This is a genomic window from Halorubrum sp. (assembly GCF_046498025.1).
In the GTDB taxonomy this organism is placed as follows: Archaea; Halobacteriota; Halobacteria; order Halobacteriales; family Haloferacaceae; genus Halorubrum.
Genome location: NZ_JAWOBM010000066.1, coordinates 1 through 48,436 on the forward strand (window position 1 = coordinate 1; position 48,436 = coordinate 48,436).

General features: G+C 70.3%; 54 protein-coding genes and 1 pseudogene. 30 read left to right on the forward strand and 25 right to left on the reverse strand.

Annotated elements, in window-relative coordinates; translation table 11 throughout:
* Window positions 1-603 (forward strand): GNAT family N-acetyltransferase (locus R6U01_RS12140; RefSeq protein ID WP_410286715.1); only part of this gene is annotated, 603 nt, incomplete at its 5' end.
* Between the two features lie 393 nt (window positions 604-996).
* Here the strand turns inward: R6U01_RS12140 and R6U01_RS12145 are convergent.
* Window positions 997-1,326 (reverse strand): ferredoxin family protein, encoded by a 330-nt coding sequence (locus R6U01_RS12145; RefSeq protein WP_410286716.1) that lies wholly within the window; start codon window positions 1,324-1,326, stop codon window positions 997-999.
* Window positions 1,327-1,425: 99 nt separating this feature from the next.
* Window positions 1,426-3,198, reverse strand: a complete 1,773-nt coding sequence (locus R6U01_RS12150; RefSeq protein WP_410286717.1) for a glutamate--tRNA ligase — start codon at window positions 3,196-3,198, stop codon at window positions 1,426-1,428.
* A gap of 406 nt (window positions 3,199-3,604) precedes the next feature.
* Here R6U01_RS12150 and R6U01_RS12155 point away from each other — a divergent pair, with 406 nt between their 5' ends.
* The gene (locus R6U01_RS12155) at window positions 3,605-3,832 is read left to right on the forward strand and encodes a hypothetical protein (RefSeq protein WP_410286718.1); all 228 of its coding nucleotides are present in this window, start codon (window positions 3,605-3,607) and stop codon (window positions 3,830-3,832) included.
* Between the two features lie 48 nt (window positions 3,833-3,880).
* Here R6U01_RS12155 and surE read toward each other — a convergent pair whose 3' ends face one another.
* Window positions 3,881-4,771, reverse strand: coding sequence for a 5'/3'-nucleotidase SurE (gene surE / locus R6U01_RS12160; protein ID WP_410286719.1), 891 nt, complete (start codon window positions 4,769-4,771; stop codon window positions 3,881-3,883).
* Between the two features lie 197 nt (window positions 4,772-4,968).
* Window positions 4,969-6,030, reverse strand: a complete 1,062-nt coding sequence (carA, locus tag R6U01_RS12165) for a glutamine-hydrolyzing carbamoyl-phosphate synthase small subunit (protein ID WP_410286720.1) — start codon at window positions 6,028-6,030, stop codon at window positions 4,969-4,971.
* A gap of 96 nt (window positions 6,031-6,126) precedes the next feature.
* On the opposite strand from carA, the gene R6U01_RS12170 reads away from it, so the two are divergent.
* Window positions 6,127-6,540 (forward strand): Lrp/AsnC family transcriptional regulator, encoded by a 414-nt coding sequence (locus tag R6U01_RS12170; protein ID WP_410286721.1) that lies wholly within the window; start codon window positions 6,127-6,129, stop codon window positions 6,538-6,540.
* A gap of 133 nt (window positions 6,541-6,673) precedes the next feature.
* On the opposite strand, the gene dpsA is transcribed toward R6U01_RS12170, so the two are convergent.
* A complete protein-coding gene (dpsA, locus tag R6U01_RS12175) occupies window positions 6,674-7,222 on the reverse strand; it encodes a DNA starvation/stationary phase protection protein DpsA (protein ID WP_410286722.1) in 549 nt (182 codons plus the stop codon).
* Window positions 7,223-7,448: 226 nt separating this feature from the next.
* Between dpsA and R6U01_RS12180 the strand changes: the two genes are divergently transcribed.
* Window positions 7,449-9,074, forward strand: coding sequence for a HEAT repeat domain-containing protein (locus R6U01_RS12180; protein WP_410286723.1), 1,626 nt, complete (start codon window positions 7,449-7,451; stop codon window positions 9,072-9,074).
* A 54-nt stretch (window positions 9,075-9,128) separates the two neighbouring features.
* Window positions 9,129-10,865, forward strand: a complete 1,737-nt coding sequence (locus tag R6U01_RS12185) for a phospholipase D-like domain-containing protein (RefSeq protein ID WP_410286724.1) — start codon at window positions 9,129-9,131, stop codon at window positions 10,863-10,865.
* A 45-nt stretch (window positions 10,866-10,910) separates the two neighbouring features.
* On the opposite strand, the gene R6U01_RS12190 is transcribed toward R6U01_RS12185, so the two are convergent.
* Window positions 10,911-12,857: a DHH family phosphoesterase gene (locus tag R6U01_RS12190; protein WP_410286725.1), complete on the reverse strand. Its 1,947-nt coding sequence runs from the start codon at window positions 12,855-12,857 to the stop codon at window positions 10,911-10,913.
* Between the two features lie 151 nt (window positions 12,858-13,008).
* On the opposite strand from R6U01_RS12190, the gene R6U01_RS12195 reads away from it, so the two are divergent.
* The 4 genes from R6U01_RS12195 (at window position 13,009) to R6U01_RS12210 (ending at window position 15,830) form a co-directional block, all read left to right on the forward strand.
* On the forward strand, window positions 13,009-13,530 hold the full coding sequence (locus tag R6U01_RS12195) for a Mov34/MPN/PAD-1 family protein (RefSeq protein ID WP_410286726.1): 522 nt from the start codon (window positions 13,009-13,011) through the stop codon (window positions 13,528-13,530).
* The gene (locus R6U01_RS12200) at window positions 13,527-14,048 is read left to right on the forward strand and encodes an adenylyltransferase/cytidyltransferase family protein (RefSeq protein WP_410286727.1); all 522 of its coding nucleotides are present in this window, start codon (window positions 13,527-13,529) and stop codon (window positions 14,046-14,048) included. The genes R6U01_RS12195 and R6U01_RS12200 overlap by 4 nt, the downstream gene beginning before the upstream one ends.
* A gap of 124 nt (window positions 14,049-14,172) precedes the next feature.
* Window positions 14,173-15,528 (forward strand): heme o synthase, encoded by a 1,356-nt coding sequence (locus tag R6U01_RS12205; RefSeq protein WP_410286763.1) that lies wholly within the window; start codon window positions 14,173-14,175, stop codon window positions 15,526-15,528.
* Window positions 15,529-15,587: 59 nt separating this feature from the next.
* Window positions 15,588-15,830, forward strand: coding sequence for a SelT/SelW/SelH family protein (locus tag R6U01_RS12210; RefSeq protein ID WP_410286728.1), 243 nt, complete (start codon window positions 15,588-15,590; stop codon window positions 15,828-15,830).
* A 32-nt stretch (window positions 15,831-15,862) separates the two neighbouring features.
* On the opposite strand, the gene R6U01_RS12215 is transcribed toward R6U01_RS12210, so the two are convergent.
* Together R6U01_RS12215 and R6U01_RS12220 are read right to left on the reverse strand one after the other, a co-directional pair.
* Complete coding sequence (locus tag R6U01_RS12215) at window positions 15,863-18,322, reverse strand: heavy metal translocating P-type ATPase (RefSeq protein ID WP_410286729.1); 2,460 nt, start codon at window positions 18,320-18,322, stop codon at window positions 15,863-15,865.
* A 24-nt stretch (window positions 18,323-18,346) separates the two neighbouring features.
* The gene (locus tag R6U01_RS12220) at window positions 18,347-18,553 is read right to left on the reverse strand and encodes a hypothetical protein (RefSeq protein ID WP_410286730.1); all 207 of its coding nucleotides are present in this window, start codon (window positions 18,551-18,553) and stop codon (window positions 18,347-18,349) included.
* 97 nt (window positions 18,554-18,650) lie between these two features.
* Here R6U01_RS12220 and R6U01_RS12225 point away from each other — a divergent pair, with 97 nt between their 5' ends.
* The 8 genes from R6U01_RS12225 to R6U01_RS12260 all read left to right on the forward strand — a co-directional run bounded on the left by R6U01_RS12225 (window position 18,651) and on the right by R6U01_RS12260 (window position 24,031).
* Window positions 18,651-18,824, forward strand: coding sequence for a hypothetical protein (locus tag R6U01_RS12225; RefSeq protein ID WP_410286731.1), 174 nt, complete (start codon window positions 18,651-18,653; stop codon window positions 18,822-18,824).
* A 6-nt stretch (window positions 18,825-18,830) separates the two neighbouring features.
* Entirely contained in the window at window positions 18,831-19,346 is a 516-nt protein-coding gene (locus R6U01_RS12230; RefSeq protein WP_410286732.1) for a cytochrome c oxidase subunit II, read from the forward strand.
* Window positions 19,343-21,133, forward strand: a complete 1,791-nt coding sequence (locus R6U01_RS12235; protein ID WP_410286733.1) for a b(o/a)3-type cytochrome-c oxidase subunit 1 — start codon at window positions 19,343-19,345, stop codon at window positions 21,131-21,133. Before R6U01_RS12230 ends, R6U01_RS12235 begins: the two co-directional genes overlap by 4 nt.
* A complete protein-coding gene (locus R6U01_RS12240; RefSeq protein WP_410286734.1) occupies window positions 21,130-21,345 on the forward strand; it encodes a CbaC protein in 216 nt (71 codons plus the stop codon). Before R6U01_RS12235 ends, R6U01_RS12240 begins: the two co-directional genes overlap by 4 nt.
* 97 nt (window positions 21,346-21,442) lie before the next feature.
* Window positions 21,443-21,688 carry a hypothetical protein gene (locus tag R6U01_RS12245; protein ID WP_410286735.1) on the forward strand — a complete coding sequence of 82 codons (246 nt, stop codon included), beginning with the start codon at window positions 21,443-21,445 and terminating at the stop codon, window positions 21,686-21,688.
* 73 nt (window positions 21,689-21,761) lie between these two features.
* Entirely contained in the window at window positions 21,762-22,760 is a 999-nt protein-coding gene (locus tag R6U01_RS12250; RefSeq protein ID WP_410286736.1) for a Gfo/Idh/MocA family protein, read from the forward strand.
* A gap of 85 nt (window positions 22,761-22,845) precedes the next feature.
* The gene (locus R6U01_RS12255; protein ID WP_410286737.1) at window positions 22,846-23,217 is read left to right on the forward strand and encodes a thioredoxin family protein; all 372 of its coding nucleotides are present in this window, start codon (window positions 22,846-22,848) and stop codon (window positions 23,215-23,217) included.
* A gap of 178 nt (window positions 23,218-23,395) precedes the next feature.
* Window positions 23,396-24,031, forward strand: a complete 636-nt coding sequence (locus R6U01_RS12260) for a vitamin K epoxide reductase family protein (protein WP_410286738.1) — start codon at window positions 23,396-23,398, stop codon at window positions 24,029-24,031.
* A 137-nt stretch (window positions 24,032-24,168) separates the two neighbouring features.
* Here R6U01_RS12260 and R6U01_RS12265 read toward each other — a convergent pair whose 3' ends face one another.
* The 10 genes from R6U01_RS12265 to R6U01_RS12310 all read right to left on the reverse strand — a co-directional run bounded on the left by R6U01_RS12265 (window position 24,169) and on the right by R6U01_RS12310 (window position 31,947).
* Window positions 24,169-24,435 carry an elongation factor 1-beta gene (locus R6U01_RS12265; protein WP_410286739.1) on the reverse strand — a complete coding sequence of 89 codons (267 nt, stop codon included), beginning with the start codon at window positions 24,433-24,435 and terminating at the stop codon, window positions 24,169-24,171.
* 1 nt (window position 24,436) lies between these two features.
* Entirely contained in the window at window positions 24,437-24,616 is a 180-nt protein-coding gene (locus R6U01_RS12270) for an HVO_2753 family zinc finger protein (protein WP_092565370.1), read from the reverse strand.
* A 137-nt stretch (window positions 24,617-24,753) separates the two neighbouring features.
* Window positions 24,754-25,989 (reverse strand): tripartite tricarboxylate transporter permease, encoded by a 1,236-nt coding sequence (locus R6U01_RS12275; protein ID WP_410286740.1) that lies wholly within the window; start codon window positions 25,987-25,989, stop codon window positions 24,754-24,756.
* A 91-nt stretch (window positions 25,990-26,080) separates the two neighbouring features.
* Window positions 26,081-26,275 carry a 30S ribosomal protein S17e gene (locus R6U01_RS12280; protein WP_410286741.1) on the reverse strand — a complete coding sequence of 65 codons (195 nt, stop codon included), beginning with the start codon at window positions 26,273-26,275 and terminating at the stop codon, window positions 26,081-26,083.
* 93 nt (window positions 26,276-26,368) lie between these two features.
* On the reverse strand, window positions 26,369-27,127 hold the full coding sequence (locus R6U01_RS12285; protein WP_410286742.1) for a DUF447 domain-containing protein: 759 nt from the start codon (window positions 27,125-27,127) through the stop codon (window positions 26,369-26,371).
* Window positions 27,124-28,128: a triphosphoribosyl-dephospho-CoA synthase gene (locus R6U01_RS12290; protein WP_410286764.1), complete on the reverse strand. Its 1,005-nt coding sequence runs from the start codon at window positions 28,126-28,128 to the stop codon at window positions 27,124-27,126. Before R6U01_RS12290 ends, R6U01_RS12285 begins: the two co-directional genes overlap by 4 nt.
* A 14-nt stretch (window positions 28,129-28,142) precedes the next feature.
* The gene (locus tag R6U01_RS12295) at window positions 28,143-28,958 is read right to left on the reverse strand and encodes a tRNA-dihydrouridine synthase (protein WP_410286743.1); all 816 of its coding nucleotides are present in this window, start codon (window positions 28,956-28,958) and stop codon (window positions 28,143-28,145) included.
* On the reverse strand, window positions 28,955-29,989 hold the full coding sequence (cofD, locus tag R6U01_RS12300; RefSeq protein WP_410286744.1) for a 2-phospho-L-lactate transferase: 1,035 nt from the start codon (window positions 29,987-29,989) through the stop codon (window positions 28,955-28,957). The genes R6U01_RS12295 and cofD overlap by 4 nt, the downstream gene beginning before the upstream one ends.
* A 103-nt stretch (window positions 29,990-30,092) precedes the next feature.
* The gene (locus tag R6U01_RS12305) at window positions 30,093-30,827 is read right to left on the reverse strand and encodes an inorganic diphosphatase (protein ID WP_410286745.1); all 735 of its coding nucleotides are present in this window, start codon (window positions 30,825-30,827) and stop codon (window positions 30,093-30,095) included.
* 163 nt (window positions 30,828-30,990) lie between these two features.
* Window positions 30,991-31,947, reverse strand: coding sequence for an isoaspartyl peptidase/L-asparaginase (locus R6U01_RS12310; RefSeq protein ID WP_410286765.1), 957 nt, complete (start codon window positions 31,945-31,947; stop codon window positions 30,991-30,993).
* 127 nt (window positions 31,948-32,074) lie between these two features.
* Between R6U01_RS12310 and R6U01_RS12315 the strand changes: the two genes are divergently transcribed.
* From R6U01_RS12315 to icd, 3 genes are all read left to right on the forward strand, one after another.
* Entirely contained in the window at window positions 32,075-33,667 is a 1,593-nt protein-coding gene (locus R6U01_RS12315) for an HTTM domain-containing protein (RefSeq protein WP_410286746.1), read from the forward strand.
* Between the two features lie 48 nt (window positions 33,668-33,715).
* Window positions 33,716-34,789 (forward strand): glycosyltransferase, encoded by a 1,074-nt coding sequence (locus R6U01_RS12320; RefSeq protein ID WP_410286747.1) that lies wholly within the window; start codon window positions 33,716-33,718, stop codon window positions 34,787-34,789.
* A gap of 86 nt (window positions 34,790-34,875) precedes the next feature.
* A complete protein-coding gene (icd, locus tag R6U01_RS12325) occupies window positions 34,876-36,138 on the forward strand; it encodes an isocitrate dehydrogenase (NADP(+)) (protein WP_410286748.1) in 1,263 nt (420 codons plus the stop codon).
* 195 nt (window positions 36,139-36,333) lie between these two features.
* On the opposite strand, the gene R6U01_RS12330 is transcribed toward icd, so the two are convergent.
* On the reverse strand, window positions 36,334-36,771 hold the full coding sequence (locus tag R6U01_RS12330) for a DUF5809 family protein (RefSeq protein WP_410286749.1): 438 nt from the start codon (window positions 36,769-36,771) through the stop codon (window positions 36,334-36,336).
* 36 nt (window positions 36,772-36,807) lie between these two features.
* Window positions 36,808-37,233: a DUF5810 domain-containing protein gene (locus tag R6U01_RS12335; protein ID WP_410286750.1), complete on the reverse strand. Its 426-nt coding sequence runs from the start codon at window positions 37,231-37,233 to the stop codon at window positions 36,808-36,810.
* A gap of 352 nt (window positions 37,234-37,585) precedes the next feature.
* Here R6U01_RS12335 and R6U01_RS12340 point away from each other — a divergent pair, with 352 nt between their 5' ends.
* The 5 genes from R6U01_RS12340 to R6U01_RS12360 are packed head-to-tail and all read left to right on the forward strand — an operon-like array spanning window position 37,586 to window position 40,729.
* Entirely contained in the window at window positions 37,586-38,830 is a 1,245-nt protein-coding gene (locus R6U01_RS12340) for a translation initiation factor IF-2 subunit gamma (protein ID WP_410286751.1), read from the forward strand.
* Between the two features lies 1 nt (window position 38,831).
* The gene (locus R6U01_RS12345; protein ID WP_410286752.1) at window positions 38,832-39,305 is read left to right on the forward strand and encodes a PIN domain-containing protein; all 474 of its coding nucleotides are present in this window, start codon (window positions 38,832-38,834) and stop codon (window positions 39,303-39,305) included.
* A 21-nt stretch (window positions 39,306-39,326) separates the two neighbouring features.
* Complete coding sequence (locus R6U01_RS12350) at window positions 39,327-39,902, forward strand: DNA-directed RNA polymerase (RefSeq protein ID WP_410286753.1); 576 nt, start codon at window positions 39,327-39,329, stop codon at window positions 39,900-39,902.
* On the forward strand, window positions 39,902-40,099 hold the full coding sequence (gene spt4, locus R6U01_RS12355) for a transcription elongation factor subunit Spt4 (RefSeq protein WP_008001262.1): 198 nt from the start codon (window positions 39,902-39,904) through the stop codon (window positions 40,097-40,099). Before R6U01_RS12350 ends, spt4 begins: the two co-directional genes overlap by 1 nt.
* Window positions 40,100-40,150: 51 nt before the next feature.
* A complete protein-coding gene (locus tag R6U01_RS12360; RefSeq protein WP_410286754.1) occupies window positions 40,151-40,729 on the forward strand; it encodes a GTP-dependent dephospho-CoA kinase family protein in 579 nt (192 codons plus the stop codon).
* A 48-nt stretch (window positions 40,730-40,777) separates the two neighbouring features.
* Here R6U01_RS12360 and R6U01_RS12365 read toward each other — a convergent pair whose 3' ends face one another.
* Window positions 40,778-41,365, reverse strand: coding sequence for a hypothetical protein (locus tag R6U01_RS12365; RefSeq protein ID WP_410286755.1), 588 nt, complete (start codon window positions 41,363-41,365; stop codon window positions 40,778-40,780).
* Between the two features lie 154 nt (window positions 41,366-41,519).
* On the opposite strand from R6U01_RS12365, the gene R6U01_RS12370 reads away from it, so the two are divergent.
* The 4 genes from R6U01_RS12370 (at window position 41,520) to R6U01_RS12385 (ending at window position 44,149) form a co-directional block, all read left to right on the forward strand.
* Window positions 41,520-41,828: a 30S ribosomal protein S24e gene (locus R6U01_RS12370; RefSeq protein ID WP_410286756.1), complete on the forward strand. Its 309-nt coding sequence runs from the start codon at window positions 41,520-41,522 to the stop codon at window positions 41,826-41,828.
* Window positions 41,829-41,838: 10 nt separating this feature from the next.
* The gene (locus R6U01_RS12375) at window positions 41,839-43,557 is read left to right on the forward strand and encodes a bifunctional N(6)-L-threonylcarbamoyladenine synthase/serine/threonine protein kinase (protein ID WP_410286757.1); all 1,719 of its coding nucleotides are present in this window, start codon (window positions 41,839-41,841) and stop codon (window positions 43,555-43,557) included.
* 68 nt (window positions 43,558-43,625) lie between these two features.
* Window positions 43,626-43,922, forward strand: coding sequence for a DUF5808 domain-containing protein (locus tag R6U01_RS12380; protein ID WP_410286758.1), 297 nt, complete (start codon window positions 43,626-43,628; stop codon window positions 43,920-43,922).
* Between the two features lie 92 nt (window positions 43,923-44,014).
* Window positions 44,015-44,149 (forward strand): hypothetical protein, encoded by a 135-nt coding sequence (locus R6U01_RS12385; protein WP_006114415.1) that lies wholly within the window; start codon window positions 44,015-44,017, stop codon window positions 44,147-44,149.
* On the opposite strand, the gene R6U01_RS12390 is transcribed toward R6U01_RS12385, so the two are convergent.
* The 4 genes from R6U01_RS12390 to pyrH form a co-directional block, all read right to left on the reverse strand.
* Window positions 44,133-45,143, reverse strand: a complete 1,011-nt coding sequence (locus R6U01_RS12390; RefSeq protein WP_410286759.1) for a sensor histidine kinase — start codon at window positions 45,141-45,143, stop codon at window positions 44,133-44,135. The two genes, R6U01_RS12385 and R6U01_RS12390, sit on opposite strands and share 17 nt — an antisense overlap.
* 74 nt (window positions 45,144-45,217) lie before the next feature.
* Window positions 45,218-45,511 (reverse strand): hypothetical protein, encoded by a 294-nt coding sequence (locus R6U01_RS12395; RefSeq protein ID WP_410286760.1) that lies wholly within the window; start codon window positions 45,509-45,511, stop codon window positions 45,218-45,220.
* Entirely contained in the window at window positions 45,512-47,284 is a 1,773-nt protein-coding gene (gene lysS / locus R6U01_RS12400) for a lysine--tRNA ligase (RefSeq protein ID WP_410286761.1), read from the reverse strand.
* Window positions 47,281-48,006: a UMP kinase gene (gene pyrH, locus R6U01_RS12405; RefSeq protein ID WP_410286762.1), complete on the reverse strand. Its 726-nt coding sequence runs from the start codon at window positions 48,004-48,006 to the stop codon at window positions 47,281-47,283. Before pyrH ends, lysS begins: the two co-directional genes overlap by 4 nt.
* Window positions 48,007-48,131: 125 nt before the next feature.
* On the opposite strand from pyrH, the pseudogene R6U01_RS12410 reads away from it, so the two are divergent.
* Window positions 48,132-48,436, forward strand: a pseudogene (locus R6U01_RS12410) (molybdopterin synthase); the annotation flags it as partial.

The window sequence follows — 48,436 nt, forward strand, 5'->3', positions numbered from 1 at the left end:
GTCGACTACTTCTCGGTCGGCTACGGCGCGACCCCGCGCCTGCTCCGGTTCTGGCGGCGGGCTGGCTACCGGACCGTCCACCTCTCGACCTCGCGCAACGACGCGTCCGGCGAGCACTCGGCGATCATGCTTCGGCCGGCGACCGGGGTCGGCCGCGACATGCTCTCCCGCCACGCCGTCGCCTTCCGAGACCGCGAGCGCGACGGGCTCTCGGACGCCCACCGCGACGTCGACCCCGACGTGGTCGTCGGCGCGCTCCGCGCCTGTCCGGCGCCGGTCCCCGTGGACCTGACCGAGACCGAGTGGCGCTCCGTCGTGGGGGCGTCGTTCGGCCCCGGGATGTACGACAGCGCGCCAGGCGCGTTCAGGGACCTCGCGATGGCGGCGCTGATCGAGGACGACTCGGCGCTCGACGACCGCGAGCGACGCCTTCTCGTCCGGAAGGTCCTGCAGGGGCACCCGTGGGAGTCAGTCGCCGACGAACTCGGCTATGTCTCGACGGCCGCCTGCATGCGCGCGCTCGGCGACGCGTACGAACCGCTCGTCGAGCGGTACGGAACCGACTTCGCGCTCGCGGAGCGGGAGCGGTTCATAAGCGGCTGAGGAAGAGCGACCCGTTTTAGAAATGAACGCTGCGGCGGCGTGCGCCTGCGAGCGGCCGGCAGGCCGTGAGCAGACCGCACGAGGGAGGCGGCGGCCCGGCACGGCTCTTGCCCGTGCCGGCCCGCCCGCCGAGGCTGGGGAGGTGTGAGGCTGCGGTAGCGGGCGGGAGGGACTCAAAGGGGCAGCCGCGAGGCGGGCGCAGGCGATGTAAGCACCACAGGGAGCGAGTGAAACGAGCGACCGAGGAGCACAGCGAGCGTGCGCCCGCCTCGCGGCTGGGGCTTTGGAGGCGTTCACTGTCGCTCTGCAGTCATTCACTTATAACCGAGCGGCTGGGGCTTCAGAAGCGTTCACCACACCGCCGACATCGGTACAGAATTTAAAAGCGATCGTCTAGATCCGGTTCTCGCGGCCGGGGTCGACGTCGATCGCGTCGACCGGGCAGACGTCGACGCAGAGCATGCAGTCGATACACTGGTCCTCGTCGATCGGGTTCGCCTTCCGCTCGGATTCCGAGTGGCCGGGGGTGTCCACCCACTCGAACACGTCGACCGGGCAGTCCTCTAAGCAGGCGCCGTCGGCGAGACAGATGTCGAAGTCGACGGCGACGTGCGTGCCGCGGATCCCCTGCTTTTCGGGCGGGTCGACGGGACCCCACACGGCGACGCCGTCCTCCTCGCCGACCCGCTCGCGGTTCGTCTCGAAATTGGGGTCGATGGCCATCGTATGCGTGGTTCGCCGTTCGAGGGTTTAAACTCCGCGACGAGCGGATCGGGCGACGCCCTCGGGCCCGCCCGGCCGCGAACGCCCCGCGTCGCCCGACTACGGGTGCGCGTAGTACGCGAGCAGGTCCTCGTCGCCGTCGGGCCCGTCGGGCTCGTCGGTCGCGGCCGGCTCGAACGCGTCGATCCGGGCGAACCCGACGCGCTCGAACTGGACGATCCCGTCGGGGTCGACGTCGGCGACCGCGGGCTCGGCGATCCCGCGGACGTCCCCCGAGACGGTCCGCAGGAGCGTGTCGAGCCCCTCGTCGGCCGGCGCCCAGTGGACCACGTCCACGTCGCCCTCGCGGACGACGTCGATGTCGGCGTCGACGAAGGCCAGCTCGTCGCCCGCGTACCGGACGCAGCCGTATCCCTTGAGCCAGACGCGCTCGCCCTCGCTCGGGAGGTCCGAGGACTCAACGACGACCCGCCCGGCAGGGACGGTCCGATCGCCGCGGTCCGGGTGGTCGGGGTGCAGCGGCGGGTGGCCGGCCTCGGGCGCGGACGCGTCGCCGTCGACGACCGGAAGGTCGACCGCGGGGTCGTCGTCGCGGTCGCGCACGAGGAAGTACCGGTTCGCGTCGTCGTCGACGAGGTCGCGGTTGTTCGCGTACACCGACGACATGGCGAGGTCGACGTCGGACGTGGACATCCCGAGGTCGGTCATCGAGTCGACGAGGGCCTTACCCCGGATGCCGCGGCGACGCATCGAGCGGATGGTCGGCGCGCGCGGGTCGTCCCAGCCGGTCAGCTCGCCGGTCTCGATGAGCTTCTTGATCGTCGAGGTGGAGAGTTTCACGTCGTACTCGTCGACCTGCACGTGCCCCCAGTGGAGCACCTCGGGGTACTCCCAGTCGAAGTAGTCGTAGACGAACCGCTGGCGCTTCGCGGAGTCTTGGAGGTCGATACCGCGGATGATGTGGGTGACGCCCGTGAGGTGGTCGTCGACGCCGGACTGGAAGTCGAGCATGGGCCAACAGCGGTAGTGGGCGGCCGCCTCGCGCGGGTGCGGGGTGTCGATCAGCCGGAAGGCGACCCAGTCGCGCAGCGCCGGGTTCTTGTGCTCGATGTCGGTCCGGACGCGGAGCACCATCTCGCCGGCGCTGTACTCGCCGTCGATCATGGCGTCGAACTCCTCGTGGACCGTCTCGGCGTCCTTCTCGCGGTGCGGGCACGCCTCGGCGTCGTTCTTGAGCGCGGAGAACTCGTCGCCGGAGCACGAGCAGGTGTACGCGCCGCCGGCGTCGATCAGGTCGCGCGCGTGCTCGTAGTAGGTGTCGAGCCGGTCGGAGGCCCTCAGGACGCGGTCGGCCTCGAAGCCGAGGTACGCGATGTCTTCGAGGATGGCGTCGTACGCGTCGAGGTCGGGCCGCTTCGTCTCCGGGTCGGTGTCGTCGAACCGGCAGATGAACTCCCCGTCGTACCGCTCCTTGTACGTCCCGATCACCGCGGGCATCCGGGCGTGACCGACGTGCCACGGCCCGTTGGGGTTCGGCGCGGCGCGCATCACGACCTCGCCGTCCTCCGCGTTGGGGAGCTCGGGAAGGACGTGATCGTCTTCTTCCGCCTCCGCCTCCAGCTCGGCGAGCCTGTCGGGCGCGAGCTCGGCGAGCCGCTCGCGGCGCTCGCTCTCGTCCATCCCCGCGACCCGGTTCACGACCGGCGCGACGACGCCGGGGATCTCGTCGCCGTGCGGTCTGAAGTCGGGGTTCTCGCCCATCAGTGGGCCCATGATGGCGCCCACGTCCGGGTCGCTGCCGTGTTTGAGCGCGTTGAACAGCGCGGCGGCCTCGCCGGCCGCCTCGACGCGCTCGCGGAGTTCGTCGTCCATGCCCGTCGGTTGTCGGGGCGGCTCAAAAACGCCGCGGAACGGCGGCCTGCGGGAGATCGCCGACGCGGGCGCGGCGGCGGCACGGCTGCTGGTCGGGAGGCGCCGGGGAAGCGGACCGAAGGGACGGCCGCGGCGGGGGGCCGCGTCGGAGGGGTCCGCAGGTAGGGGCACCCGATCCCACCTGGCGGACGAACTTAAACGGTCGAGACCGTTCACGGCGGAAGCGGCACGAGATGGGCCCGAGCGCCCTGTAAACGGTCGAGACGCTTATTAATCGCGGAGGTTTAGTGTGTCGGATCGTCGCCGGTCGTCGCCTTGATGTCGCGCGGCATCGTGGGTGGGGCATGAACACGGGAGCGACTCGGCGGGTCCGCCTGTCGGCGGAGGGATCGGCGTGGTAGGACCCATGTCGGACGAGGAGCGCGACGAGGGGAACCGGAAGATCAAGATCGGTTTCCTCCTGCTCGTGGCCGTCTCGCCGCCGCTCATCGCTCTCCAGTGGGATGCGACGCCGGCGGAGCTGGTCGCCCTCCTGGGCGGCGGGCTCGTGTTGGGAGTGCTGTTCGTCTGGTACCTGGGACGCCTCGCCGGCCAGTTCACCGGCGGCGGGCGGCGGCCGGGCCGGCGTCGGTAGGGACCGACGGCAACGAGAGTCCAGTCGGGCTCGTGGCGAGCCCCGGACTCAGTCGGTGTCCGGTCGCAGGGCCTCCCCGGCGCCGACGGTCACGACGTCGCCCGCGCGGTCGCCGGCGACGGACCGCGACGACGACAGCGGGGAGACGCTCACCTCGCCCTCGACCGCCGCGAGCCGGTCCGACCCCGGATCGTCGGCGACGTCCCCCCGAAGGAACTCCCGCCAGAAGCGGTCGCGGAGCTCCATCCCCATCTCGCCGCGTCGCTCGCCGAACCCGCCCTCGCCCCGCGATCCCTCGCCTCGCGACTCCTCGCCCGGACGGAACTCGATCACGTCGAAGCCGCGCGCGGGCTCCGTCAGCCGGTAGGTGGGGTCGACGGCGGCCTCGTCGTCGGCGGCCGGCGCGTTGACGTTCAGCACGTCGGCGCCGAACGGGAGCTCGACCGGCCCGTCGCCCTCCCACGCTTCGACGCGGTCGAGCAGGTCGAGCACCGCCTCGGCCGCGAGCGAGAAGTCGCCGTTCTCGAGGGTCGGCGGGACCGGGAGGTTCCCGCGGTCGTACAGCGAGACGGCGATCGCCGGCGTACCCAGGAAGGCCGCCTCCATCGCGGCACCGACCGTGCCGGACTGGCCGAGGATGTGCGCGCCGATGTTCGGGCCGTGGTTACAGCCGGAGACGACGACGTCCGGGTCGAGTTCGAGGGCGACCTCGGCGACGGCGACGCAGTCGGCGGGGGTGCCCTCGACCGCGACTCCCGCGTCCGTCTCGGCGTACTCCACGGTGGTCTCCCACCACGAGCGCGTGCCGCCGACCCCGGACTGGTTCTGCTTCGGCGCGACGACCGTCACGTCGTACTCGCGCGAGAGCGCGTCGGCGAGCGCTCGGATCCCGACGGCGTCGATCCCGTCGTCGTTCGTGAGGAGGATCTCGCGGGTCATACGTCGTACTGTGAGGGGGTGGGGCAAAACGCCGCCGGTCGCGGGCGGACGCGGGGTCGAAGGACGGCGGGCGGTGCGTGACGGGGGAGGCCGACGCGGGAACCGACAGGCGTCGGGCGGGTGGTACTCCGGAGCGGTCAGCGGAGGGAACCGCGGGGGATAACGGAACGAACCGCGGGCGGGGCGACGGGCGCCGGTCAGTCGGCGGCGACGCGCGGCGTCGACTCCGCGAGCTTCAGCACCTCGTCGAAGAAGCCGAGCGAGTCGTGCGGGCCGGGGTTGGCCTCGGGGTGGTACTGGCGAGTGATGATCTCGAGCTCCTCGCTGTCGAGTCCCTCGACGGTGTCGTCGTTGACGTTCACCTGCGTCACCTCGAGCGGCCCGGTGTCGTCGACCGTGTAGCCGTGGTTCTGCGTGGTCATCACGACCCGGCCGCTGCGGAGGTCCTGAACGGGCTGGTTGACGCCGCGGTGGCCGAACGCCATCTTCTCCGTCGAGCCGCCGAGCGCGCTCGTGATCACCTGCTGGCCGAGACAGATGCCGGCCATCGGCAGCTCGCCGGCGAAGGCGTCGACGACCTCGTGCGCGGCGACGAAGTTCTCCGGGTCGCCCGGGCCGTTCGAGACGAAGAGCACGTCGGGGTCGACGGCCGCCACGTCCTCGGGCGTCGCGTCGTACGGGAGGACGTGGACGTCCGCGCCGCGCTCGGTGAGCGAGGAGATGATCGACCCCTTCGCGCCGCAGTCGAGCATCGCGACGTCGACGTCGCCGCCGCCCTCGTGGACGGTCGGCTCGGTGACGGACACCTGCGCGCCGATGTCGACGTGGTCGCTCATCGGCTCGCACGCCTCCATCTCCGCGATCGCGTCCTCGGGGGTCGCGTCCGGCCCGGCGGCGATCCCGCAGGCCATCGCGCCCTCCTCGCGGACGGTCGTGACGATCTCGCGGGTGTCGACGTGGTCGACGGCGGGCGCGCCCTCGCCGGCGAGCCACTCGGCGACGTCGTCGGTCAGTTCGCGGGCGATCGCGGCGTTCGGCTGGACCGACTCGGACTCGAACCGCTCGGTTCGGACGCCGTAGTTCCCGATCAGGGGGTACGAGAAGGTGAGGATCTGTTCGGCGTAAGAGGGGTCCGTGAGCGACTCCTCGTAGCCGGTGTACGCGGTCGTAAACACCAGTTCGCCACGGGTGCGCCCTGACGCACGAGCGCGCGCTTCGAGCACGCGTCCGTCGGCCAGCGCGATGTAGGCGTCCGACATTACGAGAAACGTACGCGCAAAGGGTAATAAATGCGTCGTTCGTAGCTACGTTACGATATTCGTAACGAGTAAGTCGTCGGAGGGAGTGGTCCGGATATGGACGACCTCGATCGCCGGATTCTCTCGATCCTGCGCCGGGACGCGCGAACCCCGTACACGGAGATCGCGGACCGGGTCGGCACCTCGGAGGGGACCGTGCGCAACCGCGTCGACCGCATGACCGAGGAGGGGGTCATCGAGCGGTTCACCGTCACGACACGCACCGGCAACGTGAAGGCGATGATCGAGATCTCGGTGGAGATGAACGTCGACACCGCCGCCGTCGGCGAGCGGATGGTCGAGTGGGACGAGGTGGACTTCGTCTGGCAGGTGTCCGGCGAGGACGACGTCGTACTCGTGGTCGACGCCGTCGACACGCGCGCCGTCAACGAGCTGATCTCGCAGGCCCGCGAGATGGACGAGGTGAAGTCGACCAAGACGCGGCTCATTCTGGACGAGCGGCTCGGTTAATCGGCCGGAGTGCGGAGGTGGTTTAAAAGCGTCACAACGGCGGCGACACCGCTGCTGGCGGGTCGAAATAACGCGAAAAGATTCGAGCGGGCGGGACTCGCCTCGCCAGCCGAAAGCGACGGCCGCGGCGCGTCTATTCGAGCGTGCTCTGGGTGACGAGGGTGTCGTCCTCCAGGTAGTGCTCGATGTGGTGGCCGTGCTCCTCGACGTCTTCGAGGATGTCGCGGAGCTGTTCCTCGGTGTTGTAGTCGCCGAGGTTGCTGGCGAGCTGGATGTGCTCGCGGAGCATCTCGGTGATGTCGCCGAATATCTCCAGGTCGTTCCCCAGCGACGTCCGGATGTCGTAGGCGTCGGCGTCCTCCGGGCTCACCGGCGCGTGCTCCTCGTAGTTCGCGCCGCCCGAGAGCGGCACGCCGCCGAGGGCCTGCGCGCGCTCGGCGAGCACGTCGGCACCCTCCTCGAGGTCCTCCGCGACCTCGCCGAGGTAGACGTGGATGTCGTGGAACTCGGCGCCCTCGACGAGCCAGTGGTGTTTCTTCACCTGGTGGTAGAGGACGTACGTCGCCGCGAGGTCGGTGTTGAGCGCGTCTACGAGCTGCTCGGCCTTCTCTTCGGGGACGCGGAGCGCTTCGCTCTCGTGGACGTCACCGTAGCGTTGACGGGCCTCTTTCTGAGTGCTCATTTCTATCTGCACATACGCGCGCGGGACACTTAACTGTTTTCATTGTGTTAATCAGAATTTCTAATTTGAAAAATTATTTTTGTTTTATTGAGATCTCCGCTGGGTTCGCGCTGCCCTGCGAGGTCGTCTGCGGCACGGCGGCGGTCGCCCCGGCGCCGGAGCGGTCGCGTCAGGAGCGCCCGCGAAGGGAAACGTCTTAATGGACTACGCGCGCAGTTCGTGGTATATGAGTAACGGCGACGACGATCCGGCCGACGCCTCCGAGGAGGCCGACGCCGCTGACGACGCGGAGGAAGAGGCCACCGTCACAGATTCCGCCTCCGAACAAGCCGACGACGAGGAAGTTGACGCTACAGCCGACGACGAGGAAGTTGACGCTACAGCCGACGACGAGGAAGGCGACGCCGCAGACGACGAGGAAGTTGACGCTACAGCCGACGAGGAAGTTGACGCTACAGCCGACGATGAGGAAGAAGGTGACTCCGAGTCGACCGAGGTAGCCGGCGCGCCGACGCTTCCCGACGAAGCGACCGAGGAGTCCCTGAACGAGTACCTCGACGAGATCGCGGCGCTCCTCGACGACGCCGAGACCGAGGCGGACCTCGACGACGTCGACGCGCTCCTCGACGACGCCGAGGCGGAGATCGAGGAGGCCGGCCTCCCCGAACCCGACGAGGACGACGAGGACGCGGACGACCCCCGCGGCGACCTCGAGGACCGCGTCGCGGAGCTGCGCGAGGGCGTCGAGGAGGCGCGCGGCCCGTACGCCGAGGACGTCATCGACGCGATCGAGAGCGCGGGCGCGACGCTCGAGGAGACCCAGTGGACCGCCGCCGGCCTCGACGACGCCGTGGCCGCGGTGACGGCCTTCGTCGAGGCGGCCGCGGACGCCGTCGACGACGAGGTGGACGCGGACGCTATCGAGACGGACGTGGAGGTCGCGGACGCGGCGGACGACTCCGCCGCGGTCGACGACGGGCCCGAAGGCGAGGACGGGGACGACCCCGTCTCCGCCCTCGTCGCCGCCCTCGACGCCGTCGCAGCCGGCGTCGCGGACGCCGACCTCGATCCGGACGACGACGCCGAGACGATCGCGGCCCTCACCGAGGCGACGGACGAGCTCGAGGCGGCCCTCGACGACGCCGAGGAGTGGGACGATCTCGAGACCAACGAACAGCTCCGCGCGCAGGGGTTCTACGACGTGCTCGGCCACTACAAGGACTTCCCGGTCGAGTGGTCGGCGCTGAAAGAGCACGAGGCGCGCGGCAACGTCGACATGATCCTGCTCGCGCTCGACTCGCTGACGTCGGACTTCATGGAGCGGCACTGCTTGGAGGCGTTCGAACGCATGGGCAAGCGCGGGAAGACCGAGGCGTCGGTCGGGGAGCTGCTCGGGCGCGCGGAGAAGCGCGATAAGTTCGCGATTCGCATCCTCGGGAAGATGGCCGCCGCGGAGGCGACGGAGACCCTCGTGGAGTACGTGCCGGAGGACTCGAACCCGCAGCTCCAGAAGACGACGTTCAAGGCGCTCGGCGAGATCGGCGCGAGCGAGGCGGTCCAGCCCCTCGCGAACGCGCTCGTCGACGAGGACACCGAGGAGCTCGTGCGTCCCCACGCGGCGCGCGCGCTCGGACTCATCGGCGACACCCGCGCGGTCGACCCGCTCGCGGACGTGCTCGACGGCGACGGCTCGGACGACGTGCGAGCCGCGGCCGGCTGGGCGCTCCGCCAGATCGGGACCCGCGACGCCCTCGAAACCGTCGCCGAGTACGCCGACGAACACTCGTTCCTCGTCTCGACCGAGGGCGAGAAAGCCCGGCGCTCGCTCGACGCGGCGTCGGCACCGGCCTGACTCGGCGACCCGAACGCCCGACCCTTCTTAACGGATGACGCGGGAAGGCACGCCGTGTCGTTCGAACCGTCTCGTTCCGCGAGCGCCTCGGTCTCGGTCGCGGGTATCGTCGCCGTCGCCCTCGTGCTCCTCGCCTCGCTGACCGCCGCGCCGGTCGCGGCCGTGGGTGACGCCGAGATCGGCTCGGAGGTCGTCGGACCCCGCTCGGGAGGCGTCGTCTCGGAGTCGGCTGAACCCCCGGAGAACCGGACGCTCGTGTCGGAGCGGCCGCGGATCGTCGAGCTGTTCCCGAATCCGACCGCGACAGGAAATCGCGGCGAGTACCTCGTCGTCAGACTCCCGGAACGGGGGAACTGGTCGCTCTCGGACGGCTACCACGAGGCGGCGATTCCGGCGAACGCGAGCGGGGTCGTCGCGCTCTCGATGGATCCCGCGAACACGACGTCGCTACTCGACGACGAGGCGGCGGGCGCTCGTCACGAACCGACGGATCTCCGCGAACTCGACGGCTACTTCCCGCTCTCGGCGTCCGGCGACCGGATCGAACTCCGTCGAAATGGAACGGCGGTCGCCGTCGTCGACTACGACCGCGCGCCCGAGGGGCACCGCTGGCGCGCGGAGTGGGGCGAGTGGCGGCCTCGGGGATACGACCCGCGATCTCCGACCCGCACGACGAACGCGACCGTGAGACCGTTCGTGCTGCCGGACAGTCCGGGGATGCCGGTCAAGCCGCTTCGCGCGGCGGAAGACCGTCTGTTCCTCGCCGGCTACACGCTGGGATCCGAACGCGTCGCCGACCTGCTCGTCGCGGCGGCCGACCGCGGGGTGGAGGTGCGGGTCCTCGTCGAGGGAGCGCCGGTCGGCGGGTTTTCGGCACGGAGTGCCCGGCTCCTCGACCGAGTCGTCGCAGCCGGCGGCGAGGTGCGCGTCCTCGACGGCGACCCGGAGCGGTTCCGCTTCCACCACGCGAAGTACGCCGTCGCCGACGACCGCGCGGTCGTGCTGACGGAGAACTGGAAGCCGTCAGGCACCGGCGGCCGGACCAATCGCGGGTGGGGCGTGGTGACGGGCGGGTCGTCGGACGAGGCGGCGTCCGAGGCGGCCGCCGACGACCTCGCCGCCCTCTTCAGCGAGGACGCCGCGGCGTCCGACGCCCGGTCGTGGGAGGCGTTCCGCGCGGAGGCCGAGTTCCACGAGGGGGGCGCGGCGAACGGGAGCTACCCGACGCGGTTCGAGCCGCCTCCGCCGACGACGGCGGACGTCGAGCTCCTTACGGCCCCCGGCAACGGCGCCGATACCCTGGTCGCGCGGATCGACACCGCGGACGACCGCGTGCTGGCGGTCGTCCCGCGGACCGGGGGCCCGGACAACCAGCTCGTCCGCGCGCTCAGGCGGGCCGCCGACCGCGGCGTCGACGTTCATCTGCTGCTGTCGGGCGCGTGGTACGACCGGGAGGAGAACCGCGCGCTCGTCGAGGCGCTCGCGGACGAACCCGTCTCGGTCGCCGTCGCGGAGCCGCGCGGTCGGTACGGAAAGGTCCACGCGAAGGGCGTGGTCGTCGACGACGCGGCGGTCGTCGGGAGCCTCAATTGGAACGCGGGCGCGGCGACGGAGAACCGGGAGGTGTTGCTCGCAATCGAGGACGAGGCGGTCGCGGACTTCTACGCTCGCGCGTACGCGGCCGACTGGCGCGGCGGCGGGGTTCACTTACCGCTCGGGCTCGTGGGCGGTCTCGTGGTCACAGCCGCGGCCGCCGGCGTCGTCGCTCGCAGGGAGGTGGCGTTCGCGTGACGGACTGACGCGGCGTGACGGACCGGCGCGGAAAGCGGCGGGGGCTCAGTCGTCGAGCGCGGCGGTCGAGGAAAGCGCCTCGTCGATCTCCGCTTCGGCCATCTTCTCGACGAGCGACTCGATGACGGCGCTCCGCCGTCCCTTCACGAACTTGATGGAGCCGACGACGAGGTGGCCGCCGCCGGAGACGCCCGCCTCAGGAAGTTCCTCGTTCAGCTCGGTCACCATGTTCGGGATGTCGAGGCGGACGCCGTCGGACCGGAGCACGCAGAAGTCCGGGCCGTAGCCGATCGTGATGACGGGGTCTCCCGTCTCCCGAACGCGGGTGTCGTGCAGCTCGCCGGTCGTCTTCCCGGGCGCCGGGTAGGTGAATCGGTGGGCGTACTCGTCCAGGTCGATCCGGTAGAGGTGCGCACCGGAGGCGAGTCGCTCGTGTTCGACGTGATCGTCGAGCGCGTCGATCTGTCGGTCGACGTCGCGTTCCGCCCGTTCGGAGAGGAACTCCACCAGCTCCTCGTGACGCTCTTCGTCCTCGCAGCCGACGTTCAACGCGTCGTTGACGAGGGTCTTCCCCTCGGAGTAGCGCAGCCAGTGAGCGGCGTAGTCGAGCGCCTCGCCGATGTCGAGCAGGTCGGTCTCGTCGTAGCCGGCGTCCTCGGCGAGCGCGACGTAGTCGTCCATCGCCTCCGCCTTCGAGCGGTCGGAGAGCCCGGCGACGGCGGGGACGTGTTCGAGCTCCTCGGTGATCGACGGGTCGATCAGCCGGGCGAGCTCGACGCACATCATCCCCGTGGTGACCCGGTAGTCCTCGTCGTGGAGGTACGGGTTGACGTGGGCGTCGAGCAGCGGCTCGACCGCCTCGGGATCGGGGTGGTGGTGGTCGACGACCGCGATCGGAATGTCGTAGTGCGCGAGGTTCTCGTAGGCGGGGACGTCCTCCTCGGTCGACCCGTTGTCGAGCATCAGGAGGAAGGGCAGCTTCTGGCCGTGGCGGGCGCGTCCCTCTAGGGCGAAGTTCAGATCGCGGGTGACGTCCTCCATCTCGTAGTACGGCGCCTTGCTCGGGAGCCGCTTGAACAGGTGACGGGCCGCGTCGGCGTCCTCGTGCACGTCGCGGACGAAGTTCTCGAGTGCGAGCTGGACCGGGATCGCCGCGCACATTCCGTCGCCGTCGGCGTGGTGGCGGACGCGGATCGGGCGCCCGGCGAGCACGGTCCGACGGAGCAGCCGAGCCAGCTCGCGGAGGTCCTCGTGGATCGGCTCGAACGCCTCCCACGCGACGAGGGGCTCGACGTCGGCGGGGGCGGCGCGCTCGTCGAGCGCGGCCTCGAACCGCTCGCGGGCCTCGGCGGCGCGCTCGTCGGGGAGCCGCCGCAGCGCGCCGACCTCCAGCTGGAGGGCGTTCTCGCGGGTCTCGACCGTCCCGCTGACGTGGACCATGTCGCCGACCGCGACCTCGGGGTACGCGCGGACGCCGGCCTCTTCGAAGGCCGCACAGGAGACGACGCCGGAGGCGTCGGCGACGGCGAATATCGTCGGGCCGCCGGTCTGTTTCGCCTGGACGACCTCGCCCTCGACGGTCACCTCGTCGCCCGGGGAGAGTCCGCGGACGCGGGAGACCGTCGGTTCGTGGGTGACCGTCTCGGTGCGGTAGTCGTCGGGGTCCTCGTCGTCGAACGCCACGTCGCCGTTCTCTTTCACCTCGGTCAGCCGGACGACGAGTCGGTCGCCGATCGCGTACTCGCCGTCGAGGTTCGATTCGTGGACGAGGCCCGAGAGGGCGTCCGAGACGTCGACGAAGACGCCGTAGTCGACGACGCCGTTGACCTCGGCGTGGTACAGCGCGTCGACCTCGGCGTCTTCGAGGGTACAATCGGGTGCCAGGTCGTAGACGATCGGCCGGTCGTCGGCCGCCCCCTTCGCCGCAGCGGCGTCGGGTTCGGGGCTCGAATCGCCCCGCGTGCCGGAATCCCCGGCGGAGTTCTCGCTCATGTATCAGCAAGGGGAACGGCCGGTGTTAAGCTTGTTCTCTCGCGTCTCCGCCACTCTCGGCGCGTCCTCCGATACCGTCTGGGCCCGACGGCGTGAGGCTGCGGTCGCGCGGTCCGGAACCCCTATGGGGCGACGGCGCCTTCGCTCGGGTATGCGACTGTTCCGCTCGGACGAGCTCCTCGGGATCGCCCGAGAGACGATGGAGTTCGTCCTCGAGGCGAGCGAGGAGACCCACCCCAACGAGTACATGGGGTTCCTCCGCGCGGACGACGCCCGGAAGCTCGACATCGACCGGGACGGGCAGGTGATCACCGACGTGCTCGTCATTCCCGGAACCGAGTCCAGCCCGACGAGCGCCAGCGTGCGCACGCACATGAAGCCGAACGACATGCGCGCCGTCGGGTCTGTCCACTCGCACCCGAACGGGGCGCTCCGACCGAGCGCGGCCGACCTCGCCACGTTCGGACAGGGAGAGGTCCACGTCATCGTCGGCGCCCCGTACGGGTGGGGCGACTGGAAGGCGTTCGACAACGAGGGGAACCAGACGACCCTCGACGTGCTCGACGTCGAGGTGCCCGACGAGCACTTCTTCGATTTCACGCAGGAGGACATCGACAGCGAACTCAGCGAGGAGCGCCGCGAGGACGGCGGCTTCCTCTCGTGGTTCCGATGACGCGAGTCGTCGCGCAGGGGACCTTCGACCTGCTCCACCCCGGTCACGTCCACTACCTCGAGGACGCGGCGACGTACGGCGACGAACTGCACGTCATCGTCGCCCGGCGCACCAACGTCACTCACAAGCCCGAGCCGATCCTCTGTGCCCGCCAGCGGCGGGACATGGTCGCCGCCCTCGACGCCGTCGACGGCGCCCATCTCGGCGACCCGGAAGACGTGTTCGTGCCCATCGAGCGGCTCGATCCGGACGTGATCGTGTTGGGGTTCGACCAGCATCACGACGAGGGGGGAATCGCCGAAGCGCTCGCGGCCCGCGACATCGACTGTCGGGTGGAGCGAGCGTCGGGGCGGGAGCCGCGCTACGAGGACGAACTGCTCTCCAGCGGCGACATCGTCGATCGGATCCTCAGGCGGCGCGGCGAACGCGAACTCAACGGCGACGGGTCGCGCAGCGGCGACGGCGACGGATCGCACGAGACCGTCGACGCGACTCGTGACGGCGGCGAAGGGGAATAGAGACGGGGATAGCCCCCCTTTACCGGGCGAATTCATCGAAGCGCGGGACATATATGGGTCCGTTACTAACCACGTACAAGTGACGATATCCGACCGATTCCCCGCGGTTCTCGCGGCGACGGCGATGGGCGTGTACCTCCTCCTCGTCGTCGGCGCCACCACCTCGCTCACGGAGGCGGCGGCCGCCTGTTCCGGCTGGCCCCTCTGTGGCGGCGGCGTGCTCCCCGCCGAGAGCGCCGGCTGGGTGGCGCTCGGCCACCGAGCGATAGCCGCCGTCGTCGGCGTCCTCGTGGTCCTGTCGGTCGCGCTCGCGTGGGTCGCCGACGCGAGCCGTCGGGTCCGAATCGCCCTCGCGGTCGCGCTCGCGTTGTTCCCGGCGCAGTCCGCGGTCGGCGCGCTCGTCGCCGTGGGCGAGCTACCGACCGCGCTCGGGTCGGTGCACCTCCTCCTCGGCGTGACCATCTTCGCGTCGGTACTCGCCGCGCTCGCGTGGTGGCTCGAGGCCGAGACCGGCTCCCCGGACGACGGCGCCGTCGATTTCCAGCCGGGCACGGACGACCTCCCGCCGATAGAGGAGGCGCCAGAGCCCGAGATTCCGACCGCGACGGTCCCGCGGCTGAAGGCGACCGCGGCCGCCTACTTCCGGCTGATGAAGCCCCGCCTGATGTGGCTGCTCTGCCTCGTCGCCGCCGCGGCGATGGCGCTCGCCGGCGGGCAGGGGTTCACCCCGTACGTCGTCGGCGCGACGCTGGCCGGCGGCGCGCTCTCGATCGGCGCCTCCGGGACGTTCAATCACGTGTTCGAGCGCGACATCGACAAGCGGATGCAGCGGACCAACGACCGCCCGCTGGCGACCGACCTCGTCCCGGTACGCAACGCGCTCGCGTTCGGACTGCTGTTGACGGCTGCCGCGCTCGGCCTCTTCTGGACGGTGAATCCGCTGACCGCGGGTCTCGGACTGGTCGCGATCCTGTTCTACAGCGTCGTCTACACGCTCGTGTTGAAGCCGAACACGGTCCAGAACACCGTCATCGGCGGCGCGGCGGGCGCGCTCCCGGCGCTCATCGGCTGGGCGGCGGTGACCGGCGAGGTCGGCGGCGGCGGGCTGCTGCTCGCCCTGGTCATCTTCCTGTGGACGCCGGCGCACTTCTACAACCTCGCGCTGGCGTACAAGGAGGACTACGAGCGGGGCGGCTTCCCGATGATGCCCGTTGTCCGCGGCGAGACGGCGACGCGCCGCCACATCGTCTGGTACCTCGGCGCGACGCTCGTCGCCGCGGTCGCGCTCGCCGTGGTCGCCGAGCCCCTCGGCGCGCTCTACGCCGCGGTCGGCGTCGCCCTCGGCACGGTGTTCCTGTGGATGGTCGTCCGACTGCACTACGAGCAGACGGAGGCGGCGGCGTTCCGCGCGTTCCACGCGTCGAACGCCTACCTCGGGCTGCTGCTGTTCGCCGTCGTGTTCGACGCGCTCGTGGTCTGACGAGGACAGGCGAGCGGCGCGGCGATGATTTAAAACCGTTCGCCTCGAAGCGGAGTCGAATGACCCGAATCGAAATCGAGTACTGCGTACCGTGCGGCATGTTGAACCGCGCTCAGGACGTCTCGACGGCGCTGCTCACGCAGTTCGGCGAGGAGATCGACGAGGTCGCGCTGGTGACGGGCGACGACGGCGTGTTCGTCGTCCGCGCGAACGACGAGGTCGTCTTCGACAAGGGCGAAGACGAGTACGACGTCGACGCCATCGTGCGGGCCGTCAAGCCGTACGTCGGCGCCCCCGCGTGAGGTCGGTCGGACCGTCGCACGGCGCTCTTGCGTCACTCCCCCTTATAAACGGCCCGCGCCGAGTTCGTCACCACGAGGACGCTGCTCGTCGCCATCGCGAGCGCCGCGAGGAGCGGGTTGAGCACGCCGGCGATCGCCATCGGGATCGCCACCGCGTTGTAGACGAACGCCCAGCCGAGGTTCTGCTTGAGCCGGCGGTTCGTCCCGCGCGTGACCGCGAACAGCTCCGGGATCGCGGCGAGCCGGTCCTCCAAGAGCACGGCGTCGGCGGCGTCGGTCGCCAGGTCCGTGCCGCTCGCGACCGAGACGCCGAGGTCCGCCGCGGCGAGCGCCGGCGCGTCGTTGCTTCCGTCGCCGACCATGGCGACGCGCTCGGTCGCCGCGAGCCGCCGTACGGTCTCGGCCTTCGCCTCCGGCGGCACCTCCGCGAACGTCTCGTCGACCGCGGGGTGGTCCTCGAACCGACGCGCGGCGGCGGCCGAGTCGCCGGTGAGCACCACGACGCGTCGCCCGTCCTCGGCGAGGTCGGTGACGACCGCTTCCCACCCGTCACGGACCTCGTCGCCGACGACGAGGACGCCGACGACCGACCCCTCCCACCCGACGAACACGGGAACGCGACCCGCGTCCCGGGCCGTCTCGCCGGCTTCCTCCAACGACGCCGGCACAGTCCACTCCCCGCCGTCGAATAGCGACCGGTGCCCGACGACGACCGTGTCGCCGTCGACACGCCCCGTGACGCCCCGGTCCGAGACGGTCACGTCGGCGGTCGAGGGGATGTCCGTGGCGTCGTCACCGGGCGCGGCGACCGCCCGCCGTCCGTTCCGCTCGCCGCCGGCCGTCACGCCGCCGTCGGTCGCCGGTCTCGCGGCGTCGCCTGCGTCGTCGCGAGCGGACCGCCGGTCGTCGCCCGCGACGGCGTCGACGATCGCCTCGGCGACGGGGTGAACCGAGGCGCGCTCGACCGCCGCCGCCCGGCGACGCACCTCGTCGGGCGAGGCGCCGTCGGTGACGGCGTCGAGCAGCCGCATCTCGCCGTCGGTGAGCGTCCCCGTCTTGTCGAGTACGACCGTGTCGATGTCGGCCGCCTCCTCGAAGACGGCGTCCGAGACGATCACGATCCCGCGGCGGGCCGCGTCGCGGATCCCCGCGGCGATCGCGAGCGGGGTCGCGAGGCCGAGGGCGCACGGACACGAGACGATCAGCACCGTGAGCCCGACCAGCGCGGCGTCCACGGGCGCCGAACCGAGCGCGACGGTCGCCGCCGCGCCGAGGACGGCGACCACGACGACGAGGGGGACGAACACGGTCGCGAGCTTATCGACGAGCCGCTGGATCCCCGACCGCGAGCTCTGGATCTCCCACAGCAGCCGGACTAGCGTGTCGAGCGTGCTCGTCGCGTCCTCGCCGACGGCGACGACGATCGGCGCGTCGGTGACGACGGTCCCCCCGCGGACCTCGTCGCCCTCCCGCTTCGTCGCCGGAAGCGACTCGCCCGTGACGAGCGCCTCGTCGACGGCGGCGGTCCCCTCGACGACGGTCCCGTCGAAGGGGACGCGCTCGCCGGGACGCACGAGGAGCCGATCGTCCGGCTCGACCGCGTCGGCCGCCACGGTGTCCCCGGCCTCGGTGCGGACCGTCCGGTCGCCGGCCGTCGTGAGCTCGGAGAGCATCCCGGTCGCGCGGCGTTTGATCAGCGACTCGTAGTGGTTGCCCGCGGTGACGACCAGGATGACGGCGATCGTCACGTCGAAGTAGAGGTCGGTGCGGCCGATCAGCATCGCGAGCGTGCTGTACGCGTACGAGCTGGCCGCCGCCAGCGACACCAACAGATCCATGTTCGGCTGCCGCGCCCGAAGGCTCACGTACGCGCCGCGGAGGATCGGGTAGCCAGTATAAAAGAGGACGATCGAGGTGAACACCCACACCTGCGTGAAGAGGTAGGTGCCCGAGACGCCGCCGAGGTCGAGAATCGGCTCGTAGCCGAAGTACGTCGGGTACAGGAAGAGGACGTACCACAACATCGCCATCATTCCGAAGAACCCGCCGCCGATCAGAAAGCGGACCACGGCGACGTCGTCGCCGTCGGGTTCCGGATCGGCGCGGTCGCTCGCGGTGTATCCGGCGACCGAGAGCCGCGCCGGGAGGTCCTCGGCGCTCACTACCTCGGGGTCGTAGTCGACGCGGATCGTGTCGGTGGCGTAGCTCGCCTCCGCGGCCGCGACGCCCTCTTGCTCGCCGGCGGTCAGTTCGAGGAACGACTCGCACGTCGCGCAGTGCATGCCGTCGACGTGGAGGAACGTCGTCTCGCCGTCGAACGACTCCTCCGGTTCCGTCTCGGGGCGTCGCTCGTCGAGGTCGTCGAGGTCGTCGACGTCGTCCAGCGAGCGGGCGACCGCGAGGCAGCCGCGGCAGCAGAACTCGCCGTCGACGTCGGGGGCGGTGTGGGGGTCCTCCCCCGTCGGCAGGTCACAGAGGGTGCAGTTCGACATGTGGGTCGGCGCCGGTCGACGCCGCTACGCCTCCTCCGGATCCGGCGCGTCCGAGGCGCCCGAGCCGGGGCGGAGGCTCCCGCCGGTCGCGACGCGGAGGCTCCCCCAGATGATGAGCACGTTCACGAGCGTCACGGCGACGACGATCTCCGCCCGGTCGGCGAGGAACACCACCGCCGGGATGAGGCCGGCCAACACGAGAAGCACGGCCCGCTGGAGCGAGAATTCCATGTCGAAGCGTTCGGGCCGCCGAACATATATAACGCCCGTGTTTTCAGCCCCCGAGAACGGGTAGATGTTATATATCTCTCGATCTATAACCCGACCTATGGGGCAAAATCAAGCCGCACACGCATCGACTGACGATGTGAGCGGTGACGAGGAGTTCGACCCGATCGGAACCCTCACGCTCATCGGGATCTACTTCGTCATCCTGTTGCTCGCGTGGGTGTACATATATTACATCGAGTTCCTCGGACGCGATCTGGTCGTCGTGGGGTGATCACGGATGCACATTCACGCCTACGAGAAGCTCTGGCTCGCTGCTTCGATTCTGCTGATACTGCTGCTCATCGGCTCGGTCACGTACGGCGCCGTCGGTCCCGGCGTCGCGATGGTCGCCGACAGCGAGCAGCCCATCGACGCGGAGGGACTCGACGAGGACGAGCGGTTCTCGGAGCCGCGCGTCGAACAAGTCGGTGAGAACGAGTACGCCGCGTACGTCGTCTCCTACCAGTTCGGGTTCGAACCGAGCCCGATCGTCGTGCCCGAGGACAGCACGGTGACGTTCTACGTCACCTCTCGAGACGTGATCCACGGGTTCGAGGTCGCCGGGACGAACGCCAACACGATGGTCGTTCCCGGCGAAGTCTCCGAGATCACCGTCGAAGTCGACGGATCCCAGGAGTACGGGCTCCTCTGTAACGAGTACTGCGGCGCCGGCCACCACGGGATGGAAGGAAAGGTGAACGTCGTCAGTCAAGAGGAGTTCGAAGAGCAGAACAGCGGGGGTGACGACTCGTGAGCGAGGCGCTCGAGGCCGAGCGGTCGTTCGTCGACAAGTTCCCCGAGGAGGCGCGCGTCGTCCGCGCCGCCCTCCTCAGTTCTTTCTTCGCGCTGCTGCTCGGTGCTATCTTCGGGATCATCCAGACGCTTCACCGGACCGACGCGGCGCGGATCATCCCGTCAACGGACTACTACACCGTACTGACCGCACACGGCGTGTTCTTGGTGATCAGTTTCACCGTCTTCTTCCTCGTGGGGCTGTTCACGTGGGCGGTGACCCGGAGCCTCGACCGACCGCTCGTGAACATCCGGATCACCTGGACGTGGTACGCGATCATGGCGATCGGGATGACGATGACCGGCGTCTCGATCCTCGCCGGCTTCACCGACGCGATCGATATGAGCGCGGACGTCCTCTTCACGTTCTACGCGCCGCTGCAGGCGCATCCGCTGTTTTACACGGGTCTCGCCGTGTTCATCGTCGGGACGTGGATCGCCGGCGCCGACTGGTTCCGGACGTGGCTCGCCTGGAAGCGCGACCACCCCGACGAGCGGATCCCGCTCCAGACGTTCATGGTGTTGACCACGATGGCGATGTGGTACATCGCGTCGTCCGCGGTGGCGGCGTCGGTCCTCATCTTCCTGCTGCCGTGGTCGCTCGGATTCATCGACCAGGTGAACCCCACGCTGACCCGGACGCTGTTCTGGTTCTTCGGCCACCCGGTGGTGTACTTCTGGCTGATGCCGGCGTACATGCTGTGGTACACGGTGCTCCCGAAGATCGCCGGCGGACGGCTGTTCAGCGACCCGCTCGCGCGCGTCGTGTTCGTGCTGTTCCTCCTGCTGTCGACCCCCGTCGGGATCCACCACCAGTACCTGGATCCGGGGATCGCGGAAGGGTTCAAGTTCATCTCGATGACGAACACGATGTTCCTGCTGTTGCCGAGCCTGCTCACGGCGTTCACGGTCGTCGCGAGCGTGGAGTACGGGGCTCGCCAGCGCGGCGGGACCGGTCTCCTCGGCTGGCTCACCGACCTCCCGTGGCGCAAGCCCGAGTTCACCGGGATGATGCTCGCGGGACTGATGTTCGCTGCCGGCGGATTCTCCGGGATGGTGAACGCGGGAATGAACATCAACTACATGATCCACAACACCATCTGGGTGCCGGGTCACTTCCACCTCACCGTCGGCACCGCCGTGGCGCTGACGTTCATGGCGGCGACCTACTGGATCTGGCCGCAGATCTCCAACAAGCCGATCTACAGCCGACCGATCGGACTGTTCCAGGTCGTCCTCTGGTTCATCGGCATGGCGCTGATGTCCAACGCGATGCACGCGCAGGGGATCATGGGCGTGCCGCGCCGGACCGCGGAGCCCGAGTACAGCGGCTTCGACTACCCGGTGATGTTCGGCGGCTTCGAGGAGCTCAACGTCCAGATCGCGATCGGCGGGACGCTGCTGTTCGTCTCGACGGTCCTCTTCATCGGTAACCTCGTCCTCACGATGGGGAATCCGAAGGTATCGGGGCTCGCAGAGTCGCTTCCGCCGGCGCTGTCCGGGCCCGACGACGCGCCGCGCGTGCTCGACAGCCTGCGGCTCTGGGTCGGGATCGCGCTGGCGCTCGTCGTTCTCGCGTACGCCCTGCCGCTCGCGGCAATCATCAACCGCGGCGGGCTGCTCGGTCCGGGCGTGGGCACGTATCCGGTGTGGGTCGCGCCGACGCTCGACGCGCTCGCGGGCGCGGTGACGCCGCTCGTCGGAACGCTCGGTGAGGCGGTCGCCTCCCTCGTCGGGGTGATGCTATGAGCCTCGATATGACGCGCGGCGGGCTCCTCGTCGCGTTCGCGATCTTCGGCGTGATCGTCTACGAGATCCGGACGGTACTCGACTTCATCGGCTTCGAGCTGCCGCTGCTCCCCTACATGGCCGCCGTGTTCGTGCTCGCCGGCGTGCTGTTGTGGGTCATCACGCTGAAGGGCGGATGGCGCACCGAACCCGAGCGCGACGAACCGGCGTAGCGTCGCTGTTCGATCGTATTTCCGTCTCCTCAGCCGTATTTCCGTCTCGACGAGCGACGCACCGCGAGAGTTACCCGTCGTCCGAACAATACCCGGTATGGGACGGACGAGAGTTGTGGTCCGGTGTGCCGATTGCCCGTTCGAGTCCGAGTACGACCGGCTCTCGGCGGCACGGACCGCGCTGGACGACCACGAGTCGACGACCGGCCACGAAGTGGCGTGGGAGATCGAGTCGCTCGCCGACGGGGTCTCACAAGCCGGTGCCGACGCCGGCGTCTGCGGCCGGCCGGAGTGTACCAACGAGGACTCGCCGCTCCTCGATCCCGAACGGGCGGACCGGTAGCGCGGCGGCTGTCGACCGCGCCGACGACGGAGTCACCGATCCATTTTATCCCTCGGGCGGTCGGGAGTGGCGTATGTCCACACGCACGGACCCGCTCACCGTCGGCGTGCTCGGCACCGCAGCGATCGCCCGCGACGCGGTGATCCCCGCGGTCGCGGCGAGCGACCACGCGGTCGGCGCGGTCGCGTCACGCGACGGCGACCGGGCGGCGTCGTTCGCCGCGACGCACTCGATCCCGCGGAGCTACGGCTCCTACGAGGCGCTGCTCGACGACGACGCGCTCGACGCGGTCTACGTCCCGCTGCCGAACGGGCTCCACGCCGAGTGGACGATCCGCGCGGCCGACGTCGGGCTCCACGTGCTCTGTGAGAAGCCGCTCGCGGTCGACGCGGCGGAGGCGCGCGAAGTGGTCGATCACTGCGATGAGCGCGGCGTCACGCTGATGGAGGGGTTCATGTACCGGTACCACCCTCGCACCGAGCGGGTCCTCGAACTGGTCGAGCGAGAGCTTGACGACGTGCGGACGGTGAGTTCGACGTTCCGGTTCCCGCTGTACGACCGCCCGGACGACGTTCGCCTCGATCCGGATCTCGGCGGCGGGTCGCTGATGGACGTCGGCTGTTACCCCGTGTCGCTCGCGAGGGCGGTTCTCGGGACGCCGGATCGAGCGTACGCCCACGCGAACGACACCCGGAACGCGGGCGTCGACACGGAGCTCGCCGGCGTGCTGGAGTACGCGGACGGTCGGTCGGCCCAGGTCGCCTCCGGCTTCGACACGCAGCTGGTTCAGCGCTACCGGATCGACGCGACGAACGGCTGGGTCGCGGTCGAGCGGGCGTTCGACGCGCCGGACGACGAGCCGGTGGAGCTGACCTACGAGATCGACGGCCGGCGCGGCGTCGAGACGTTCGACCCCGTCGACCAGTATCGGCTGCAGGTAGAGCACTTCGCCGACTGCATCGCCGACGGCACCGCCCCCCTGACGGGCGGAGCGGAGGCGGTCGCGAACATGCGGGTCATCGACGCGTTGGCCGAGAGCGCCGGCGTGGTCGGCGCGGTGGACGTTTCCTGAACGGAGCGGACGCGCGCCGAAGGGCCGACGAGCCGCGTCGCGCTGAGCGAGCGTTTATCCGTGTCCGGCACCGATAGTGTATATAATGACCAATACTACAGTCGACGATTCCGAGCCGGGAAGAGACGGGAATGTCCGCCGTCCGACGTCGCTCGCCGACGAGGACGACCTCGACGCCTTCGTCGCCGACGCGGACGCCGCGCTCGTCGAGTTCTACACCGACGGGTGCGGCATCTGTGCGAGCATGGAGCCCGTCCTCGGGAACGTCGCTCGCGCGCTCGACGTCGATGTCGCCTTAATAAACCCTCGCGACGATCCGCCGCTCGTCGAGCGGTTCGACGTGCGGAGCGTCCCCCTGTTCGTGCTGTTCGTGGACGGCGAACCCGTCTCGCGACGCGCGGAAGGGTTCATCGCCGGCGACGACCTCACCGCGTGGGTCGAGGAACACGCCGCCTGACACCGCGTGAACGTCCGCGCGACATCCCTCGTTCGGTACTATTTTTGGCGTTCCCATCTCCCTCGTCGCCTCGTCGTCTATCGTTTCCATCAGCTCGCTGACTGACTTCGGCCGAAGTTGCCGGTAGTATTGTGGATAAACCACAATAGTTAAAATTGTGCAGGTCACACAAGTGTGTATGGCAGCTCTGACCGAAACCGCGAACCGATTCGACTACGACTGGGAATACGCGCCGCGTACTGCGACGCTGTTCGCCGCGTTCACCGGTGTGGCCGTGATGGGATGGCTCGTAAGTACCATACTGACTGCGATACACATGTTCGCGATCCCCGCAATTCCGGCGGACGCACAGGTGGCCGGCAGCATACAGGTCATCACGAGTCAGTGGGCGTACGTCTTCGGCGTCCCGCTGGCCACGCTCGGCGCGTTCTACTACCTGACGACCATCGCGCTGGCGCTCTGGTGGTTCGACACCCGTCACCCGCTCGTCGTCAAGATCCTGACGCCCGTCACGGCGACCGGCGTCGGCTTCTCGGCGTACTTCGTCTACCTGCAGCTCGAGGTGATCGGCGCGATCTGCCCGTTCTGTATGATGTCGGCCGCGGCGACGGTGATCCTGTTCACCCTCGAACTGCTGATCCTCTCGCGCAGCGACACCCCGTCGCTCGGCGAGATGATGGCAGACGTCTCCGACGTCCTCGCGGGCACGAACCGAGCGCTCGTCGCGTTCCCGGTCATGATCGGGCTGGCGACGATCGCCGCGATGTTCATCGTCCCGATGCTTCCGCTTCCGGAGCCGGTCCCCTTCGCGTAGGCGCCGGTAGATCGGCACGCGATTTCCGTCCCTTCGACGACGCTCGCCGACGGGCACGACCGATATCCCGCACGCGCCGGTCGATAACGAGATCTCTAGCGACGTACAGAGAACAGAAACGGAACGGTTTGACCGCGTTAGAGGCGACCGACGTTCTCGACGGCGACGGACTCGACGCCCTCGACGTCGGTGAACGCCTCTTCGACCGCCTCGGTGCCGCCCGCGCCGTCGGGGACGATGACGGTCGGCAGGAGGGCCACGAGGCCGAACGCGACGTCGTCGCGCTGGAAGCCGCGGATCTTCGCGCCCTGCGGGAGCGACTCCTCCAGTCGGTCCTGTAGGTCGTCGAGGTCGACTTCGGGACTGTTCGGCATCACCTTGATCTTGGCGGCGACGTCTCCCATATTAGGGCCCTCGGAAGCCGCAGTCGTGACACTCGTAGAGGTTGCTCTGCTTCCGGCACTTCGCGCACCGGTGGATCGTCGCCCCGCAGTCCGGGCAGGAGAACCGCGCGGCGTTCATACCGGCCACCTGAATACCACAGGAGACACACTGTCGGGTGCCCTGCGTTTCACTCTCGCTCATACACAGAACCACCATCGCGCGACTTTTAACCGTTGTTCTTTGCACCCGACGGCGGGCGGTAGACCGTGACGCGGTACCGCGGCGCTCGCGCGTGCGGCCCGCGAAACGAGGGATTGGCCGGGAGGTGGAGCGAGTGCTCACCCGAGCATCAGCGGGCCGATCAGCACGCCCATCAGGTGGACGCGTCGAGCGCCGAGGCGAGGGGGGACGAGCCCCAGCGCGCCGGCGACGACGAAGACGCCGACGCCGAACGGCCCGGCAAACAGGAACGAGACGCCAGCGAGCAGCGACAGCACGCCCAGCGACAGGCGGGTGTAGTCGGTGTTTCCGACGACGCGGAGGTAGGCGTCACCGACGAGCAGCAGGAGCGCGAACCCGCAGGCCGCCGCGGTGCCTGCGGCGACGAGGAGGACGGGGAGCGCGAAGGGGACCTCGGCGCGGTCGATGGCCACCGTGACGCCCGTCCGCGGCGTGCCGAGCGCGACGAGCGCGAACAGCGCGAATATCGTGTTCGCCGTGTTGGCGCCGCTCGTGGCGACGACGAATCCGCGGTCGCCCTCCGATCGCGGGATCGCGGGCAGCGCGGCGACGGCGGCGATGGCGGCGGAAACGCCGGGGACGTAGCCGACCACCGCGCCGGCGAGCGAGCCGGCTCCGGCGCTCACACCGAGGTCGCGGGGGGACATCGTGATCCGTGCGTCGGCCTGCGGCGGGACGCCCTCGCCGCCGAGCGCGTCGAGGAGCACGGGCGCGCCGAACAGCCCCGCGAACAGCGGGGCGAGGACGCCGCCGGCGGCGAGCGGCGCCGCGGGGTCGACGTCAAGGGTCGCGACCCCGAGGGCGGCGCTCGCGAGAAACGCCGCGAACCCGCCGACTGCGGCTCGCTTCGACGACTCAGTGAGCACGAGGAACGCGACGACGCCGGTGAGGAGCAGCGGCAGGTGCGCCCGCACCGTCGGATAGCCGCGCACCATGACCCACGTGATCGGCACGGCGAGGGGGACCGCGAGCGCGACCGCCAGCCCGGAGCCGACCGCCGACAGCCGGATCGCCTCGCGGCCGCGGCCGGCGATCACGAGCCTGTGGCCCGGCAGCGCCGCGACCGCCGTCGCCGCGTCGGGCACGCCGAGCGCGAGCGCGGGGACGATGTCGAGGAAGGAGTGGACCACGCCCGCGCCGAGCATCGCGACGCCGACGAGCAGCGGATCGGCGGGGATCGAGGGAGCCAGCCCCGCGAGCAGCAGCGCGAAGTTGTTGGCGTGGAGCCCCGGGACGAGCCCGCTCGCGGTCCCGAGTGCCGCGCCCCCGGCCAGGAACGCGAGCGCCGCGGCCGCGAACGTGGGGTCGACGACCGGGCGAACGAGGGCGTCCATCGCGGCGAGGTGGCCGCGGCTTCGGTGATAAACGGCGGGGAAGAGAGCCGCCGCTGCGGCTCACAGAGAACGGTCGAAAACTCGAACCCGATTACGCTTTCCGGGCCGCCTGCGCCTTCTTCTGGGTGACGTAGCCGGCGATCCGGTTGCGGACGCCCTTCGACTCGACGGTGGTCAGGGCCGTGACGCTCTCCTTGTTCGTCTCGAAGTCCGTGTTGAACGAGTCGGGATACCGCTCCAGCAGGACGTTCCCGAGCTGCTTGATATACTTGGGTTTGATGGCCATACCGAGCGATACCGCCGGGCCGAACTAAAAGGGTTCGTTACGCCGCGAACGGCCCGGAGGCGGTATCGCACCGGACGAGCCGCGCGGGATCGGTCAGGAGTCGGCGTCGCCGTCTCGGTCGCCTCCGTCTCGCTCCCGGTCGCCTCCGTCTCGCTCCCGGTCACCTCCGCCTCGCTCCCGGTCACCTCCGCCTCGCACCCCCTCGTCCCCCTCCGCCGCCGCGAGCGCTCGCCAGCCCGTCGCCTCGTCGATCCGGGCGAACGCCTCGCGCTCGGCGGGACCCCCGCATCTGTCGACGACGTCCGCGTAGTACGCCAGCCGGTCGAGCAGTTCCGCCGTGTCGAACCCGGGCACGTCGAGCCGCGAGGCGGCCACCGTCGCGTCGACGACGGCGCCGAACCCGCGGTTGATCGTCGGCACGCGCTCCCGGCGTACCGCGCTCTCGGCGGGGTCGAGCGCCCACGTCCGGATCGTGGTGTCGCCCTCGGTCTCGCTGCCGACCTCCTCGACGGTCACCTCGACCCAGGCGTCGGCCGTTTCGAGGACGGGATCGTCGGTCTCGCGGACCGTCAGCGCCGCCTCGACGAACGTCCGTGGGTCCGTCGTGAACTGGACCACCCCGCCGCCGCGCTCGGTGAAGTTCCGCCACGTGCGGGTGCGTCCGTACGTCCGCGCAGTCACGAGGTCGCCGGGTCCGGCCGGCGCGTGGAGCCCGAGCGCCGCGACGTTCCAGCGGTCGTTCGGGCCGAGCGTCGTCACGACCGATTCGGTGACGCCCCGGAGCGCGACCGGCCAGCCGTCGGGGGCGGAGGCGGCGTCCTCGACGTCCCCCTCGTGCGCGTCGTCGCTCACGGCGCCACCTCCGCGCCGCGACGGAGCGCGACGTACAGCGCCGCGCAGGTGAGGTCCGCGGTCGTCCCGGGGTTGATCCCCTCGTCGACGAACGCCGTCGCCAGCGCCTCCGCGGCGTCGAGGTCGGCCCCGTGGACCGCGTCGGCGCCGATCTCGTCGACGTCGCCGACGTCGTCCGGACCCGCATCGACCCCGTCGAGCAGCGCGGCGGCACGGGCGCTCGCCTCGCGGGCCGTCTCGGGGCCGTGGGTCGCGGCGACCAGCGTGTCCGGCTCGGCCGCGAGCAGGCCGAGGAACGCCCGCGCGGCCCGGTCGGTCAGCGGCCCCGCGTCGGTGCGGATCCACTCGGCGGCGCGGAACGTCCGGGGGAACCCCTCGACCCACTCCTGCGCGTTGCGGTCGGGGACGCGGTCCGGGTCGTCCGGGGCGGCCGATATCGCCATCACGTCCCGGAGCGTCAGCTCCCGATCGCGGAGCGTCGGCGCCGCGTCGCTCCCGCGGCGTACGTCCAGCTCCGTCGCGTCCGCGGGCGGGTCCGCGACCGCGACATCGACGCGCTCGAACGCGCGGTAGAACGCGACCGCGTCGGCGACGGTGGTGTCGCGGGTCACCCGGTCGACGGCGTCGGAGTCGAGGTCCACCGAAGGGGACGCGTCGTCCGCGGGCGGACCCGCGACGGTCGCGCGCAGCAGCGGACCGAGCAGCAGCAGGCAGCCGAACTGGGTGTTCGTCCCCGCCCGGTCGGCCATCCCCGCCACCGCGCACTCGAAGGCGTCGCCGATCGGCGCCTCCCCGTCCGCGGCCAGTTCGAGCCCCGCGCGGGCGCCGACCGCCCCGCCGAGGAACGACTCGAACCGGAGGTCGCCCAGGTCTCGGCGGCGGTCGACGTTGCCGGGTTTCGGGGTGCCGGCCACTTCGAGCAGGAGCGCGAGCGTCGCGTCGTCGACCGGGTCGCGGTCGGTCCCGCGCCCGGTCTCGCGGTCGCCCGTCCGTCCGGTCACGGTGTCGTCCGGCGTCACGGCGACGCCTCCGATCGGTCCGGCGGCTCGCCGGCGGGCAGCTCCCCCTCGCGCCACGCGCGCACCGCCTCGGCGACGCGCGCGAGTTCCGCGGGGCGTTCGGTCGGCCGCCCGACGCTGACGGCGTCGGCCCCGTGGGCGGCGTACTCGGCGAGCGTCCGGCGACCCCGGACCCCGTTGTTGGCGATTACGGTGAGGTCGGCGCGGGGCTGCGCGGTGTCGCCCGTCACCTCGGCGACGACGCGCTCCGAGTCCATCGCGTCGACGTGGAACCACTCCGCCCCCGCCTCGGCGACCGCGTCGGCGACGGCGACGAGGTCGACGCCGGGGACCTCGGCGCGGACCTTCACGCTCGTCGTCGCACCGGTTTCGGCAGCGGCAGCGACGTAGTCGGCCAGCCGATCGGGCTCCCGGAGCAGGGACTCGCCGCAGCCGACGGCACGGAGTTCCGGCTGCCGGCAGTGGGCGTTGACCTCGCAGACCGCGTCGCGGTCGGCACAGACCGCGGCCGCCTCGCGCACCGGTTCGAGGGTCGCGCTCCGGACGTTGACACCGGGACGGACCGGCGCGTCGGCGAGCGCGGCGAACCCGCGGTCGATCCAACAGATCGGGTCGTCGGGGAGGAACTCCGAGCGCCCACGGGCGACGAGGTCGCGCGCGGCCGCCCGGCTCACGGGGTCGAGCGCGACCCCGCCGAGGACTGCGGCATCGACGTGCGGGGCCGCGGCGCGCGCCCAGTCGGCGTCGGCCGCGCCGCTGAGACTGGCGGCGACGAGGAACGGGCGCGGCTCCCCGTCTCCGCTCGCCGTCACTCCGTCACCTCCGCGTCCGCTTCCGGCTCTCCGTCCGTCACCGCCGCCAGCGCGCGCTCGCAGGCCCGGGCGACGCGCTCGGCGTCGCTCGCGTCGTCGATCCGCGTGTCGGTGCGCTCGACGCGACGCTCGGGGATCTCGGTCGGGTCGTCCGTATCGAGGACGAACGCGTCGGCGAACGGGTACGCTGCGGCGACGCCCGCGGTCGAGGGGTCGCGGCCGACGCCGGCCATCAGGTCGGCCGCCGGGCCGGAGAACACCTCGTCGCCGACGAACGGCGAGACCGCGACGACGGGGGTCGCCGACAGCGCCGCCTCGAACCCGGGGAGCGCGAGCATCGGGCCGACGCTCGTCACCGGGTTCGACGGTCCGATCACGACGGGGTCGGCGAGGGCGTCCAGCACGGCGTCGGTCGGTTCGGCGTCCTCCGCGCCGCGGAACTCCACGTCGGCGACCGCCGGTTCGGCCCGACGCGCGACCCAGTATTCCTGAAAGTGGAGCGCCTCGCCGTCCGCGGTGTGGATCAGCGTCGCGACCGGGTCGTCGGACATCGGGAGGAGCTCGACGTCGAGGTCGAACGCGTCGGCGAGGGTGCGAACGACCTCGGTGAGCGTGCGGCCCTCGTCGAGTAGGCTCGTGCGCGTGACGTGGACCGCGCGGTCGCGGTCGCCGATCTCCATGAACTCGCCGACCCCGGAGAACCGCCGCCAGCGGGCGATCTCACGGCCCGCCGTCTGCGCTTCGGCGGCGAGGTAGTGAGGGGCTGTCCCGAGCCCGACCTCGTCCGCGAGACGGCGCAGCTCCTCGTGGGTCGCGGTGGTGTCGTCTGCGATTCCCCACCACGTCTCGCGGTCGAGGACGCCGCCGCCGGCGAACAGCACGGTGTCGACGTCGGGACAGACGAGGTGACCGCCGAGTTCGACGTCGTCGCCCGTGTTGGCGACGACCGCGATCTCCGCGGGGTCCCACACGCGGGTCGCCCCGTCGAGGAGCTTCGGCGTCCCCGTGCCGCCGGCGAGGAACGTGACCATACGCCGGCAAGGCGGCGGGCGGATTTGTATCCTCGCCTCCGCGGGCGACGACGCAGGTCAGGATGTGAGTGAAACTGAACAGGAACGCTTGATATCGTTCCGATCAGGCGTTCTCGCCCGCTACCTTTCCGTTGCCGTTCCCCCGTTGGAGGTCACTCCAATTCTGGTGTCCCTCTTCGAGGAGGTCGTAGGCGGCGTCGCCCGTGTCCCAACCCTCGATCACCATCTCGGCGTCGTCGGGTTCGAGGTTCTTGTAGGTGCGGAAGAACTCCTCGATTACGTCCTTTTGGTGTTCTGGAATGTCCTCTCGACCCTCGATATGGTTGAACCGCGGGTCATCGGCAGGGACCCCGACGATCTTGTCGTCTTTCTCGCCCGTATCAGTCGCACGGATGACGGCAACTGGCCGAAGGTCGAAGATACAGCCTGTGAACAGACCGTCTTGGGTCAGCGCCAAGAAGTCGAGAGGGTCACCGTCGCCCCCCGCTGTCCGCGTGAAAAAGCCGTAGTCACCCGGGTAGACGACCGAACTGTACAGCGCGCGGTCGAGGATGAAGCCCGGGATATCTTTTCGATACTCGTACTTGATCTGCTCTCCTTTCGGAATCTCGTCGACGACCGTGGCAGTCTGCGGGAAGTTGTCGTTCTGTTCGACACCGTCGATCAGGTTCATGGGTTCGTGGTTCATTGAGTCGGATTCGCCGTGGTTCGCGTGCGCTTCGCCGTCCGCCGAGGCCGCTGCGCCCTCGACTGCCGACAGACCGGCGAGGCTTCCGACGCCCGCGAGGAACGAGCGCCGGGGCCCCGACGGTGACAGTCCGCGTAGGTCATCTGCCATGCGACTAAATCCAGGAATATTATATTATTGAATTTTTATAATATATGTATATATGAATAAACTATGGGACGTACCGATGTGGAGAGCTATCTCTGCCCGTCTTCACAGACGGATGAGGCAGGAGCCCACGACTTCAATCGTGGGTCGCTGACCACGTCAGCGACTACTCATGTACAACGCTCGTCTGCATCCCGTCCGTGTTAAACGCGCTCCCGGCCCCATCGTCGCCGAGGACGATCACGCCCGCTCCCGATCCGGTGATCTCTTCGAACTCCTCGATCGCCCGGTCGGCCGCCTCCTGCGCGCCGAGCCCCTCGTCCAGATACCCCACGGCCCGCCGCGAGAGCGTGACGCGCGCGATGTCCTCGCCGGCCCCCGTCGCGCTCGCGCCGCCGGCCTCGGTGCAGAAGAACCCCGAGCCGACCTGCGGCACGTCGCCGACGCGGCCCGCGAGCGCGAACGACCGCCCGCCCGTAGAGGTCGCCGCCGCGAACGTCTCGCCGTCGGTCGCGACCGCGCCGACCGTGTCGTGGTCGGGCGCGCCGCGCTTCCCGTCGTCACTGGTCCCGTCGTCGCCTCCGCTCTCTCTCTCGCCCCCCGATTCCTCGTCCTCCGACTCTCCGCCGGCCTGACCGCTCCCCGACCCGAACCGCGTCGCGAGCCAGTCCAGGTGCTTGCGGGGGCCGCCCCGCGGCGGGTCCTCCGCCTCGTACCGCTCCCGCGTCTCGTCGGTGAGCAGGTCCACGCCGGTCTCGACCCCGAAGTCGGCGGCGAGGTCGACCGCGTGCTCGCCCGAGACGAAGACGTGCGGCGTCTCGGAGTGGACGACGCGGGCGACGCTCGCGGCGTGCTCGACGCCCGGCATCGAGCACGCCGCGCCGACCTCCCGGTCCGAGGTCATCACGCCCGCGTCAGTGCGGACGGCGCCGTCGGACTGGACGGCGCCGCCGACGCCGGCGTTGAACCGAGGGCTCGATTCGAGCGGCGCGAGCGCCGCCTCGACCGCGTCGAGGGACGTTCGGGCGTCGGCGCCGCGCTCGGCCGCCTCGTCGAGGACCGCCTGTCTCGGCGCGGGCTCGTCCGGTGCGCCGCCGGCGCCGCCGTGGACGACGACGCGCATCGTGGGTCGCTGTGGCATACGCGAAGGTTCCGCGGCGGCCGCATAAGGGTCCGGAAACCGGAACGACGACCCTCCGCGGTCCGCCGCCGCAAGACCTATTTCCGCTCCTCGGAGAGTCGCCACCACCGTGGACGACGACCGGGAACGCGCCGACGGGGACGCCCTCACCGAGCCCGAGCGTCGCCCCGGCGAGGAACCGACCGACCGAGTCGCGTTCCGCCGCCGCCCCCGGACCGCGGTTCGAGCCCGCCTCGGGGTCGACCGCCGCGCCCTCGCGGCGTTTCGGATCGCGCTCGGGACGGTCCTCCTCGTCGACCTCGGGCTGCGCGCCCGGAACCTGACGGCGTTTTATACCGACGCGGGCGTGCTCCCCCGGGCGGCGCTCGCGGAGGCGTACCCGCTCGGCGCCCGCCTCTCGCTACACGCGCTCTCCGGCGCGACGTGGGCCGTCTCGCTGCTGTTCCTCGTCGCCGGGGTCGCCGCCGTCGCGCTCGCGCTCGGCCACCGGACTCGGCTCGCGACCGCGGTCTCGCTGCTCCTGCTCGCGTCGTTGCAGGCGCGGAACCCCTTCGCGCTCAACGCGGGCGACACGCTGCTCTGGCAGCTGCTCGGGGCCGGACTGCTCTGTCCGCTCGGCGCCCGCTGGTCGGTCGACGCCGCGCGCGGCCGAGCCCCGCCCGACGCGACGACCCGCGGGGGCGAACGAGCGGACGAGGACCGGTTCGTCGGTCCCGCCTCGGCGCTGCTGCTGGCCGTCGTCCTCGTCGTTTACGTCGCGAACGCGGTCGAGAAGCTCCGCGGGACGGCGTGGCCGCGGGGCGATGCGGTCGAGCGGGTGTTCCGCCTCACGTACCTCCACGGCCCGCTCGGCGGACACCTGCCCGAGGCGCCGGCGCTGCTGGCGACCGCCACCTACGGCTGGCTCGCGCTGCTCGTCGCGTCGCCGCTGCTCGTCGCGTCCGCCGGACGGGTCCGGGCGGCGGTCGCGGGGGGCCTGCTCGCCGCGCACCTCTCGATGACGCTCGCGCTCCAGATCGGCGTCTTCCCGCTGATATCGGCGACCGCCCTGCTTCCGTTCTTCCCGCCGTTCGTCTGGGACCGCGTGGAGGGAGTCGCCGGCCCGACGCGCGAGCGACTCCGCCGATCGGTGGGGTCGACCCTCGGCGGGCCGGCCGTGGACGGTCCGGACGGCCGCGTCCCGAAGGGCTGCGCCGGGGTGCCGGACCGAGCGACCCGCGAGCGCGCCGCCGCCGTCGTCGCCGCCGTCCTCCTCGCGTCGCTGATCGCGTGGAACGGGATGGCGCTCGGGCTCGTCGACGCGCCCGGACCCGTCGAGACGGCCGCGGACCCCGCCGAGAGCGGCTGGACCATGTTCGCGCCCGACCCGCCCACGACGGACGCGCTCGTCCTCGCGACGGCGACGACCGCGGACGGCGACCGGGTCGACGCGCTGTACGGCGACCCCGTCGCGGCCGACAGACCCCCCTCGGACGCGCGGACGTACCCCGACGCGCGCTGGCGGAAGTACCTCACGCTGCTAGCGGGCGACGAAGCGCCCGTCCGCGTCGACGCGCTCCTCGCGCACCTCTGCGATCGGCCGGCGGGGAACGCCGTCGGCGACGCCACGTCGGTGACCGTCTCGACGGTCGAGACCGACGTGACGGAGGGCGGAGAGACGCGCGTTCGGAAGATCGGAACGAGCGAGTGTCGGTCGCGATAGGCGGAGGGCGACTGACCGTTTATGAATCGACCGCCCGAAGCGTTCGGTATGACCGCGAGCGAACGCCCGCACCCGCCGACGTCGGTGCTCCTCCCGACGGTGCGCTGGACCGAGGCGTGTTCGGAGGTGGCGGCCCAGCTGGGCGACGGCGACGAGCTGTTGGTGATCTGTGACACCGACGACGACCCGGTCGCCGAGCGCCGAGACGGGGGCGGCGGAGCGGCCGACGACGGAGGGACTAACGGCGGAGCGGCCGACGACGGAGGGACTAACGGCGGAGCGGCCGACGACGGAGGGGCTAACGGCGGAGCGGCCGACGACGGAGGGGCTAACGGCGGAGCGGCCGACGCGCTCCCCGACGGGGTCCGGCTCGTCCTCGCCGGCGAGCCCGAGGGCTGTTCCGGGAAGGCGAACGCGATCGCCGCCGGGACGGAGGCGGCCGGAGGGGACCGGATCGTCTGGACCGACGACGACTTCCACCACCCCCCGGAGTGGCTCGCGGCCCTCAACGCCGACTACGAGCGACAGGGACCGACCACCGAGATTCCCGTGTTCGTCGGGGCCGACCCGCTCGGTCGGTTCTTCGAGCCGGCGTACGTCATCGGCGGGACGCTCCCGGTCTCACGGGGCGGGATCGCGTGGGGCGGCGCGGTCGTCTTCGAGCGGGACGACCTCGACGAGGACGCGCTCCTCGCTGACCTCCGCCGGACCGTCAGCGACGACGGGACCCTCGCCGAGCACCTCGACGTGAGCGCCGTCGACCGAACTCGGACCGTCGCCGCGGGCGGGTCGCTGCGGGGGTCGCTGGAGCGGTTCGTCCGGTTCCTGCAGATCACGCGGCACCACGCGCCGGCGGTGACCGCGTTCAACGTCGCCCTTTCGGTCGGCCTCGCGACGCTGTGTCTGCTCGCACCGGTCGCGGGGGCGGCGTTCGTCACGGCGCTCTCGGGCGCGACCTACGCCCGATTCGGGATCCGGCGGGCGACGTTCCTGCTCGCCGCTCCGGGAGCGGTCGTCGCTCCGATACTGCTCGCGTACGCGCTCACGCGGCGGACGTTCGTCTGGGGCGGCCGGCGCTACCGGTGGCGCTCGATGTTCGACGTGGGCGTCGAGCCGGTCTGAGCCAAAAACCGGCAAAGCCTGCGAGCGAGGCGCTCACGCCGAAAGCGGCAGGCACTTTAAGCCGCCACCGGAATCCACGAACGTTCATGAGCTACGATAAGGTCGACGTCCCCGACGACGGCGAGGCGATCACGCTCGCCGACGAGGAGACCGGCGAGCTGAACGTCCCCGAGAACCCGATCATCCCGATCATCCACGGCGACGGGATCGGTACCGACGTCGGGCCGGCCGCACAGCAGGTGCTCGACGCGGCCGCCGAGGCGACCGGTCGGTCCATCGCGTGGATGCGCGTCTACGCGGGCGGCAGCGCTCGGGAGATGTACGACGAGAACCTCCCCGAGGACACCGTGAGCGCGATCCGCGACCACCGCGTCGCGATCAAGGGCCCGCTGACGACCCCCGTGGGCGCCGGGTTCCGCTCGCTGAACGTCGCGCTCCGCAAGACGCTCGACCTGTACGCGAACGTCCGGCCCACCTACTACATCGACGGCGTCCCCTCGCCCGTCAAGAGCCCCGAGGAGATGGATATGATCACCTTCCGGGAGAACACCGAGGACGTCTACGCCGGCATCGAGTGGGAGGCCGGCACCGACGAGTCCGAGCAGGTACGCGACTTCCTCGAACAGGACATGGAGGTCGCCGACGTCATCCACGACGGCCCCGTCGGCATCGGCGTCAAGCCCATCTCCGAGTTCGGCTCGAAGCGCCTCATCCGCGAGGCGGTCGACTACGCGCTCGCGAACGACCGCGACTCGGTCACGCTCGTCCACAAGGGGAACATCATGAAGTTCACCGAGGGCGCCTTCCGCGACTGGGGCTACGAGGTCGCCGAGGAGGAGTACGGCGACGACGTCATCACCGAGGACCAGCTCTGGGAGGAGCACGACGGCGAGCGGCCCGACGGCACCCTCGTCGTCAAGGACCGCATCGCGGACAACATGCTCCAGCAGCTGCTGACCCGCACCGACGAGTACTCCGTCATCGCGACGATGAACCTCAACGGCGACTACATGTCCGACGCCGCCGGCGCGCAGATCGGCGGCCTCGGCATCGCGCCCGGCATCAACCGCGGTCACGGTCGCTGTCTCGCCGAGCCCGTCCACGGCTCCGCGCCCAAGTACGCCGGCGAGGACAAGGTGAACCCCACCGCGATGATCCTCTCCGGCCGCGAGATGCTCGACTACCTCGGCTGGTCCGACGCCGCCGACCTCGTGCGCGACGCCGTCGAGGAGACCATCTCCTCCGGGAAGGTCACCTACGACCTCCACCGCCAGATCGAGGGCGGCGAGAAGCTCGCCACCAGCGAGTTCGCCGACGCCGTCGTCGAGAACATCGAAAAGCTCGCTTAGGCGAGCTTTTCGAGCCTCCGGCTGGCGCCGGAGACATTGAAAAACTGTCGTAGACAGTTCTTCGTGCGCCCGGAAATCTCCGATTTCCGGGAACATAAACGAACTCGCGTAAACGCGCGCTTCGTCTCGCATCGTTTTTTGCCCTGCTCCGCTCCGACGCCGAGCCGCGGCGCCGGGGCGAGGACCGCTGGGACCCTACCGACCCGACTCGTAGAACTCCTCGCGGTAGACCCGACCGAACGCGTTCCGGCGGAGGGTGCTGGCGGCCGCGTCGGGCTCGTTCTGAAACGTCGCCGCGACCACGGTGTCCGCGAAGGGGATCGGGTGCCACACGAGGTTGTCGACGTTGTCGGAGCCGATCCGGACCACGTCGTCCGCGTCGAACTCGCTGTCGGCGAGCCACGCGTCGAACTCGTCCTCGTCGCCGACGTGGACCGCGAGCAGCTCGGCGAACGTGGCGTCGCGGGCGGTTCGGATGACCTCCGGCGTGACCCGCTCGTCGTACTCGTCGGCGTCGAACTCCATCGCCTTCGTCGCCTCGCGGACGACGACCTGCGCGACCGGGCCGACCTCCTCGTAGGTTTCGAGCGCGTCGGCGCGAGTCTCGGGAGCGAACGTCCCTCTGGTGTGCATACGCCGTCTTCGGCACCGGCTGAAAAGGGCGTTCCGCTACGCGGACGGGTCGGCGGCGGCGTCGCTGGCGGTCGAGTCGCTCTCGTCGTCATCGTCGCCGCCCGCCTCCCGCACCATCTCGCGGGCCTCGCGGATCGCTTCGGTCACCTCCGGATCGGTCTCGCCGGTCGAGCCGACCGCGCCTGGACCGCCGCCCGCGGCGTGGTCGTGGTCACCGAGGTCGACGTCGGGCCGACCACGGTCGGCGGTGTCCTCGAACACCTCGTGGTACTCGGCCGTCTCGGCGTGGGGAGTCACTTCGGCGGCGAGCCCGGCCGGATCCCGTTCGCTCCAGTCGGGGACGCGCTCGTCGAGCCACGCCTCGTGGTCGTCGCCGTGGAGCATCGCCGTGAACGCGAGGTGGTGCGCGAGGTGTTCGCCGTCGCGCTGAGGGGTCTCGCAGACGGGGCACGCGTATCCCATTGTGCGCCCGAGTTGGCGCGTGAGGCGTAAATCGGCGTCGAACGATTCCGACGAGGGTACTATATATATGTGATTGAGTACGGGTCGGCGCCGAACACCTCCAAAGCCCCAGCCGCGACGACTCGCAGTAGCGAGGCGCTTCGCGCCGCTGGCAGCCGGCGGCATGGCCGCCGGCGACGCCACCGCACCGGACACCGGCTTATAAACCACCGTCGTCGTCGCGGTCGGGAATCCGCGTCGCGTCCTCGCGTCGGGGCGCGCCGCGCGGAGCCCCTGTCGCCACTATAACAGCAACTTTATCACTCGCACGGAGCGAATTTCCGGTAAGACTGCTCCGTTAGGAGGTCCAACAGTGACTGAAGCCAACACACAACCGGAGGTGAACATCGGTCTCGTCGGTCACGTCGACCACGGGAAGACGACGCTCGTGCAGGCGTTGTCCGGCTCGTGGACCGACCAGCACAGCGAGGAAATGAAACGCGGTATCTCGATCCGACTGGGGTACGCGGACGCGACGTTCCGTCGCTGTCCCGGCGTCGACGCGCCCGAGTGCTACACCGTCGACGAGGAGTGCGAGGACGGGTCCGAGAGCGAGCCGCTCCGAACGGTCTCGTTCGTCGACGCTCCGGGCCACGAGACGCTGATGGCGACGATGCTCTCCGGCGCCTCGATCATGGACGGGGCCGTGCTGGTCGTCAGCGCGACCGAGGACGTCCCGCAGGCGCAGACGGAAGAGCACCTGATGGCGCTCGATCTCATCGGGATCGAGAACATCGTCATCGCGCAGAACAAGGTCGACCTGGTCGACCGCGACCGCGCGGTCGACAACTACCGGCAGATCCAGGAGTTCGTCGAGCGCACCGTCGCGGAGGGCGCGCCGATCGTCCCCGTCTCGGCCCAGCAGGAGGTCAACCTCGACCTGCTCATCGACGCGATCGAGACGGAGATCCCGACCCCCGACCGCGACCCCGGCGAGAGCGCCCGGATGTACGCGGCGCGCTCGTTCGACATCAACCGTCCGGGCGCGACCGCCGCGGAGCTCAAGGGCGGCGTCGTGGGGGGCTCGCTCGTCAGCGGGGAGCTCTCCGTCGGCGACGGGCTGGAGATCCGCCCGGGCCGCGAGGTCGAGGAGGAGGGCCAGACCGAGTGGCGGCCCCTCGAAACGACCGTCCGCTCGCTGCAGGCCGGCAGCCGAGACGTGGAGTCCGCGCGCCCGGGCGGCCTGCTCGGCGTCGGCACGGGCCTCGACCCGAGCCTGACCAAGGGCGACGCGCTCGCCGGACAGGTCGCCGGCGAGCCCGGCACGCTCCCGCCGACCCGCAACGAGTTCGAGATGCAGGTGGATCTGCTCGACCGCGTCGTCGGCAAGGAGGACGACGAGAGCGGCGAGAGCGACATCGAGGAGATCAGCACCGGCGAGCCCCTGATGCTCACGGTCGGCACCGCGACGACGGTCGGCGCGGTGACGAGCGCGCGCGACGGCGAGTGCGAGGTGAGCCTCAAGCGCCCCGTCTGCGCGGAGGAGGGCGCACAGATCGCGATCAACCGACGCGTCGGCTCCCGCTGGCGACTGATCGGCGTCGGGACGCTCTCGTAGCGTGACCGACGGCGCCCGCGCAGACGGCTCGGAGTCGACCGACGCGGGCGACGCCCGTCGCGAGGACCTCGCGGACGACAGCGAGGCGCGAGGCGCCCCAGTCGTCGCGCTCGACGCGAGCGCGCTGATGGCGCCGGTCGAGGCGAACCTGCGGCTGTTCGAGGAGCTCGACCGCCTCCTCGGCGCGTACGAGGCGGTCGTCCCGACGGCGGTCATCTCGGAGTTAGACCGGCTGCAGGGCGGGCACGGCGAGGCGGCGACCGCGGCGAGCGTGGGCGCGGACCTCGCGACGCGGGCGGAGACGGTGGAGACGGCAGCATCGTACGCCGACGACGCGCTGGTCGAACTGGTCACCGAGGGCCGGGTCGACGGCGTCGTCACCAACGATCGACCGCTGGCGAACCGAGTGCTGGAGGCGGGCGCACCAGTAATCGGTTTAAGGGGTCGGAACGCACTGGCGATAACGGAACCCTAGCGGACGCGGACAACCAAGAACATGTACAAACGAGTTCGACTCAAGGATACGGTCGAGGTACCGCCGAAACACCTGGCGGACGTCACCGACAAGCGGGTGAAAGCCCTGCTTCAAGACAAACTGGAAGGACGAATGGACGAGGACGTCGGCAGCGTCGTGAGCGTCATCGAGGTCCACGACATCGGCGAGGGGGCGGTGTTACACAACCGCCCCGGCGTCTACTACGAGGCCGAGTTCGACGCGCTGACGTACGACCCCGACATGCAGGAGGTCGCCGACGGGACGGTCGTCGAGACCGTCGAGTTCGGCGCCTTCGTCGGGATCGGACCGGTGGACGGGCTGCTCCACGTCTCGCAGATCACCGACGAGTACCTCACGTTCGACGGGGCGAACCAGCAGCTCGCCTCGTCGGATTCCGACAAGACCCTCGGCGTGGACGACGCCGTCCGGGTCCGCGTCGTGACGAAGAGCATCGACGAGCGCAACCCCCGCGACTCGAAGATCGGGCTCACGGCGAAACAGCCGGGGCTCGGGAAACACGAGTGGCTGGAGGGGAAGCGGCTGCACCGCGAACAGACCGGTGAGGAGGCCGACTGATGGCGGAGGACCGCCTCGCCTGCCGTGAGTGCCACCACGTCAACGACCCCGACTCGCAGACCTGCGAGCACTGCGGGTCGTCGTCGCTGACGGAGGACTGGGCGGGCTACGTCATCATCACGAAGCCCGAGGAGAGCCAGATCGCCGAGGAAATGAACGTCACGAAGGCCGGCTCGTACGCGCTGAAGGTCCGGTAGTCGCCGTCGACGGGGTTTACGGTCGAGAGGCCGAAGGATCGCTCACACCACATGCTCACTCTTCCAGACTCCCTGCGCGACGCGTTCAAGGACCCGCTCGGTCCGGTGACGACCGACGCCGACGAACTGCTCGCTGACGCGGCGGGGACCCGCGGCGATCGGGCCGCGCCCGACGCTCCCCTCATCGCCGTCGGCGACGTGGTCACGTACCACCTCCGGGAGGCGGGCCGCGTGCCCGACGTCGCGCTCATCGACGGAAAGACCGAGCGCGAGGCGGTCGGCGCGGAGATCGAGTCCGCGCTCGCGGCCGCGGACGACCGCCGGATCGCCGTGGAGAACCCCGCCGCGTCGCTGTCGGCGGACCTGCTCGAGGCGCTCGCCGAGGCGCTCTCGGACGCCGACCCGGTCATCATCGAGGTGACCGGCGAGGAGGACTTAGCCGCCCTGCCGGCGATCCTCGCCGCTCCCGACGGCGCGAGCGTCGTCTACGGTCAGCCCGACGAGGGCATGGTCCGCGTCGCCGTCACGTCGGAGTCCCGCGCGAAGGCGCGAGAGCTGTTCGAGGCGCTCGAGGGCGACGTCGACGGGGCCTACAAGGCCATCGGGCGCGTCCCCGAAGACCGCGGGTAGCCGGCGGTCGGGTGCGCCGAGTTCGTTCGGTTCGCTCCGAGGCCGGGGTCACGGAGAGCCGACGTACACGCTCGACGCGAGCGCGCCGAGACCGACGACGAGCCCGACGACGGCGACGGTCCGCGGCGTGGCCGGGAACGCCTCGTACACGAGGTACGGCTGGATCCCGAAGCCGATCAGTCGCTGGACCGCACCGGTCCCCCAGTGGCCGCTCGCGAGGAGCGCGTCGCCGGAGACGACGCCCAGCGTTCCGGTGACGAAACCGAACGCCGAGGCCGCGTCTTCGGCGGCGATCAGCGTCCACACCCGGGACTCCGGCGGATCCGGGTGACGGTCGAGGTACAGCGCGACGGCGGTGAATCCGACGACCGCGGCCGCCAGCGCGACGGTGCCGATGAGCACGGCCGCGACGGCCCCGAGTCGGGTCGTCGTCGGGTCGCCCGCGAAGTACATCTCTCGGACGGGGACGGGGAGTGTCGCCACGATCGGCCCGACGAGCGCCGCCAGCAGCGCGATGAGACCGCACACGTGGAGCTTCCGCTGGAGAGACAGCGGGACGATGACGTGTTTCGACCGCAGCAGGTCGTATTTGGTTCGCGTGGCAGGCTCGACGAACGACTCCGTGTCCCCGGACATCTAGTTGATGTTCGTTCCGCTCGAACTAAACCGTGCCCCCGGCGTGGAGGTCGGCGACGGACCGCAGATCGAGAGCGTGAGCGGGTCGTTCCGGCCGCACCCCCGCTTCGAAATCCTTTTACAGCTTTCGAGGGGATATACGCGTAACTGAACCATGGACGTCGATATCATCTCCGAGGAGGAGAACCCGATGTTGCACCGCACGGACATCCGATTCGAGACGACCCACGAGGAGGCGACCCCCTCTCGCCTCTCGGTCCGCGACTCGCTCGCGGCAAAGCTGGACAAGGCCTCGGAGGAGGTCGTCGTCCACGAGCTTGACACGAAGTTCGGCATGCGCAAGACGGTCGGCTACGCGAAGGTGTACGACTCCGCCGAGGACGCGCTCGACGTCGAACAGGAGTACATGCTCGAACGCAACAAGATCGGTAGCGAGGGTGACACGGACGCCGAAGAGGCCTAGCCCCCGTCGGATGCGCGTTCTCGGCATCGAGGGGACCGCGTGGTGTGCGAGCGCCGCCCTGTACGACACCGAGACCGACTCAGTTCTCATCGAATCTGATCCCTACGAGCCGGACAGCGGCGGCATTCACCCGCGAGAGGCCGCAGAGCACATGTCCGAGGCGATCCCCGAGGTCGTCGACGCGGTCCTGACGGCCGCCGAGGGCGAGCACGGCCCGAACGCGGTCGACGCGGTGGCCTTCTCGAAGGGACCCGGGCTCGGCCCCTGTCTCCGGATCGTCGGCACTGCCGCGCGGGCGCTCGCCGGGACGCTCGACGTCCCCCTCATCGGTGTCAATCACATGGTGGCGCACCTGGAGATCGGTCGCCACCGGTCGGGGTTCGAGAACCCCGTGTGTCTGAACGCCTCCGGGGCGAACGCGCACCTGCTCGGCTACCACGACGGCCGGTACCGCGTGCTCGGCGAGACGATGGACGCCGGCGTCGGCAACGCGATCGACAAGTTCACGCGCCACGTCGGCTGGGATCACCCCGGCGGGCCGAAGGTGGAGGCCGCGGCGGCGGAGGCGGCCGCCGATCGGGAGCCGGACGCCGAACTGCTCGACCTGCCGTACGTCGTCAAGGGGATGGACTTCTCCTTTTCGGGCATCAGCTCCGCCGCCAACGACGCGTTCGACGACGGGGTACCGGTCGGGGAGATCTGTTTCTCGCTGCAAGAGCACGTGTTCGCGATGCTGACGGAGGTCGCCGAACGGGCGCTCTCGCTGACCGGCGCGGACGAGCTGGTCCTCGGCGGCGGGGTCGCACAGAACGACCGGCTCCGCGAGATGCTGGCGGCGATGTGCGCGGCCCGCGGCGCCGACTTCCACGCGCCCGAGCCGCGGTTCCTCCGCGACAACGCGGGGATGATCGCGGTGTTGGGCGCGGAGATGGCCGCGGCGGGCGACACGATCCCGATCGCGGAGTCGGCGATCGATCCGAACTTCCGGCCGGATCAAGTGCCCGTCACGTGGCGCGACGGCGACGCGTCGATCGCCCGCGACCGATGGGACGAGAAGCGCGACGGCGGGGACGCCGATCGGCGCGGCGCGGAGGCGACCGTGGAGGTCGTCGCGGCTGCCGACGGCGACGACGGATCGGAGCGCCGGGTGGTGAAGCGGCGGGTCCCGAAGGGCTACCGTCACCCCGAACTGGATCGCACGCTCAGGCGCGACCGAACCGTCGCCGAGGCGCGCCTGACGAGCGAGGCGCGGCGGGCGGGCGTGCCGACGCCGCTGGTGTACGACGTCGACGTGGGGGCGGCGACGCTGACGCTGCAGCACGTCGGCGACCGCGACCTCGCCGCCGACCTCGACGTGCGGTGGACGGCCGCCCTCGGTCACCACCTCGCGCGGCTCCACCGGGAGGGGATCGTCCACGGCGACCCGACGACGCGAAACGCGCGGATCGAGGGCTCGACTGGGGGCGAGTCGAGCGCGGGCGGCCCCGACGGGCGCGGCGCGGCCGAGGACGACGCGCGAACGACCCTCATCGATTTCGGGCTCGCCTATCACTCCGGTCACGTTGAGGACCACGCGATGGACCTCCACGTGTTCGAGGGGTCCGTGCGCGCGACGGCGACGGACCCGAAGCGGCTGATAGAGGCGTTCGAGGCGGGCTACGCGGAGGTCGGCGACAGCGCCGTCCTCGACCGACTGCGCGAGGTCGAAGGGCGCGGACGGTACCGGTAGTCGGCGCCGGTCGTGACGCGTCCCCGGTCCCGCCACGATTTATATGCCCAGCGGGTGATATGCCACGTATGGCAGACAAACCGTCCTCGGGAGAGATACTCGGGATCCCGTACAACTTCGAGCGGCCGAGCCTCGGTCGGCTCCTCGCGTCGTACTGGCAGCCGGATAAGGGAATGTTGGTGGAGAAGCCGTTCGGTATCGGCTACACGCTGAACCTCGCGAACTGGCGCTCGTGGATCGTCCTCGCGGTCGCCGGGGGGCTCTATTACCAGCAGACCCAGTCGGCCGCAACCGGCGGCGAGAGCGGGGAGAGCGGGGAGTCGGACGACGACGGCCCCGTCGAAGTGATCGTCGACGGCGACTGACTCCGGCGACGGGGACCGTCGACGACGGCGGATTCTCACGATCGATTTTCGAGAGTGGGTGTTTTAAATACCGGAACTACGTAAATGGAACAATGAAAGTCCAGTTCGAATGCTCGTGCTCGGAGGAGATCTCCGAGTTCACGCGCGGGGAGACGAGTCGCGGCGTCCACGTGGAGTGTGGCAACTGCGGAGCGGTGTACGCGGTGACGATCACGGAGCTCGACTGACCGACTCGTCTTCAGCGGCAGACCCGCCACCGGCGCCTCCGTCGGTCCCGTAGCTCGGCTGCCCTTCCGCCGGCCCGGCTCGTTCTTCCGCCTTCTCGACTCCCGGGTCCGCGGACTCGAACCGGAGTCTGACAGTCGTGCCGTCGTCAGTCGTCTCGAACCCGACGGTGCCCCCCTGCGTCTCGCACATCCACTTGACGAGCCAGAGGCCGATGCTGCTCGCGTGCGAGAGCGGCGTCTCCCGTTCGGCGCGCAACACCGCTCGCTCGTCCGCGGGGATCCCCGGGCCATTATCCCGGACTTCTAGGCAGGTTTTCGCCCCGTCAACCTCGATGTGCGCGTCGACCCGCCGCGTCGAGCCGTCGTTGTGCGTGACCGCGTTCTCGAACACCTCCCGGACGGGATACTCGACCGAACGGTCCGCGCGGATCCACGCCTCAGGGGGTGAGTCGACCGTGATCGTCACGTCCGGCCCGTCGACGTCCCCGGCCGCGTCCCGGGCGGTTTCGACCAGATCGATCCGGCCCTCGGGCGGATCGGGCGACGCCTCCTCGATAACGCGCAGCTTCTCGCTTATCTCGACCACGTCGTCGGTCGTCTCCTGAATGGTCTCCAAGCACTCTCGACTTCGCTCGTCGTCGACTCGGGTAGAGAGCAGGTCGGCGTACCCGCGAATGACGTTGAGATCGTTCCGGATGTTGTGTCGGAACACCCGACTCAGGACTTGGAGCTGCTGATTGGAGGTCTCGAGCTCTCGTCGAGCCGACTCCGCCCGGCGTCGGTGGTAGCGCAGCGCGCCATGGAGAAAAAACGAGGAGACGCCGACGAGGGTCCACCCGCTCGCGAGGCGGGTGGGAGTCCACGCGGTCGCGTCGCCGGTGGCGGCGACGATCGCCACGTCGACCGCCAGCACGAACAGCGCCCCCGCACAGAGGAACCCCACGGCGAGTCCGCGCGGCGAGCGGTCGTAAATCCGGTCGGAGAAAAATTTCATAACACTGTTTATAAACCTCAGATGATCTCAATCGTAAGTAACGACCGTGCGAGGCGTCTTAAATCTGGCCGCGGTCACCATTCCTTACAGGCGCCACAGACGAGGTCACCGTCGTCGAGCCATCGTCGCGCGACGGGCTCGCCGCACCGATCGCAGGGAACGCCGTCCGTCGTCCACGTCGCGGTCGGGACCGCGGGGTCGGCGTCGTCCGGGCCGTCGTCTACAGTCGCTTCCCCGGCGACGTCGCCCGCGCCGTCGTCTGCCACCGCGTCTTCGGCGGCGTCGCCCGCGCCGTCATCTTCGGTGGCGTCGCCCTCCTCCTCGGCGGAGGGGACCGCGAACTCGTCCAGCGAACGGTCCTCGGGCATTCACGCCTCCCGCCGGAGGCGCGCCACGACGTAGTCGCGCTCCAGTTCGCCGAGGAACTCGCCGAGCCGCGGCCCCTGCGTGTCGTCGAAGAAGAGGCGGTAGCCGGCCGCGAAGAAGTCGCCGACGTCGACGTCGTGCGCGCGCGCCGTCTCGTACATCTCCGCCTGGATGGCGTCGCCGTCGTGGCCCGCGGCGACGAAGTCCGCGAGGTCGTCGAGCGCGGCGGCCACGTCGTCGTCGAACTCGGCGTCCGGCAGGTCCGTCTGGAGCCGGTAATCGTACTCGTTTTCGGTGCGCTCGGCCCAGTTGCGCGCCTGCTCGACCCGAGCGAGCGCGGCCTCGACGACCGCCGGGGAGGCGTCCTCGGGGATGTGCCCCTCGTCGCGGGCGAGCCGCTCGCGGAAGTCGGGGTCGTCGACCATCCCGAGGACGGCCGCGAACGTGTAGGGGAGCCTGACGGGCTTCTCCGTGGGCGGGTCGTCGGCGCGATCCACGACGAACGGGTACGCGCGCTCGGCGAAGGCGGTCAGGTCCTCGTCGTCCACCTCGCCGAAGTACGCGCGCTCGAACCGATCGAACCGGTCGACGAGCTGGTCGAGCCGCTCGATGTCGAGGTCGCGGGCCTTCTTCGGGTGGAGCGCGAAGAAGTAGCGGAGCACCTCGGGTTCGAGCAGCTCCAGCAGCTCCGGCACGGTGACGACGTTACCGGCCGACGAGGAGAGCGGCTCCCCGTTGAGCGTGAACCACTCGTACACCATCGGGACGGGCGGTTCGATCCCGAGGACGTTACGCGCGACGTCGACCCCGGACGGCCACGACCCCTCCGCGTGGTCCTTGCCGAACGGCTCGAAGTCGACGCCGAGCACGTCCCACTGCCCGGGCCACTCCAGTCGCCACGGGAGCTTCCCCTCGCGGAACGTGGCGGTCCCCTCGTGGCCGCAGCCGTCGATGACCTCGTCGCCGACCTCCATGTCGGTGCAGGCGTAGTCGACGGTCTCCGCCTCGAGGTCGACCGCCGTGACCGTCTCCGTGACCTTGCCGCACTCGGCGCAGATCGGGTTGAACGGGACGTACTCGTCGTCGACCTTGTCCTGATACGCGGAGAGCACCTCGCGGACGCCCGTCAGGTCGGAGAGCACCGTCCGGGTCACGTCGTCGAAGTCGCCGTCCGCGTACAGCTCCGTGTTCGAGATCATCTCGACCGGAACGCCCAGCCGGTCGGCGTCGGCCTGCAGGAGGGCGGCGAAGTGGGCCGCGTACGACTCCCGCTCCCCGAACGGGTCCGGGATCGCGGTGTACGGCTTCCCGAGGTTGCGGCCGAGCGCGCCGGCGTCGACCTCGCCGAGGCCGACGATCTCGCCGTCGGCGTTCGCGAGCTTCCGGGGGAGCTTGCGGAGGGGGTCCTTGTCGTCGGAGGTGAACACCTGCCGGACCTCGTGGCCGCGCTCGCGGAGCACCGCGGCGACGAAGTACCCCCGCATGATCTCGTTGAAGTTGCCGAGGTGCGCGACCCCGGAGGGGGAGACGCCGCCCTTGATCACGATCGGGTCGTCGGGGTCCCGGGCCTCGATCTCGTCGGCGACCACGTCGGCCCAGAAGGCGCGGAAGTCGGCGTCGCCGTCGGCGCCTTCGGCATCGTCTCCGTCCTCGCCCGGCCCCGCGGTGCCGGCGCCGGCGGCTTCCCGCGCCTGCGCGGAGAGGATGTGCGGGGAGTCGTCGGGTCGACCGGCGGCCTCCTCCTCGTTCGCGTCCGCGTCGGAGTCGGCGCTCACGCGTCGCTCGCCCCCGTCCAGTAGGTCGGCTCGTCGCTGCCCGTCGGGATCACGTCGGTTCCGGTGTGTTCCCCCCTGAGCACGGCGTCGACGACCGCGGTCGGGTCGGTCCCGTCGAGGACGACCGACCGGAGCTCCGCCCGGTCGATCAGCTTGGCCGCGAGCAGGTCGACCGGGGCGGAGGCGCCGGCGTCCCGACTCATCGGGAGCACGACGTCGACGAGCTCGGCCGGCGACATCGATCCGTACTGCGTCGCGTCCGGCTCGACGTTGGGGTCGGCGTCGTACACGCCGTTGGCGCTCGTCGCGTACACGAGCAGGTCGGCGTCGACGGATTCGGCGAACGCGGCGGCGACGGCGTCGGTCGTCTGTCCGGGGGTGACGCCGCCCATCACCGACACCTCGCCGCGGCGGAGGGCCGCGGCGGCCTCGTCGTACCCCGTCGCCGGCGAGAGGTTCGCGCGACCCCCGAGCGCGGCGATCAGCAGGCGGGCGTTGAGCCTGGTCGTGCCGATGCCGAGCTGGTCGAGCTCGACCTCGTTGGCGCCGAGGCCGCGCGCCGTCCGGATGTAGTCACGCGCGACGCCGCCGCCGCCGACGACGACGCCGACCTCGCAGCCGTCGGCGACAATCCGCTCGATCGCCTCGGCGTACGCGGCGACCCGATCTGGGTCGAGATCGGGCGCGAGCACGCTCCCGCCGATGGAGACGACGACTCTCATTACCGTCGCATACCCCTGTCGCGCTCTTAAGGATTATCAAGCCCGGACGCCGCCGGAAGCCGGCGCAGCGGTCTCGGTGGCGACGGTCGGGAAACGCCTATGTCGCTCGCACCCCGCCTACGGGTATGCAACCGATAGCGATCGTGGGCCCGGGCGCGGCGGACCTGTCGACGGCGCTCTGCGACCGGCTCGACGGCCGGACGGCCGTCGTGAATCGCGTCGACGGCGCCGGGCTCGAGGGCGACACGGTTCGGGGGGACGATGCCACCGACGGCGGCGTCGCGGTCGAGCCGCGGGTGGGACAGACCGACGCCGACACCGAGGTGAGGCTCGCGTCGGACGGCGAGTGGACCGGCCGCGGCAGCGTCGATAGCTTCGACGACCTCCTCGACGGACTCGCGCCCGACCACGACTACCTCGTCGCCGTCGG

Bases quoted from the DNA above. Each gene is read 5' to 3' on its own strand.
- R6U01_RS12210 (WP_410286728.1), top strand. From the start codon at position 15,588: ATGACCCGAATCGAAATCGAGTACTGCGTACCGTGCGGCATGTTGAAC.
- R6U01_RS12275 (WP_410286740.1), bottom strand. From the start codon at position 25,989: ATGGACGCCCTCGTTCGCCCGGTCGTCGACCCCACGTTCGCGGCCGCG.
- R6U01_RS12385 (WP_006114415.1), top strand. From the start codon at position 44,015: ATGAAAGTCCAGTTCGAATGCTCGTGCTCGGAGGAGATCTCCGAGTTC.
- R6U01_RS12375 (WP_410286757.1), top strand. From the start codon at position 41,839: ATGCGCGTTCTCGGCATCGAGGGGACCGCGTGGTGTGCGAGCGCCGCC.
- R6U01_RS12190 (WP_410286725.1), bottom strand. From the start codon at position 12,857: ATGAGCGAGAACTCCGCCGGGGATTCCGGCACGCGGGGCGATTCGAGC.
- R6U01_RS12240 (WP_410286734.1), top strand. From the start codon at position 21,130: ATGAGCCTCGATATGACGCGCGGCGGGCTCCTCGTCGCGTTCGCGATC.
- R6U01_RS12310 (WP_410286765.1), bottom strand. From the start codon at position 31,947: ATGCGCGTCGTCGTCCACGGCGGCGCCGGCGGCGCACCGGACGAGCCC.
- R6U01_RS12365 (WP_410286755.1), bottom strand. From the start codon at position 41,365: ATGTCCGGGGACACGGAGTCGTTCGTCGAGCCTGCCACGCGAACCAAA.
- icd (WP_410286748.1), top strand. From the start codon at position 34,876: ATGAGCTACGATAAGGTCGACGTCCCCGACGACGGCGAGGCGATCACG.
- surE (WP_410286719.1), bottom strand. From the start codon at position 4,771: ATGACCCGCGAGATCCTCCTCACGAACGACGACGGGATCGACGCCGTC.
- R6U01_RS12370 (WP_410286756.1), top strand. From the start codon at position 41,520: ATGGACGTCGATATCATCTCCGAGGAGGAGAACCCGATGTTGCACCGC.
- R6U01_RS12150 (WP_410286717.1), bottom strand. From the start codon at position 3,198: ATGGACGACGAACTCCGCGAGCGCGTCGAGGCGGCCGGCGAGGCCGCC.
- R6U01_RS12305 (WP_410286745.1), bottom strand. From the start codon at position 30,827: ATGGCAGATGACCTACGCGGACTGTCACCGTCGGGGCCCCGGCGCTCG.
- dpsA (WP_410286722.1), bottom strand. From the start codon at position 7,222: ATGAGCACTCAGAAAGAGGCCCGTCAACGCTACGGTGACGTCCACGAG.
- R6U01_RS12155 (WP_410286718.1), top strand. From the start codon at position 3,605: ATGTCGGACGAGGAGCGCGACGAGGGGAACCGGAAGATCAAGATCGGT.
- R6U01_RS12265 (WP_410286739.1), bottom strand. From the start codon at position 24,435: ATGGGAGACGTCGCCGCCAAGATCAAGGTGATGCCGAACAGTCCCGAA.
- R6U01_RS12195 (WP_410286726.1), top strand. From the start codon at position 13,009: ATGCGACTGTTCCGCTCGGACGAGCTCCTCGGGATCGCCCGAGAGACG.
- spt4 (WP_008001262.1), top strand. From the start codon at position 39,902: ATGGCGGAGGACCGCCTCGCCTGCCGTGAGTGCCACCACGTCAACGAC.
- R6U01_RS12260 (WP_410286738.1), top strand. From the start codon at position 23,396: ATGGCAGCTCTGACCGAAACCGCGAACCGATTCGACTACGACTGGGAA.
- R6U01_RS12360 (WP_410286754.1), top strand. From the start codon at position 40,151: ATGCTCACTCTTCCAGACTCCCTGCGCGACGCGTTCAAGGACCCGCTC.
- R6U01_RS12170 (WP_410286721.1), top strand. From the start codon at position 6,127: ATGGACGACCTCGATCGCCGGATTCTCTCGATCCTGCGCCGGGACGCG.
- R6U01_RS12280 (WP_410286741.1), bottom strand. From the start codon at position 26,275: ATGGCCATCAAACCCAAGTATATCAAGCAGCTCGGGAACGTCCTGCTG.
- R6U01_RS12395 (WP_410286760.1), bottom strand. From the start codon at position 45,511: ATGCCCGAGGACCGTTCGCTGGACGAGTTCGCGGTCCCCTCCGCCGAG.
- R6U01_RS12215 (WP_410286729.1), bottom strand. From the start codon at position 18,322: ATGTCGAACTGCACCCTCTGTGACCTGCCGACGGGGGAGGACCCCCAC.
- R6U01_RS12250 (WP_410286736.1), top strand. From the start codon at position 21,762: ATGTCCACACGCACGGACCCGCTCACCGTCGGCGTGCTCGGCACCGCA.
- cofD (WP_410286744.1), bottom strand. From the start codon at position 29,989: ATGGTCACGTTCCTCGCCGGCGGCACGGGGACGCCGAAGCTCCTCGAC.
- R6U01_RS12270 (WP_092565370.1), bottom strand. From the start codon at position 24,616: ATGAGCGAGAGTGAAACGCAGGGCACCCGACAGTGTGTCTCCTGTGGT.
- R6U01_RS12205 (WP_410286763.1), top strand. From the start codon at position 14,173: ATGGGCGTGTACCTCCTCCTCGTCGTCGGCGCCACCACCTCGCTCACG.
- R6U01_RS12390 (WP_410286759.1), bottom strand. From the start codon at position 45,143: ATGAAATTTTTCTCCGACCGGATTTACGACCGCTCGCCGCGCGGACTC.
- R6U01_RS12320 (WP_410286747.1), top strand. From the start codon at position 33,716: ATGACCGCGAGCGAACGCCCGCACCCGCCGACGTCGGTGCTCCTCCCG.
- R6U01_RS12145 (WP_410286716.1), bottom strand. From the start codon at position 1,326: ATGGCCATCGACCCCAATTTCGAGACGAACCGCGAGCGGGTCGGCGAG.
- carA (WP_410286720.1), bottom strand. From the start codon at position 6,030: ATGTCGGACGCCTACATCGCGCTGGCCGACGGACGCGTGCTCGAAGCG.
- R6U01_RS12180 (WP_410286723.1), top strand. From the start codon at position 7,449: ATGAGTAACGGCGACGACGATCCGGCCGACGCCTCCGAGGAGGCCGAC.
- R6U01_RS12220 (WP_410286730.1), bottom strand. From the start codon at position 18,553: ATGGAATTCTCGCTCCAGCGGGCCGTGCTTCTCGTGTTGGCCGGCCTC.
- R6U01_RS12335 (WP_410286750.1), bottom strand. From the start codon at position 37,233: ATGGGATACGCGTGCCCCGTCTGCGAGACCCCTCAGCGCGACGGCGAA.
- R6U01_RS12330 (WP_410286749.1), bottom strand. From the start codon at position 36,771: ATGCACACCAGAGGGACGTTCGCTCCCGAGACTCGCGCCGACGCGCTC.
- pyrH (WP_410286762.1), bottom strand. From the start codon at position 48,006: ATGAGAGTCGTCGTCTCCATCGGCGGGAGCGTGCTCGCGCCCGATCTC.
- R6U01_RS12255 (WP_410286737.1), top strand. From the start codon at position 22,846: ATGACCAATACTACAGTCGACGATTCCGAGCCGGGAAGAGACGGGAAT.
- R6U01_RS12225 (WP_410286731.1), top strand. From the start codon at position 18,651: ATGGGGCAAAATCAAGCCGCACACGCATCGACTGACGATGTGAGCGGT.
- R6U01_RS12200 (WP_410286727.1), top strand. From the start codon at position 13,527: ATGACGCGAGTCGTCGCGCAGGGGACCTTCGACCTGCTCCACCCCGGT.
- R6U01_RS12350 (WP_410286753.1), top strand. From the start codon at position 39,327: ATGTACAAACGAGTTCGACTCAAGGATACGGTCGAGGTACCGCCGAAA.
- R6U01_RS12245 (WP_410286735.1), top strand. From the start codon at position 21,443: ATGGGACGGACGAGAGTTGTGGTCCGGTGTGCCGATTGCCCGTTCGAG.
- R6U01_RS12230 (WP_410286732.1), top strand. From the start codon at position 18,831: ATGCACATTCACGCCTACGAGAAGCTCTGGCTCGCTGCTTCGATTCTG.
- R6U01_RS12380 (WP_410286758.1), top strand. From the start codon at position 43,626: ATGGCAGACAAACCGTCCTCGGGAGAGATACTCGGGATCCCGTACAAC.